Here is a 57,671-nt window from a genome sequence, read left to right on the forward strand (position 1 = left end):
TACCAATTTACAGACTGTTCGGGGAAACGCAGCTTTACCTGTACCAACCACAATGCCTTTTTGGATATGATGGAAGGGGCGCTGAGCGGAAAGACGGGTTTTACCGCTGAGGCGGGATACTGCTATGTGGGGGCCCTTGCGCAGGGAGACCGGACATTCATTGTGGCTCTTCTGGCCTGTGGATGGCCTAATAACAAGAGTTATAAGTGGTCGGATACCCGCAGGCTGATGGAGTACGGACTGGCAAATTATGAGTATCAAGAGATTCAGGTAGATCCGGAGATCCGGGAGATCCCGGTAGATGGCGGAGCAGACCAGGAAGCGCCCTTTGCGAAAGAGGCGTGGGTGAAGGCGGGCCTGCCACAGCCGGAAAGCTTCCAGATCCTTCTTGGGAAGCAGGAACAGGTAGAGATCCGGGAAGAATACCGCCGATCTTTGCAGGCTCCCGTAGAAACGGGCGAGACGGCAGGAAAAGTGCTGTGCATGCTGGATGGAGAAAAGATCCGGGAGTATGAAGTGGTGACGCTTGAAGCATCCGGGGAGCGAAGCTTCGGGTGGTGCCTGGAAGAGATCGTTAAGAGATGGGCGCTGTGAGAGGCTTTTCTTTACTTGCTTTTCCATCTTCCTGGTCCTATAATAGAGCACAGAACGTGAAAAGGAGATACAAGAGATGGCAATCGATAAGGTAAAAGCATATTTTCGTCAGTACGGCATGGAAGAAAGAGTGCGGGAGGAGGCAACCTCCAGCGCGACAGTTGAGGAAGCGGCGGCTACATTAGGCTGCGGGCCGGAGCGGATCGCGAAAACCCTTTCCTTTCACCAGGGAGATAGGGCGGTGTTGGTGGTGACCGCTGGAGACCAGAAGATCGACAATAAGAAATACCGGCAGCAGTTTGGATGCAAAGCCCAGATGTTAAAATTCGAGGAAGTGGAGCCTTTGGTGGGCCACGGCGTAGGAGGAGTCTGTCCTTTTGCGGTCAACGAAGGAGTGGACGTGTACCTGGATGTTTCCATGAAACGGTTTGAAACGGTGTTTCCGGCGGCGGGAAGCTCTAACAGCATGATCGAGCTTACCATAGAGGAATTGGAAACATACAGCCGGTCGAAAGGCTGGGTCGATGTGTGCAAAGAGCGGTAATCCAATGGAAAAGAACACGTTAAAAGAAAACGCGGTCCACGGAACGCAGAATTATCCTTACGCGGAATATTCCTTCGATGGGAAGGAGGACTTCCAGGTGCCGCTGCATTGGCATAAAGAGGCGGAGATTATTTTCATGAAAGAGGGCCGTTATAAAGTGACGGTCAACGCGGAACAATACAGCGGAGAGGCGCCGGCCATGTTCTTTGTGGGGAGCGGGGAGATCCATTCTCTGCGTATGGAGCGCGGAACGGTGGAAACGGCGGTAGTATTTTCCCCTCAAATACTGGAATCCGCTTCCTACGACAGTATTCAGCATACCATTCTCACGCCTTGGATGGAAGGAAAATTAAAGGTCTCATCTTTCCTGGCTCCAGGAGATGCGATGTGGGCAGAAACGCTCTGTTTGTACCGGGAGATCTGGCAGGCGGCAAAAGAGAAAGAGATCGGCTCATACTTAAGGCTGAAGGCGGGATTGTTCCGGCTTTTGGCCAGCCTTTATGAACAAGAGCGAATGATCCGCATAGACCATGGGAAGGAAGAGGACCCAGAGCGGATAGAGCCTTTGAAGAAGGTGCTGGGATTTGTCCGCCAAAATTACAGCCGCAGGATCACGGCAGATGAGATCGCGGATGTGGCGGGGATGAACACTCAGTATTTCTGCCGGTATTTTAAGAAGCATACGGGCAGGACGTTGACGGAGTATGTAAATGATGTGCGGGTGAGCCAGGCGGCGCGGCTGCTTGCCCAGACCCAGGATAAGATCTTGAATATTGCGGTCCAGTGCGGTTATGAAAACGCGGGGTACTTTATCAACCGGTTCCGCCGCTGCAAGGGAATGACGCCTTCTGAGTACCGGGAATGGATGAAAAAGTCAAAATAGTGTAGTGATAGCATTAAATAACAGAAGAAATTTCAAAAAAGAGTATGTATACTGTAATAAGTTTTGAAAAAGAAACGGATTACAGGAGGGTTTGCCATGGAGAGAAAATGGTGGCAGGATAAGGTTGTTTATCAGATTTATCCAAAAAGTTTTAACGATGGAAACGGCGATGGAATTGGAGACTTAAAAGGGATCATTGAGAAACTGGACTATCTGAAAGATCTGGGGATCGATCTGATCTGGCTTTCTCCTATCTATCAGTCCCCCTTTGTAGATCAGGGATATGATATTTCTGACTATTATAAGATCGCGGAAGAATTTGGCACCATGGAAGAGTTTGATCTTCTTCTTGAGGAAGCGAAGAAGCGGGGCATCGGGATCGTGATGGACCTGGTGGTAAATCACTGTTCCGACCAGCATGAGTGGTTCCAGAAGGCGCTGGCGGATCCGGAAGGGGAATATGCGGATTATTTCTACTTCAGAAAGGGAAAGGATGGAAAAGCGCCTACCAATTACCGTTCTTATTTCGGCGGAAGCACCTGGGAGAAAATACCGGGATCGGATAAATATTATCTGCATGTGTTTGCGAAGGAGCAGCCGGATCTGAACTGGGAAAATCCTGTCGTCCGGGAGAAGATCTACGAGATGGTCAACTGGTGGCTGGACAAGGGGATCGCGGGATTCCGCATCGATGCGATCATCAATATCAAGAAGGATCTAAGTTTCCCGGAATTTGAGCCGGATGGACCGGACGGACTGAGCACGGTGACGAAAATGATCGAGCAGGCGGAAGGGATCGGAGAATTCCTGGGAGAGCTGCGGGACCGTACGTTCGCGCCCCATCAGGCGTTTACGGTGGGAGAAGTCTTTAACGTGGAAGAGGATGAACTGGAAGAGTTTGTAGGAGAAAACGGGTATTTCTGCAGTATGTTTGATTTTGGACCCCATATTCTGTCTCAGGGAGAACATGGGTGGTACGATGCTCCGGAAGTCGCGTTTGGAACATGGAGGGATACCATCTTTCATTCCCAGATGGATGGCCAGGGGAAGGTGTTCCTTTCCAATATCATTGAGAATCATGATGAGCCAAGGGGAGCCACCAGGTATCTGCCGCCTCATGCCAGAAACGCGGATGGGGCAAAAATGCTGGGAACCGTCAGCGTGCTTCTTAGAGGGATCCCTTTTATCTACCAGGGGCAGGAGATCGGCATGACCAACTGCAGGATGAAGGATATCAAAGAGTATGACGATCTGGAGACAAAGAATCAGTACCGTCTTGCCAAGGCACAGGGATACACGGAAGAAGAAGCGATGGAGATCTGTTACCGCAACAGCCGGGATAACGCCAGAACGCCTATGCAGTGGAACGCTGGCGCGAACGCGGGATTTACCACAGGAACCCCGTGGCTTCGGGTCAACGACAATTATGAGACGGTGAATGTGGCCAGACAAGAGCAGGATGAAAAATCGGTATTGTCTTATTACCGCAGGCTGATCGCCCTGCGTAAACGTGAGGACTGGAAGGAAACGTTTGTATACGGCAGTTTCCAGCCGGCCTATCAGGAAGAAGAGAATCTCTTTGGCTTCCGTCGGACCGGTCAGGACCGGCAGGCGCTGATCCTGGCGAATTTTGGCGAAGAAGCGGTGGAATTAAAGCTGGAGGAACAGGTAGAAGAGGTGCTTCTTTTCAACCAGGATCTTCCGCAGCTTGACGGAGACCATTTAAAGCTCCGGCCCTGTGAAGCGGTGGTCTTGCGGGTGAAGGAGAAATAAAATAGGAAAACAGGAGACTGGTATGACAGATAAAGAACTGATGCTGAAAGGGAAATTGTATAATCCTTTAGGAGATCCGCGGCTGAAAGAAGATTTCATGAGAGCCAGAAGGCTGACAAGGATCTTCAATTCTCTGACAGAAGACGAGATGGACAAGCGGGCAGAGGTCATCAAGGAACTCTTTGGAAGTACGGGAGAACGGGTCCATGTAGAACAGACCTTCCATTGCGATTATGGCAGCAATATCTATGTGGGAGAGGATTTCTACGCCAACTACGATTGTGTGATCATCGATGTGTGCGATGTGCGCATAGGAGACAATGTAATGCTGGCTCCCAAGGTAGGGATCTACACAGCGGGGCATCCCATCGACGCCGGAGTGCGGAACGAAGGCCTGGAATTTGGGGCGCCTGTCACCATCGGAAATAACGTGTGGATCGGCGGAAGCGCGGTGATCAATCCAGGAGTGACGATCGGGGACAATGTGGTCATTGGTTCTGGTTCCGTGGTGACAAAGGATATCCCAGACAATGTGATCGCCGTAGGGAATCCCTGCCGCATCCTGCGGGAGATCACCCAGGAAGACCGGGAGTATTGGGAGAAGAAAAAGGAAGAATATGAGCAGCTTATGGGACTGTGCTGAGCACAGTCCTTTTTTGTAAGCGGCAGGGTTTGTTTGCGATTGACCGCCGGGAAAAACTGTGCTATAGTGAACCTATCTTTGAGGAAGATCTACAGTTTTATCTTGGCGGTTTCCGCTGGAAAATTCCGTTTTTTTAGTTGACATTTTGTTTCGAGTATACTACTATATTAACCAGAAGCGAACATAAGTTCGAAACGAGAAGGAGAATTTATCATGGCAGGTAATGAAGATAAGAAGAAGGCGTTGGACGCCGCGATCGCGAAGTTGGAGAAGGATTTTGGAAAGGGTACGGTCATGAAGCTGGGAGATCCGGCCGCAAGGGTGGCCGTAGAGACGGTGCCTACAGGGTCGTTAAGCTTGGATATCGCCCTGGGTCTTGGAGGGGTCCCCAAAGGCCGTATCGTGGAGATCTATGGACCGGAATCCAGCGGTAAGACTACGGTGGCTCTCCATATGATCGCGGAAGTGCAAAAGAGAGGCGGCATCGCGGGATTTATCGATGCGGAACATGCGCTGGACCCGGTCTATGCAGGAAATATCGGCGTGGATATTGACGAGCTGTACATCTCTCAGCCGGACAGCGGTGACCAGGCGCTGGAGATCGCGGAGACGATGGTCCGTTCCGGCGCGATGGATATTATCGTCATTGACTCGGTGGCGGCGCTGGTGCCCCGCCAGGAGATCGAGGGCGATATGGGAGATTCCCATGTGGGACTTCAGGCCAGACTGATGTCCCAGGCTCTTCGGAAACTGACGCCGGTGATCAGCAAGTCCAACTGTGTAGTGATCTTTATCAACCAGTTGAGAGAGAAAGTGGGCGTTATGTTTGGAAATCCGGAGACGACTACAGGCGGCCGGGCGCTGAAATTCTATTCCTCTATCCGGATGGATGTGCGCAGGACAGAGACCTTGAAGCAGGGCGGAGAGATGGTCGGAAACCGGACTCGTGTGAAGATCGTGAAGAATAAGATCGCTCCGCCGTTTAAAGAGGCTGAGTTTGACATCATGTTTGGCAAAGGGATCTCCAAGGAGGGAGACATCCTGGATCTGGCGGTGACGGTAGGGCTGGTAAATAAAAGCGGCGCCTGGTTTTCATATAATGGAGAGAAGATCGGACAGGGCAGAGAAAACGCTAAATTGTACCTGGCAGAGCACAAAGAAATCATGGAAGAACTGGAGAAGAAGATCCGGGAACACTATCGCTTCGAAGGCGGAACTGACGAGGGGGAAGGCGGCGGAGAGTCCGGCGCCAAAACAGCGGGAAGCGCAAAAGAGCCGGCAAAGGAGAAGTAAATGGTCATTACAGAGATTGAGGCGGTATCCAGAGCAAGATACAAGATTTTTATCGATGGGAAATTCGCCTTTCTCTTATATAAGGGCGAGCTTTCCAGATATCATCTGGCAAAGGGCAGCGATATAGAAGTAGAGACCTTCCGCCAGATCCGCAGGGAAGTTGTCTTAAAACGCGCCAAGCTGCGGGCGCTCCATCTGCTGAATGATATGGGAAGAACCGAGGAACAGCTCCGTCAGAAACTGAAGCAGAACCATTATCCGGAAGACATTGTTCGGGAGACCCTTGATTATGTCCGGTCTTTTGGTTATATCAACGATGGCGCTTATGCCAGGAATTTTATCGAGACCCGCAAGGGGAAGAAAAGCAGGAGAGAAATCTACGCGAAACTGTGCGAGAAAGGGATTGAAAAAGAAGAGATCGACCAGGCTTTGGAAGAGTGTTATTCAGAGGAAGACTCCAGAGAAGCGATTCGGGAAATCTTAGAGAAAAAGGGCTGGATACCGGGGGAAATGGATGATAAGGACCGGCAGAAAATGCTCGGATTCTTGACCAGGAAAGGCTTTTCTTATGATGATATCCGTCAAGTGATACAGGTTTCTGACTGGAATGCTTGACATCTTTGTGAAAACAGTATAAAATTTAAGTGTTGTAATCGTACAATGAAAACTAAATAAGGAGGTGCTCCTGTGCCGATTGGAATCATAATTGCTGCGGCAGTGGTGCTGATCCTGGCAACGGCAGTCATCAGCCGCTTCGCCACGATCTCCAGTCTGAAGAAAAACGCGGAATCCAAGATTGGAAACGCGGAAAGTAAGGCAAGAGAGATCATCGATGATGCGGTGAAAACGGCTGAGGCAAAGAAGAAGGAGTCTCTCTTGGAAATTAAGGAAGAGTCTATCAAGAATAAAAATGAACTTGAAAAAGAGACAAAAGAACGCCGGGCGGAGTTACAGCGCTACGAGAAACGCGTTCTTTCCAAGGAAGAGGCTTTAGAAAAGAAGTCCGATGCGATCGAGAGGCGGGAAGCGAGCTTTGCAGCAAAAGAAGAGCAGCTGAAACAGCGGGAAGCGAAAGTGGAAGAGCTGAGTAAGCAACGAGTACAGGAACTAGAAAGAATCTCAGGACTTACCTCCGAACAAGCAAAAGAGTATTTATTAAAAACTGTTGAAGACGATGTGAAACATGACACTGCTAAAATGATCAAGGAGATGGAAGCGCAGGCGAAAGAAGAAGCGGATAAGAAGGCAAAGGAATATGTTGTCAACGCGATCCAAAGATGCGCCGCCGACCATGTGGCGGAGACGACGATCTCTGTAGTCCAGCTTCCAAATGATGAAATGAAAGGAAGGATCATCGGAAGAGAGGGACGGAATATCCGTACTCTTGAGACGATGACCGGTGTTGAATTGATCATTGATGATACACCAGAGGCTGTAGTGCTCTCTGGTTTTGATCCTATCAGAAGAGAAGTCGCAAGAATCGCGCTTGAGAAACTGATCGTGGATGGAAGGATCCATCCGGCAAGGATTGAAGAGATGGTGGAAAAAGCGCAGAAAGAAGTCGATGCAATGATCCGTGAAGAAGGAGAGGCGGCAGCCCTTGAAGTTGGCGTTCATGGAATTCATCCAGAGCTTATTAAGCTTCTTGGAAGAATGAAATTCAGAACCAGCTATGGTCAGAATGCCCTGAAACATTCTATTGAGGTTGCGCAGCTTGCCGGACTTCTCGCGGGAGAGATCGGTCTGGATGTCAGAGTAGCAAAACGGGCCGGACTTCTTCATGACATCGGGAAATCCATTGACCATGACGTGGAAGGATCACATATTCAGATCGGCGTCGATCTTTGTCGGAAGTACAAAGAATCGGCAACCGTTATTAACGCAGTGGAAGCACATCACGGCGACGTAGAGCCGCAGACTCTGATCGCCTGCGTGGTACAGGCCGCGGATACGATATCCGCAGCAAGACCGGGCGCGAGAAGAGAGACTTTGGAAACATATACCAACAGGTTAAAACAGTTAGAGGATATCACCAATCAGTTTAAAGGTGTGGACAAATCTTTTGCAATTCAGGCAGGTAGAGAGATTCGTGTTATGGTAGTTCCAGAGCATGTATCTGATGCAGACATGGTATTGATGGCCAGAGATATCGCGAAGCAGATCGAGTACGAGCTAGAATATCCTGGACAGATCAAAGTCAACGTCATTCGGGAATCCCGTGTGGTTGACTATGCCAAGTAGAAGATAAATGTAGAGCAGGACCGGTGTCATCGCCGGTCCTGTTTTGTTTCATTTTGTGTTTTAGAAAAGCAGAGTAAAGGAGGAAAAAGAATGAGTGAAGAAGTTCGGCGTATCGGGCGAGATCTGATCTATCGGGGCGCGATCATTGAAGTTTATCAGGATCACATGGAGTTTGCCAATGGAAACCGGGCGGACTGGGATTATATCCATCATGATGGAGCCGCGGCAGTGGTTCCGGTGTTGGAAGACGGCCGGATCTTGATGGTGCGGCAGTACCGAAGCGCTCTTGGACGGGAAGCGCTGGAGATCCCGGCTGGGAAACTAGACGGGCCAAAAGAAGCGGGAGAAGTCTGCGCGGGAAGAGAATTAGAAGAAGAGACAGGTTACCGCTGTGAGCATTTGGAGTGGCTTTTGACTTTAAGGCCTACCATCGCCTATTGTGATGAAAAGATCGAGATTTTTGTAGCAAGAAATCTGATCCCTTCCAGACAGAATCTGGATGAGGATGAATACGTAGCAGTGGAGGCGTGTTCTCTGGAAGAATTAAAGGAACAGATATTCTCCGGCCGGATTGAGGACGCAAAAACCATCGGGGCGATCTTAGCCTATGAGGCGAAGTATTTGAAGAAGCGATAAGCATATCTAAGGATTTTGGGCATATATATGAAGTATCTTGACGATAGGGAGGCCGGTCTGTGAAGATACGGGAAAGTAAAAGATACTTCATTTTGTTTTTTATGCTGGGATTTCTGGCTGGGATCTTGTATACCAATCTTTTGTCGAAAGACTATATCGCCAGCGCGGGAAGCTTCAGCAACTATTTCTTAAGCCAGTATCAGCAGATGGACATTGATACGGGAGAATTCCTGTGGTATATTCTGCGGGCGAGAAGTATCCCCTTGATCTTGGCATGCGCCTTGGGAAGCACAAAGCTGCGGAAATGGGTAGTGGTGGTTTTCCTGCTTTGGACAGGCTTTTCCAGCGGCTTCCTAATGACCTCCGCGGTGCTGCAGATTGGGATCAAGGGGATCGCTTTGTGCCTGATGGCTTTATTCCCCCACTTTCTCTTTTATGGGGCGGCCTATGTGATCCTTCTTTGGTATTATTTTCAGTATCCGAAAGTGGAATGGAATCGGATGAAAACAGTGTGCTTTCTCTTGCTTACGGCTGTAGGGCTCATACTGGAATGTTATGTGAATCCGGTTTTGCTGAAGTGGCTGATCGGGACGTTTTGATCCATTGGGGCCGGGGGATTTTTAAAAATCCCCCGGCCCCAATGGATCAATTGACTTTCTGGAATTTTTCTTTTGGCTGCCGGCAGATCGGGCAGGTATAAGTGTCGGGAAGCTCTTCAAAGGGAGTTTCTCCATCATATACGTAGCCGCATACGCTGCATTTCCAAACGGCCCTTCCTGACGGCTCATCTTCTTCTGGAAGATAAGTGGGAGCGTTCTTGGGGCTCTTGCCCTTGACGACTTTGTGATAGTAAGCGTAGGTCATAGCTGGATCGGCGCTGTTTACGTCCCCGTCCACGACCTCGCCCAAGAAGACGGTATGGGTGGAAGTCTCCATCTGATCGATGACCCGGCAGACAATATAGCCGCAGGAATCATTGACAATGGGAAGGCCGCTTTCCATCCGGTGATCGACTCCATCGAATTTATTCACGTCTCTTCCGGACTGGAAGCCGAAAGTTCCGATGAGAGAAGGATCTGAATTCTCGGACAGGATGGAGATAGCGAATCTGCCAGACTTTGCGATACAAGAATTGGTAAAGTTGTCGTGATTCATACTGAGGGCTATGGTGGCGGGAGAAGACGTGATCTGCATGATGCTGTTGGCGATGCAGCCGGTATTGCGTTTCCCGTCCAGGGAAGAGATCACGTAAACACCATAAGAAAGATTGCGAAAAACATTGGTATTCATAAGAAGCCTCCTTTGGAAAAATAGTAATAGTTATCATTATATTATCATAAGAGGACGGATTTTACAAGAGAGTTTAAAGATATAGTTGTTGGCAGGATTTTCTTATGATAGAATGACTTAGTATGAAAAGAACAATTCAGAATGGTTTGATGGATAAATGAAGGAGGAAGCAGCATGGAAAAAATGGTGGATCTGATCGGACAGGAGCTGGCAAAGGCTTTTGATCAATCTGGATATGATGCGTCTTACGCGAAGGTGACCCGCTCAGACCGGCCCGATCTTTGTGAGTATCAGTGCAATGGGGCCATGGCTGGCGCGAAAGCCTATCATAAGGCGCCGTTTATGATCGCGGAAGACGTGATCGCTAATCTTGAAAAGAGAGAATGGATGGAGCAGGTGGAAGTGGTAAAGCCGGGCTTCATCAATATCCACGTAAATACGGCTAAGGCGGCAGAATATCTAAACGCTATGAAGAATGACCCGCTGCTGGGCCTGGAGAAGACGGACAAGCCGGAGACGATCCTGATCGATTACGGCGGCCCTAATGTGGCAAAACCGCTTCATGTAGGACATCTTCGCTCAGCCATTATCGGGGAGAGCGTGAAGCGGATCGCCAGGAAGATGGGACATAAAGTGCTGGGAGATATCCATCTTGGAGACTGGGGCTACCAGATGGGGCTGATCATTACGGAACTGGAGGAACGCCAGCCGGATCTTCCTTATTTCCAGAAGGATTATGAGGGGGAATATCCCGCAGAAGCTCCGTTCACCATCGGAGAGCTGGAGGAGATCTATCCAGCCGCTAGCGCGAGAGCCAAGGAAGACGAGACTTACCGGGAGAAAGCGCTCCATGCCACCTATCTTCTGCAGAATGGAGACAGAGGTTGCAGGGCGGTGTGGAAGCATATCATGAATGTATCTGTGGCGGATCTGAAAAAGAATTACGCCAATCTGAATGTAGAGTTTGATCTGTGGAAAGGGGAGTCGGACGCCCAGGCGGACATCCCGGAGATGATCGAGGAGATGAAAAGGGATGGTTATGCCCATCTGGATGAAGGCGCCCTGGTGATCGATGTCCAGGAGGAATCGGACACAAAGGAAATCCCTCCCTGTATGATCCAGAAGTCGGACGGGGCTTCTCTTTACGGGACCACCGATCTTGCCACGTTAGTACAGCGGGAGAGAGACTATCACCCGGACCAGATTATTTATGTGGTGGATAAGCGGCAGGAACTGCATTTCGTCCAGGTGTTCCGGGCGGCCAGGAAAACAGGGATCGTGCCGGAAGAGACCCGTCTGCGTTTCCTGGGATTCGGAACCATGAACGGGAAGGATGGAAAGCCTTTCAAGACCAGAGAAGGCGGGGTTATGCGGCTGGAAATGCTGATCTCGGAGATCCAGGAGGAAATGTATAAGAAGATCGCCGAAAACCGGACGGTAGACGAAGAGGAGGCCAGCGAGACGGCGAAGATCGTAGGGCTTTCCGCCATCAAATACGGCGACCTTTCCAACCAGGCATCCAAGGATTATGTGTTTGACGTAGACAGGTTTACCTCTTTTGAGGGCAATACGGGGCCTTATATCCTTTACACGATCGTGCGGATCAAGTCTATCTTGAGCAAATATGAGGCGGAAGGAAAGAACCCGGAAGAGACGGTGATCACAGAGACGAAAGAGGGGCTGACCAAGACGCTCATGCTGTCCTGCGCCCGGTATAATGAAGTGATCGAGGGAGCGTTCGCTGAGCTGGCGCCCCATAAGATCTGCGCCTATATCTATGACCTGGCAAATGATTTCAACCGGTTCTATCATGAGACCCGGATTCTGGCGGAGGAAGATCCGAAGAAGAAAGAAAGCTATATCGCCCTTCTGGTGCTGACCAAACGGGTACTGGAAGCTTGTATCGATATGCTGGGCTTTGAGGCCCCGGAGAGGATGTAAGAAATGACGGAACGTTTGTATTATAAGGACAGCCATACCAGAGAATTTGAGGCAGAAGTGCTGCTGTGCGAGCCGGAAGGAGATTTTTTCAAAGTAATATTGGACAAGACGGCGTTTTTCCCGGAAGGGGGTGGACAGTACGCGGATACGGGAAAGATTGGGGGTGTCCGAGTGCTGGATGTAAAAGAACGGGACGGCCAGATCTGGCATAAGACGGAGAAGCCGCTGACTCCGGGAACTAAGGTGCGGGGCTGTATTGACTGGGAGCAGCGGTTCGACCGGATGCAGCAGCATACCGGAGAACACATTGTGTCTGGTCTGGTACACCAGAAATTTGGTTATGATAATGTGGGATTCCACTTGGGAGAAGATTACTGTACGATGGATTTTAACGGTCCGATCACCAAGGAACAGTTAAAAGAGATCGAGCGGGAAGCCAACCAGGCGGTATTCGCTGATCTTCCGGTGACCGTTCTCTATCCTTCCAAGGAAGAGCTGGAGGATCTGGATTACCGCAGTAAGATCGAGATCCAAGGCCAGGTGCGCCTGATCTCGATCCCCGGCTGTGATCTGTGCGCCTGCTGCGCCCCCCATATGGATACCACCGGGGAGATCGGCCTGATCAAGCTGGTCAGCATGGTCAACTACAAAGGGGGAGAACGTATTACGCTCCTGGCCGGAATGAGGGCTTTGAAGGATTATGAGGAAAAGGAGGCGAACGCAAAGGCGATTTCAGCTCTATTGTGCGCGAAGGAGCCGGAGATCGCCCAGGCGGTGGAGCATTTAAAGGAAGAACAGGCGAATCTGAAGCGGAAAAACAGTTCCCTTCAGAAGAAGTTCCTCAGATATCTGGCGGAGGAGATCAATGTGGAGGATCCGGTCGTGACAGTGTTTGAGGAAGAGCTTGCCGGGGATGCGCCCCGTGAACTGATGAACCTGCTCCTGGAAAAAGGAGCCGGGGTATGCGCGGTGTTTGCGGATAATCAAGAGGGATTCCGGTATGTGATCGGGAGCCATACAAAGGATGTGCGTCCGCTGTGCCGGAAGCTGAATGAGGCGCTGGATGGAAGAGGCGGCGGAAAGCCGGAGATGGTCCAGGGCTCTGTTAAGGCAGGAACCAAGGAAGAGATCCGGGCGCTGTGCGGGGAGGTGCTGCCCAATGAGTAAAGCCCAGAAGTTCCTTGGGACGCTGGCCATGTTTCTTTTGATCCTGGCTCTTTTGATCACCAGTTTTCAGATTGGCATCTATGGAGATCCGCAGTATGGATTCTACGAGACGGAATATGAGAAATATCAGGTGACGGATGCGCTTGGAATGGGGATGAGGGACGTGATGGAGGTGACAGACCACATGATGGCCTATCTCATTGGAGCGGAGGAAGAATTGTCCATCGTCACTCATGTAGATGGAGAGGAACAGGATTTCTTCAACGAACAGGACCGCATCCATATGGCGGATGTGAAGGATCTGTTCTTGGGCGGCCTAAAAGTTCGGACCATCTGTCTGATACTGGCGGCTCTCCTGATCCTGGTCCTGGCAGTCAGAAAGGCGGATTTAAAACGTTTCCTGCCAGGCTGCTATTTCCGGGCGTTTGGGATTTTCCTGGCGGCAGCGGCGTTTCTTGCCGCCGCGTTTGCCATTGATTTTACCCGATGTTTCACCATTTTCCATGAGATTTTTTTTACCAATGACCTATGGATCTTTGATCCGGCCACAGATTATATGATCCGGATGCTGTCGGAGGGTTTTTTTGCGGATATGGTGGCCCGGATCGGAGGAATCTTCCTTGGGATCCTGGCGGCGCTGTTTGTGGTATTTTTTATCTGGCGTCGGATCGCGTGGAAAAAGGAGAATCCGGAAAAATCATGAGATTCGCTGTGCGGATCAAAAGGAACCATGTTATAATAAAAGAAGTCGGAGAAATCCGTGGCTTCATGGGGAAGAAATTGCCCCTGACATCATAAATCAGATGGAGGAAAAACTATGAGTAAGGTAAGACGAGTGTACGTGGAGAAAAAGCCGGGATTCGCTGTGCAGGCGGAAGAACTGCGGCATGAGATCCAAAGTTATCTTGGAATTAAGCAGGTGACTGGCGTGCGGGTACTGATCCGCTATGATGTAGAAGATCTTAGGTCAGAAACCTTTGAGAAGGCCTGCCAGGGGATTTTCGCGGAACCTCCGGTGGACAATCTTTATCTGGAGGAATTTCCAAAAGAGGCACAGGACCGTGTTTTCTCTGTAGAATACCTGCCGGGACAGTTTGATCAAAGAGCAGATTCCGCGGTCCAGTGCGTACAGTTTATCCGCGAGGATGAAATGCCGGTGATCCGTACCGCCACTACCTATGTGATCCAGGGAGAGATCACAGACGAGGAATTTGCGGCCATTCGAAACCACTGCATCAATCCGGTGGATTCCAGGGAAGCTGGAGAAGAGAAGCCGGAAACTCTTGTAGTGAATTTTGATGAGCCAAAAGACGTGATCGTCTTCCAGGGCTTCCAAGATATGGGAGAGCAGGAACTGAAGGGATTGTATGATTCCCTGGGACTTGCTATGACGTTTAAAGATTTCCTCCATATTCAGAATTATTTTAAAGGAGAAGAAAAAAGAGATCCTTCCATGACAGAGATCCGGGTGCTGGACACCTATTGGTCGGATCACTGCCGGCATACCACCTTCTCCACCGAGCTTACAGACGTTTCCTTCGGAGACGGAGACTACCGGGAGCCTATGGAGGAGACCTACCGCCAGTATCTGAAAGATCACAGCGAGATCTTCCGCGGCAGAGAGGATAAGTTCGTCTGCCTGATGGATCTTGCGCTGATGGCGATGCGTAAGCTGAAAAAGGAAGGAAAGTTAGAGGACCAGGAAGAGTCGGAAGAGATCAACGCCTGCAGCATTGTGGTCCCTGTAGAAGTAGACGGGGTGGAGGAAGAATGGCTGGTGAATTTCAAGAATGAGACCCACAACCATCCGACCGAGATCGAACCTTTCGGAGGAGCGGCCACCTGCCTGGGAGGCGCGATCCGGGATCCCCTGTCAGGAAGGACCTATGTGTACCAGGCTATGCGTGTGACGGGCGCCGCGGACCCGACAGTTTCTATGGGAGATACCATGAAGGGGAAACTGCCTCAGAAAAAGCTGGTGAGGGAAGCGGCTCACGGATACAGTTCCTACGGCAACCAGATCGGACTTGTTACAGGGGCGGTCAAAGAAATCTATCACCCTGATTATGTGGCGAAACGGATGGAGATTGGGGCAGTACTGGGCGCGGCTCCCAGACGGGCCGTGATCCGAGAGACTTCAGATCCGGGAGATATTATCATTCTTCTGGGCGGAAGGACCGGACGGGACGGCTGCGGCGGAGCCACGGGATCTTCCAAAGTTCATACAGAAGAATCGATCGAGACCTGCGGAGCGGAAGTGCAGAAGGGAAATCCGCCTACCGAGCGTAAGATCCAGCGTCTGTTCCGCAGAGAGGAAGTCAGCCGCCTGATCAAGAAATGCAACGACTTCGGGGCCGGCGGCGTATCCGTCGCGATCGGCGAACTGGCTGATGGGCTCCGGGTGGATCTGGATAAAGTGCCGAAGAAATACGCGGGCTTAGACGGAACAGAGATCGCTATTTCAGAGTCTCAGGAACGGATGGCCGTGGTCGTGGATCCCAAAGATGTGGATGCGTTTCTTGCATATGCCAAGGAAGAAAACCTGGAAGCCACAAAGGTTGCGGTGGTAACAGAAGAGCCGAGGCTGGTGCTGGTTTGGAGAGGCCGGGAGATCGTAAATATCGCAAGAGCATTCCTGGATACCAACGGGGCGCATCAAGAGACCCGTGTGGCGGTAGATATTCCAAACCGGGCGGACAGTATCCTGGGAAGACCGGAAGTAGAGGATGTACGGACAAAATGGCTGGAAACTTTAAAGGATTTGAATGTCTGCTCCCAGAAAGGCCTGGTAGAAATGTTCGACGGTTCTATCGGAGCTGGTTCTGTCCTGATGCCCCATGGCGGGAAGTACCAGATGACGGAGACCCAGACCATGGTAGCCAAACTGCCGGTGCTGAATGGAGACTGCGATACTGTAACGATGATGAGTTATGGATTTGACCCTTATCTGTCATCCTGGAGCCCATATCATGGCGCCATTTACGCAGTGACAGAATCAGTGGCGAAGATCGTGGCTTCTGGCGGCGACTTCCGGAAGATCCGATTCACCTTCCAGGAATACTTCCGGAGGATGACAGAAGATCCTCATAGATGGAGCCAGCCTTTCGCGGCTCTTTTAGGAGCTTACAGCGCCCAGCTTGGCTTTGGCCTTCCTTCTATCGGCGGAAAAGACAGTATGTCAGGGACTTTTGAAGAGATCGACGTACCGCCGACATTGGTTTCTTTCGCGGTAGACGTGGCAAAAGAAAAGGACGTGATCACACCGGAATTGAAGAAAGCGGGAAGCAAGCTGATCCGGATCGGCATTGAGAAAGACGAGTACGATATTCCTGTCTATGAGAAGGTGATGGAACAATACGGGAAACTGACGGAAGATATGCGGGCCGGAAGGATTTTGTCCGCCTATGTAACAGACCGTCATGGAGTGATCGCGGCAGTCAGCAAGATGGCTTTTGGAAATGGAATGGGTGTGAAGATCGAACATTCTATGGATCCAAGAGATCTGTTTGCGCCGGCTTTTGGTGAAATCGTGGCGGAAGTGCCGGAGGGCAAAGTCGGAGAACTTGCGGTGAGCTATACGGTGATCGGTGAAGTGACCGATGACGGACGTTTCTCCTATGGAAATGTGGAGATTCCGCTCTGCGAGGCCGAGGAGGCTTGGACAGGAACCTTAGAGAAGGTATTTCCTACCCGCTCCGGAGCAGAGGAAGAGCCGGAAGCAGTCTTCCTGACAAAGATCGCCGGGAAGGAAACAGAAGGCAGACTGCGGGAAGACGGCTGCTTCGAGGCTTCAAAAGTCTATGTGTGCGGCCATAAGATCGGGCAGCCTACCGTGTTTATTCCAGTATTTCCTGGAACCAACTGTGAATTTGACAGCGCCAAAGCCTTTGAACGGGCAGGGGCAAAGACGGTGGTGAAAGTGTTCCGCAATCTGGATGCGGCAGACATTGTAGATTCTGTGCAGGTGTTTGAGAAAGCTATTAACGAGGCCCAGATCATCATGTTCCCAGGCGGATTCAGCGCGGGAGACGAACCGGACGGTTCCGCAAAATTCTTTGCCACCGCTTTCCAGAACGCAAAGCTAAAAGAAGCGGTGGAGCGGCTGCTGAATGAAAGAGACGGACTTGCTCTTGGAATCTGCAACGGATTCCAGGCTTTGATCAAACTGGGACTGGTGCCGTCCGGCAAGATCACAGGCCAGATGGAAAATTCCCCCACTTTGACCTACAATACCATTGGACGTCACATTTCAAAGATGGTCTATACAAAAGTAGTGACAAATAAATCCCCATGGCTTTCCCAGGCTGAGCTTGGCGGTGTTTATGTAAATCCGGCTTCCCACGGAGAAGGCCGCTTTGTAGCGCCGAAGGAGGCGATCGCTCAATTATTTGCCAATGGACAGGTGGCTACCAGATACTGTGACCCGGAAGGAAATATCTGTGTCGGTGACGAAGAATGGAATGTGAACGGTTCCTATCTGGCTATTGAGGGTATTACCAGCCCGGACGGCCGTGTGTTTGGGAAAATGGCCCACGCGGAACGGCGGGGAAGGTCTGTGGCTGTGAATATTTATGGGGAGCAGGACATGAAGATCTTTGAGTCTGGTGTGGCTTACTTTAAATAGACGGGTTTGTATCTGTAAAGGAGAAATGTAAAAAATGAAACATTTGCGGAGAATTGTTGCAGGCGGAGTTCCGACGGGCCAAGAATTCTCCGCAATTTTTTTCTCAAATGCAGGAATGGAAGAAGGAAATTGCAGAGAAGTTGCAGAAAATTGCAAAAAAAAACTTGTGTTCCAGAGGGAAATCCTTTACAATAGTAAAGGGCCAAAGTGCCGGAAGGAATCAAGTTTTAGGAGGTAGAAAGCGTATGTCATATGTTGATGAAGTCCTGGAAAAGGTAGTGGCGAAAAATCCAGCGGAACCGGAGTTCCACCAGGCAGTCAAAGAAGTATTGGAATCTCTCCGGGTAGTGATCGAGGCAAACGAGGATAAGTACAGGAAAGAAGCGCTCCTGGAGCGTCTTGTGGAGCCGGAGCGGCAGATCAAGTTCCGGGTGCCGTGGGTGGACGATGCGGGACAGGTACAGGTAAATACCGGTTACCGTGTACAGTTTAACAGCGCGATCGGTCCATACAAGGGAGGCCTTCGTCTTCATCCGTCTGTAAATCTTGGAATCATCAAATTCCTTGGATTTGAGCAGGTATTTAAAAACTCTTTGACAGGCCTGCCGATCGGCGGCGGAAAAGGCGGTTCCGACTTTGATCCAAAGGGCAAATCAGACAGAGAAGTAATGGCATTCTGCCAGAGCTTTATGACAGAACTTTGTAAATATATCGGCGCGGATACCGATGTGCCGGCAGGTGATATTGGTACAGGGGCAAGAGAGATTGGATATCTCTTTGGCCAGTATAAGAGAATCAAGGGGCTGTATGAGGGCGTACTGACCGGAAAAGGCCTGACTTACGGCGGATCTCTGGCAAGAACGGAAGCTACCGGATATGGCCTTTTGTATCTGACAGAAGAAATGCTGAAGATCAATGGCAAGGATATCAAAGGCAAGACGGTTGCGATTTCCGGTTCCGGAAATGTTGCTATCTACGCGACAGAAAAAGCGCAGGAGCTGGGAGCTAAGGTAGTGACAGCCAGCGATTCTACCGGATGGGTTTATGATCCGGAAGGAATCGATGTTGCGGCGCTGAAAGAGATCAAAGAGGTCAATCGCGCAAGACTGACCGAGTACAAGAAATACCGTCCAAACTCTGAGTACCATGAGGGAAGAGGCGTATGGTCTGTGAAAGTAGATATCGCCCTTCCATGCGCAACCCAGAATGAACTGCACCTGGAAGACGCGAAGATGCTGGTTGAGAACGGCTGCTTTGCGGTAGCAGAAGGAGCTAATATGCCGACCACATTGGAAGCTACCGAATATCTGCAGGAAAAAGGAGTCCTGTTTGCGCCTGGAAAAGCGGCTAACGCCGGCGGCGTGGCAACTTCCGCGCTGGAGATGTCTCAGAACAGCGAGCGTTTAAGCTGGACCTTTGAAGAAGTAGATGCGCGTTTAAAGAGGATCATGGTGAATATCTGTCACAATATGGCAGATGCGGCGGAGCGTTACGGAATGGCAGGAAACTACGTTGCGGGCGCGAATATCGCCGGATTTGAGAAAGTAGTAAACGCTATGGAAGCGCAGGGAATCGTATAAGATTATGTTGATTTTTAATTAGGGCCGGGGGATTTTTAAAAATCCCCCGGCCCTAATTAAAAAATGTAAAAAAAGGTATTGACAATTCTTGTCGGTAAATAGTATAATAGCAAAGCGGGTTCGAGATAAGGGCCCGTAAGTATATGGGGTCTTAGCTCAGCTGGGAGAGCATCTGCCTTACAAGCAGAGGGTCATAGGTTCGAGCCCTATAGGCCCCATATCTATGCGGCGGAATAGCTCAGTTGGCTAGAGCACACGGTTCATACCCGTGGTGTCGCTGGTTCAAATCCAGTTTCCGCTACTTTGGAGAATAAGCGGCAGAGAATGTTCTGCCGCTTATTTTTTTGATTCTGGGGCCGCGGCGAATGGTCCGGGGCATTGGACCAAAGAGTTAGCAGCATATGTTTGGAGGAAAAGGAAAATGTCGATGAGAATCAACCATGAACTTCCGTTGCCGGAAGTGTTGAAAGAAAAATATCCTCTCTCAGAGAAGATCAGAAAGATCAAAGAGAAAAGAGATGAGGAAATCCGGGATATTTTTACCGGGAAGTCGGATAAATTTATTCTGCTGATCGGGCCTTGCTCCGCGGATAACGCCGAGTCTGTCTGTGAATATGCCGGCCGGCTCAAAGAGGTGGCGGACCAGGTCTCGGACAGATTGATGATCATTCCCAGGGTCTACACCAATAAACCTAGGACTACCGGGGAAGGATACAAGGGAATGCTGCATCAGCCCGACCCGGAACGGGAACCGGATCTTCTGGCTGGAATCATCGCGATCCGCAAGCTGCATATCCGGGTCATGGAAGAGACAGGGCTCTCTACGGCGGATGAAATGTTGTATCCGGAGAACCGGAGTTATCTGGATGATGTATTGTCTTATGAAGCAGTGGGCGCCCGGTCGGTGGAGGACCAGCAGCATAGACTGACGGCAAGCGGCATGGATATCCCGGTGGGAATGAAGAATCCTACCAGCGGAGATCTTTCCGTGATGCTTAATTCTGTGACGGCGGCTCAGCGGCCCCATCGTTTTATTTACCGGGGATACGATGTGGAGACAGATGGAAACGCGCTGGCTCATACTATTTTACGGGGCGGCGTGGATAAGTACGGCAAAAATATTCCAAACTACCACTATGAGGATCTGGCCCGGCTGGCTCAGATGTATGAGGAAAGACAGCTGCAAAATCCGGCGGTGATCGTGGACGTAAACCACTCTAATTCCGGCAAACAGTTCCGGGAACAGATCCGCATTGTCAGTGAAGTGCTCCACAGCAGAAACTATGACCCAAGACTGAAGAAACTGGTAAAAGGTGTTATGATCGAAAGCTATTTGGTGGAAGGAAGACAGGAGATTTCTGAAAATCTGGTATATGGCCAGTCGATCACAGACCCCTGTATTGGATGGGAAGATACCAGGAAGCTGATCTGCGAGATCGCTGAGAAATGCTGATCTGCGAGATCGTTGAAGAAGTGCTAAATATGGCTTGTTCGCTTTTTTTCCCTATGATATAATAGCTTGAGAATATAGGGCGGACCCAGGGAGGGCCGCCAAAGCTGACAGCAGAAGGACAAAGGAGGATGTCGCATGAGCAGAAGTCGTGTGGTTTTTAGAGTGATCGTAGGCGGATATCTGGCCTATACAGGTTTTTCCCTGGTAGGAAACGCCATGTCTGATCGGCCGGAGAACTATGTTTTATATACAGTGATCGGAATCTTATTCCTGATCGTAGGGGTTGCCTGGTGCGCAAGCGCGCTTATTCGGTTCGCGCGGCATGACTATGACGATGGATTGGGAGAAGGCCCGGCGATAGAGGAAGAAACGGCGGAAGAAGAGCCTGTATTAAAAGACGAGGCTGCGGCGGAAGAAAAATCCACGGCAGATGAAATGGCAGAAGATACAGCAGAAACTCAGGCAGGAAAAGAGGAATAGAGTATGCGGGTTGGAATGGGCTATGATGTACACAGACTGACGGAAGACAGAGATTTGATCCTGGGGGGAGTGAAGATTCCTTATGAGAAAGGACTCTTGGGACATTCGGACGCAGACGTGCTCATTCATGCGGTGATGGATGCCCTGCTGGGAGCAGCCGCTTTGGGAGACATTGGAAAACATTTTCCAGATACGGATCCCCAATATAAAGGCGCGTCCAGTATGAGGCTGCTGGAGCAAGTGGGGAAACTGATCGAAGAAAAATTGTATGTGATCGAGAATATTGATGCGACGATCATTGCGCAAAGACCCAAGATGGCGCCTTATATCCAGGAAATGAGGCAGAATATCGCATCCGCCCTCCATTTGGACCCAGACCAGGTCAACGTAAAGGCGACCACAGAAGAGGGCCTTGGATTTACCGGGACTGGGGAAGGAATATCTTCTCAGGCGGTAGCCTGTCTGGAAGCAGTTAAAAATTACAGCTATCCGGTGGGACCAGACTGCGGAAGGTGCGGCGGCTGTCAGGGGTCCCGCGGGCAGGAAGCGTAAAAATGTTGCAAGAGAAAGCTCCAGGAGGGGCTTTCTTTCTTTTGAAAATGTAAGGAGATGGCAGAAAATGAAGATCAGAAAGCTGGAAAGGCAGGAACATGGAAATACACGTCCTCTGTATGAAACTGTTTTTACAGAAGACAGTAAGAGCTTTGTAGATTACTACTATACAGAAAAGACAAGAGACAATCAGATTTATGTCGCGGAAGAAGATGGAGGGATCCGCGCCATGCTCCATTTGAATCCCTACACGCTGATGGTCAACGGAGTCAGAAAAGAGGCAAACTATATCGTTGCGGTGGCAACGCAGAAAGAATATCGAGGAAGGCGCTACATGGCGAGGCTTCTTGAACGGTCTCTGCGGGACATGTACAGGGCGGGGGAAATCTTTACATTTCTCATGCCGGCGGCAGAAGCGATCTACCTGCCTCACGACTTCCGGACGGTGTATGAGCAGGAACGGAAATTTTATGAAGAAACCTCAGAGACTCCGGAGATTTCCATATCTCAGGCCAAAGAAGAGGATCTGGAGTCTCTTTCTTTGGCGGCGAATACCTGGCTGGAGCGAAATTATCAGGTGTATGCTCTCCGGGATGCGGGTTATTACCGGAGACTGATGAAAGAATACGAAAGTGACGGCGGCCGTCTGATGGTATATCGGAAAGAAGGGCAGATCGTAGACTGCCGGCCTTATATGCCTGGTGAAAACGGGAAAGAAAAGCCTAAGATCATGATCCGGATCGTGGACGCTCGCCGGATGCTGATGTCCCTGCGGCTGAAAAGCCTGATGGCCGTATGCTTCTGTATAGAGGATCCTATCATCCCGGAAAACAATCGGTGCCTGACCCTTACAGGGACCGAATTCTCCGGTATCATGCTGATGGAATCCCCCAAAGAAAACAGCGAAGGAACCATCCCGATCGCGGCGCTGGGAAGCTTCCTCTTTGGCGCCGTGAGCGCGGAAGAGCTCTGCCGGGAAGAAGGAGTAGAAATGACAGAGCGGATGAAAAACGAACTAAAAAAAATCCAGCCATTGACCAGACTCTATCTGAACGAGACCGTGTGACACAAAAAGGTACAGGGTAATTGTCAATTTGGGACGTAGTAAAATGCAAAAAGACTACGTCCCCAGTTAACAATTTAACAATTGACAAATCTCCTGATTTCACATATGATATATCCTATATAAGGCAAAGACGCTGAACGGAAAGAGTAGCGGAGGATGGATCTAAAAGAGAGAAACTGTCACCGGCTGAAAGCAGTTTTAAGGGATACCGCCGTGAAGTGCATCCGGGAGTCTGCCTGGCGAACGAGTTTTTCCAGTAGCCGGGCACGGGTTACACACGTTACGTGTTTCGAGTGGAGAATTCTTGTTTGGCAGGGATTTTCTATAAGAGTGGAACCGCGGAGCTTGACTTCGTCTCTTGGATACGGCTATGTATCAGAGACGGAGTTTTTTGTTTGGCTGCAATCTGCCGCAGAGATATTTTTTACATCAATGAAGGAGATTGGACATCATGGGTATGATATCTTATATCAGGGAAGAGATTCAGGTGATCCGGGAACGGGATCCTGCCATCAAGTCGAATATGGAGGTGTTCCTCTACCCCAGCTTTAAGGCGATCCTGCGCTACCGGATGGCCCATAAGCTGTATTTGAAGAAACACTATTTTCTGGCCCGGTGGATTTCCCAGAGGGCAGCCCGCAAGACGGGAATTGAGATCCATCCGGGAGCCACTATTGGAAAGGGACTGTTTATCGACCACGGCAGCGGCGTGATCATAGGAGAGACGGCGGAGCTGGGGGATAACATCACCTTATATCAAGGAGTGACTTTAGGAGGGACCGGAAAGGAACAGGGCAAGCGCCACCCTACCCTGAAGGATAATGTAATGGTGAGCGCGGGAGCCAAGGTCTTAGGTTCCTTTACCATCGGGGAAAATTCCAAGATCGGCGCCGGTTCTGTGGTCCTAAAGGAAGTGCCGCCCAATTGTACCGTGGTAGGCGTACCCGGCCGGGTGGTCAAAATGGGAGACCAGAGGATCCCCCGGATGGATATGGACCAGATCCATCTGCCGGACCCTATCAGCAACGATATCCGGGAGCTGCAGGCAGATAACCTGAGGCTGCACAGCAGGATCCTGGAAATGGAGAAGCATATGAGATGTATGCAGGAGCAAAACATCAAGATCTTAGATGAGGAGGAAGAACGAAACCATGAAGCTGTATAACACACTGACAAAGCAGAAAGAAGAATTTGTCCCACTGGAAGAGGGAAAGGTGAAAATGTATGTGTGCGGGCCTACCGTATACAATTTCATCCACATTGGAAACGCCAGGCCGATGATCGTCTTTGATACGGTAAGAAGATATTTTGAGTACAAGGGATACGATGTGAACTATGTTTCCAATTTTACTGATGTGGACGACAAGATCATCAACAAAGCGATCGAGGAAGGAGTTTCCGCCCAGGAGATTTCCGAGCGGTACATTGCCGAGTGCAAGAAAGATATGGAAGGCATGAACGTGAAACCGGCCACAACCCATCCTCTGGCCACTCAGGAGATCTGCGGAATGGTGGAGATGATCCAGACCCTGATCGATAAAGGGTACGCTTATGAGAAAAACGGTACGGTTTACTTCCGCACCCGCCAGTTTAAGGACTATGGCAAATTGTCCCACAAGAATCTGGACGATCTTCGCTCCGGCGAACGTTCTCTTTTGGTGACCGGCGAGGATGAAAAGGAAGATCCTCTGGATTTCGTACTGTGGAAACCGAAGAAAGAAGGGGAGCCCGCCTGGGAGTCACCATGGAGCGACGGCCGTCCGGGGTGGCATATTGAGTGCTCTGTTATGTCCAAGAAATATCTGGGCGACCAGATCGACATCCACGCCGGCGGCGAGGACCTGGTATTTCCTCATCATGAAAATGAGATCGCTCAGAGCGAGGCCGCTAATGGGAAAGAATTTGCCCGCTACTGGATGCACAATGCGTTTTTAAATATCGATAACCGGAAAATGAGTAAATCTCTGGGGAATTTCCGTACGGTACGGGAGATCAGCGAACAGTACGATCTGCAGGTGCTGCGGTTCTTTATGCTGAGCGCCCATTACAGAAGTCCGTTAAATTTCAGCGCAGAGCTGATGGAAGCGTCCAAAAATGGATTGGAGCGGATCGTAAACGCGGCGGAAAATCTGAAGTTCTATCTGAAGAACGCCCAGACAGAGAAGCTGACGGAAGAGGAAGAAAAAGCCTTCGCCCAGACCGATGGATTCGTGGCCGCTTTTGAAAAGGCCATGGATGATGACTTTAATACGGCGGATGCTCTGGCGGCTGTTTTCGACCTGGTGAAATTCATCAACACCAGCGCCGGTGAGAACAGTTCTAAAGCATATTTGGAGAATCTTCTTAAGCTTTTGAAAAAGCTGACGGATGTACTGGGACTGATCGTGGATAAGAAGGAAGAACTGCTGGATGAGGAGATCGAGAATCTGATCCAGGAGCGTCAGGCGGCAAGGAAAGCCAAAGATTTTGCCAAAGCCGATGCCATCCGGGATGAACTGGCGCAAAAGGGCATCATTCTGGAGGATACCAGAGAGGGTGTAAAATGGAAAAAAGCGTAGAATGGCAGTTTGACGCCTGCCTGCGGGAGGCTTTCCAGCTTCCTGACAGGCAGGCGAAGGGATATTCGCCTCTGGTGCTGGCCTATATCGGGGATTGTATCTATGATCTGATCATCCGTACCATTGTGGTCAGCCAGGGGAACCGCCAGGTAAACAAACTTCACAAAGAGACCAGCCGCATGGTGCAGGCATCCGCCCAGTCCCGGATGATGGAGGCCATTGAGCCCCTGCTGTCAGAAGAAGAAGCCGGAGTCTACCGCAGAGGCCGTAATTCGAAGAGCTTTTCGCCGGCCAAGAACCAGTCTTTGAAAGATTATCACCGGGCTACCGGATTCGAGGCGCTGATGGGATATCTCTATCTGAACCGGGAATGGGAGCGTATGCTGGACTTGGTAAAGACAGGGCTTGATCATTTGGAAGAGCCGGCCAGATAGGCGGAAAGAACTGTGAAAATCGGTAGGGGAAGAAAAGGAGCAGATATGCAGAAGTATCAAGGGGAAGGAAGAAAGGAAAGGGCCGGACAGGAGGCTCTTAAGGAGGAAAACCAGAAGGAAAACCGGATCGAGGGAAGAAACGCTGTGCTGGAAGCCCTGAGGGCGGACCGTACCATTGACCGGCTGTATGTGCAGGAAGGCTGCCAGGACGGGCCCATCCGCACCATTTTAAGAGAGGCAAAAAAGCGGGGAATCCAAGTGCAGTTTGCGGATAAAGCAAGACTTGCCCGGCTTTCCGTGACCGGAAAGCATCAAGGCGTGATCGCGGATGCGGCGGCCTACGCCTACGCCCAGGTGGAGGATATGCTGGAATTAGCCCAAAAACGGGGAGAAGATCCCTTCCTTTTCCTGCTGGACAATATTGAGGATCCTCATAATCTGGGGGCCATCATTCGGACGGCCAATCTGGCGGGAGCCCATGGAGTCATTATACCGAAGCGCAGAGCGGTCGGTCTGACCGCAACGGTGGCAAAGACCTCTGCCGGAGCCTTGAATTATACGCCGGTGGCCAGAGTGACTAATCTTGTCAAGACCATGGAAGAGCTGAAAGAGAAAGGACTGTGGTTTGTCTGCGCGGACATGGACGGAGAATCGATGTATCGGCTAAACCTAAAAGGCCCCATCGGTCTGGTGATCGGTAATGAGGGCGAGGGCGTAGGAAGGCTGGTGAAGGAAACCTGTGATTTTACAGCGGCGATTCCTATGAAGGGAGAGATTGATTCGCTGAACGCATCGGTGGCGGCAGGAGTCCTGGCTTATGAGATCCTGCGCCAGCGGCAGCAGTAGCAGTCATATGAGGTACATGCAGGAATCTTTTAGCCAAACATAAGGGAAAAGGAGGCGGCCTTATGAGTGCCTATGACCGGATGACCGACGAGCAGCTGATCGGAAAACTGCGGGACGGAGATAAAAAGATCATGGATTACATCATGGAAAAATATAAGAACCTGGTGCGCAAGGAGGCCAATGCCATGTATCTTCTGGGAGGGGAAAATGATGACCTGATCCAAGAAGGCATGATCGGCCTTTTTAAAGCGGTCCAAGACTATGATCCAAAGCAGGAAGCTTCGTTTTACAGCTTTGCCCGGCTTTGCATCGCCCGGCAGCTTTATTCCGCCATCGAGGCGTCTAAGAGAAAGAAGCACGGGCCGCTGAATTCTTATGTATCACTGTATGATAAAAATGATGAAAAGGAAGCGCTGATCGAGACGGTGGAAGCGGAGCGGGAAAATAATCCAGAAGAGATTCTGGTGAGCCGGGAATACGCCCGTCTTCTGGAGAGCGAGCTGGAGGAGCAGTTAAGCGATTTGGAAAGCAGGGTCTTGTACCTTCACCTTTTAGGCACAGATTATAAGACCATCGCCCGTCTTTTAGACAAGAGCCCTAAGACGGTGGATAACGCCCTTCAGAGAATAAAAGGAAAAACAGAGAAGATTTTGGAAAAATATCATTGACAAATCTATGGATTATAGTGTATAGTATCACTGTTGCAATCAATGATATGCGCTGCCGTGGCTCAGTCGGTAGAGCGTCGCCTTGGTAAGGCGGAGGTCGGCGGTTCGATTCCGCTCGGCAGCTTCATTACTCCCAGTTCAGGGAGTAATTTTTTTCGCCCATCTTTACAGATTTTACGCAGATCTTAGATCATACGACTCTTGTTGAAAAGGAAGGATGTACCCATGGAAAAGAAAAATAATACACTCATGACAGAGGGATCCATTTGGCGGAAAATGGTGTATTTTGCCATTCCCCTGATTCTTGGGAATCTGTTTCAGCAGCTGTATAATACGGTAGACTCCATTATCGTGGGAAATTTTATCGGAAGTGAGGCCCTGGCGGCTGTAGGAGCCAGTTCTTCCATCATCAATCTTCTGATCGGATTCTGCATTGGCGCCTCCGCGGGAGCTGGCGTAGTCATTTCTCAGTTTTTCGGAGCACAGGATAAAGAGGGAGTCCGCAAAGCGGTCCATACCACAGAGGCCATTGCTATGGGGGCGGGAGTGATCCTGACGATAGCGGGGATCATCTTGACGCCCTGGATATTGCGGATGATGGGAACGCCTGCGGATGTGTTTGATCAGGCGGCCCAATATCTGCAGGTGTATTTTGGCGGAATCGTTTTTTCTGTGATTTATAATATGTCCGCCGGAATCTTGAACGCGGTGGGAAATTCCAAACGTTCCCTGGTCTATCTGATGATCGCTGCGGTATCCAATATTTTCCTGGATCTTTTGTTTGTGGTGGTGTTTCGGATGGGAATTGTGGGAGCGGCTCTGGCGACTGATATCAGCCAGCTTTTATCCTGCATTTTTATCCTGAGATTCCTGATGAAGACCGACAGGATTTATCAGGTCCGTCTTAGAGACATCCGTCTTTATGATCATTTGTTTTCCAGGATCGTAAAGATCGGCCTTCCTACGGGAATCCAGAATATCGTGATCTCCTTTTCCAACGTGATCGTCCAGTCCAGCGTCAACAGCTTTGGGGCCGTGGCCATGGCCGGATTCGCGGCTTATATCAAGATCGATGGTTTTAATATCCTTCCGGTCTTAAGTATTGGGATGGCTGCTACTACCTTTGCCGGACAGAACGTAGGCGCAGGGAAATATGACAGGGTCAAGAGAGGAATGTATGTGTCTGTAGGGATGGGAGTGGCTTATACCATTGTGACGGGGATTTTGCTGCTCTTATTCGCGCCGCAGGTGATCAGGGTCTTCTCCAGCGAACAGGATGTGGTGGCCTGCGGTGTGTATATTATGAAATTTTTCTGCCCCTTTTACTGGATGCTTGGGATCTTGCAGGTGCTTGCCGGAACGATCCGGGGAACTGGAAAGACCTTGCAGACCATGCTGGTATTCCTGTTTTCTCTTTGTATCTTCCGGGTGGCATGGATTGGGATATGCTTATCCATTTCCCATGAAATGTTCTGGCTGATGGCGGCGTATCCGGCATCCTGGCTGGCGGGAGCGATAATGATCCTTTTGTATGCCTGGAAAGGGAAGTGGATGCCTGCTGATTATTACAGGGAACGCATACAGGAAAGGAATCAGGAATAAGACGGAGTATAACGGAAAGAAGCGGGCTTGTTTCCCCTGTGGTTTTATGATAAGATAAGGGGCAGAAAATATCGGCCCAGCAAGGAGGAAGAACATGGGAGAAGAGACAGTTTCCAAGAATTTTATCGAACAGGAAATAGATAAAGACCTGGCAGAAGGAATATACACGGAGGTCTGTACCCGGTTTCCGCCGGAACCAAACGGGTATCTTCATATAGGACACGCGAAATCCATTCTTTTGAATTCAGGATTGGCAAAAAAATATAACGGAACCTTTCACCTGCGCTTTGATGATACCAATCCTACTAAAGAGGATACAGAATTTGTGGAATCCATCAAAGAAGATGTGAAATGGCTGGGAGCGGACTGGAAGGACCATCTTTATTTCGCTTCGGACTATTTTGACGTAATGTACGAGTGCGCCTTGAAGCTGATCCGGAAAGGAAAGGCTTATGTCTGCGATCTTTCAGCGGAGGAGATCCGGGAATACCGGGGAACGCTGACACAGGCCGGAAAGAACAGCCCCTATCGGGACAGGTCTGTGGAAGAAAACCTGCGGCTTTTTGAAGAAATGCGGGAAGGAAAGTATAAGGACGGGGAGAAGGTGCTCCGGGCTAAGATCGACATGGCGTCCCCTAATATCAATATGCGGGATCCGGTGATCTATCGGGTGGCCCATATCTCCCACCATAATACCGGGGACAAATGGTGCATTTATCCCATGTATGATTTTGCCCATCCGATCGAGGATGCGGTGGAGAAGATCACCCATTCCATCTGTACGCTGGAATTTGAAGATCACCGCCCCCTGTATGACTGGGTGGTGCGGGAGTGTGAATTTGATCCGGCTCCACGGCAGATTGAGTTCGCAAAACTATATCTGACCAATGTGGTCACAGGAAAACGATATATCAAAAAGCTGGTACAAGAAGGAATCGTGGATGGCTGGGATGATCCGCGGCTGGTTTCCATCGCGGCGCTCAGAAGGAGAGGCTTTACGCCGGAGTCGATACAGATGTTTGTTGATCTGTGCGGAGTGTCCAAAAGCCAGAGTTCTGTGGATTATGCTATGCTGGAATACTGTATACGGGAAGACCTGAAGCTGAAGCGTCCGAGGATGATGGCGGTGTTGGATCCGATCAAGCTGATCATCGACAACTATCCGGAAGGAGAGACGGAATATCTGGAAGCGGATAATAACCTGGAAAACCCAGAGCTTGGAAAGCGGAAAGTTCCTTTCTGCCGGGAGCTGTATATTGAGCGGGAAGACTTTATGATCGAGCCTCCCAAGAAATATTTCCGGCTGTTTCCGGGCAATGAAGTGCGGCTGATGAACGCCTATTTTGTCAAATGCGAAAGCTATGAGACAGACCAGGACGGCAATGTAACCGCCATTCATGTGACCTATGATCCGGAGACAAAAGCAGGGACAGGATTTACCGGGAGAAAGGTAAAAGGAACGATCCACTGGGTAGCGGCTCCCTATGCTAAGCAGGCGGAGGTCAGACTGTATGAAAATCTGGTGGATGAAGAGAAAGGCGTCTATAATAAGGAAGACGGTTCCTTGAATTTAAATCCCAATTCCTTGACTGTCTTGCAGGAATGTATGGTAGAAGACAGTTTTGGAGAGTCTAAACCAGGAGACAGCTTCCAGTTTGTGCGCAATGGCTATTTTTGTCTGGATCTTAGAGATTCTGATCCGGAACATCTGGTCTTTAACCGGATCGTGTCACTGAAAAGTTCATTTAAGTTACCAAAATAAATGAATTGGGGCCGGGGGATTTTTAAAAATCCCCCGGCCCCAATGGAGTATGTGCCATGAATGAATTGACGATCAATCTAAACCCTCATTCGAAAACTCCTCTTTACGAGCAGATTTACAATTATATCAAAGAGAATATCCAGGAAGGCAGGATCGCCTGCGGCGAGAAACTGCCGTCTACCAGGGCCTTGTCCCGTTATTTGGACGTAAGCCGCAGCACTGTGGAACTGGCCTATGAGCAGCTCCTCTCGGAAGGCTATATTGAATCCCAGCCTTGCAGGGGATTCTTCGCGTCCAGGCTGGAAGGGCTGTACCGGCTGACTCAGGCAAAGGAGCAGCCAGAAGAGGCCAAAGAGGAAAGCAAAGCTTATCGGTATGATTTTACACCCCATGGAGTAGATTTAAAGAGCTTTCCCTACCATGTGTGGCGGAAACTGTCCAGAGAGATTTTAATAGACGACAGGACTGAACTTTTCCGGTCGGGAGACTCTCAGGGAGAATATGGATTCCGCCGGGCAGTAGCCCAGTATCTCTATCAGGCCAGGGGGGTCAACTGTACTCCGGAACAGGTGGTGATCGGAGCGGGAAGCGACTATATCTTAATGCTTCTGTCTATCATTCTGGGAACAGATCATACGGCGGCCTTTGAGGATCCCACGTATATGCAGGCATTCCGTCTGGCGAAAGACTTGGGATTCTCTACGGTTCCTGTTCCGGTGGACAAAGATGGAATGAGGGTAGCGGCTCTGGCGGAAACCGCGGCGGATATTGCCTATGTAACGCCTTCCCATCAGTATCCGACCGGTATCGTCATGCCTGTGCGGCGCAGGATGGAACTGCTGAAATGGGCGGGTGAAAGACCGGGGCGCTATATTATAGAAGACGACTATGACAGTGAGTTCCGCTACAAAGGGAAACCGATTCCGGCTCTTCAAGGATATGACAGCAGGGATAAAGTCATTTATCTGGGAACTTTCTCCAAATCCATCGCTCCGGCGATCCGGCTAAGCTATATGGTACTGCCGGATCCCCTTTTGGAAAAGTACCAGAAAAAACATCGGTTTATCAACTCTACAGTATCTAAAGTAGATCAGCTGATCGTACAGAAATTTATTGAAGAAGGTTATTATGAGAGGCACTTGAACAAGACGAGAGCCTTGTATAAAGGGCGCCATGACGCGCTGATCGAGGAGCTGCGCCCCCTTCTTGATATCTGCCGGATCTCAGGCGAACACGCGGGAGTCCATCTTCTTTTGACTTTTCAGAAGAAGATCACTGAGCAGGAGCTGATCCGGGCGGCTGCCGATGAGGATATCCGGGTATATGGACTTTCTGATTATCGGATCCAAAGATCAGAAAAGGATTGGCCCACCATTCTGCTTGGTTACGCGAATCTTACGGAAGAACAGATTCGGGAGGCGGCAGGGACACTGGTTACACTATGGAAGAACATATAAAAAGCGGCAGTCATAGAATGACCGCCGCCTTTTTGGCCTATTTATTTGGTTTCGTCTTCTTTTGTTTCTTTTCCGTCAGCCTCTTTCTGGTCTGGGGCTTTGGTCTCTGTCTGCTCGTTTGTCTCAGTGGAGTCAGCGAAGCCGGCTCCATCTTCAGTCTGCGCGCTCCCTGTGTTCAGCGGTACGTACTCTCGGTCGGCGGCAGACTTTAAGTCATTGTCCAGATCAAAATCCTCATCCTCAAAGGCGTCCTCCAAGTCTTCTGTGTCCGCGGCATCCCGCTTTTTCAAATAATAGAGAATCCCTGCGGCAGTTCCTGCTACAGCAGCCAGCCCAAGCAGTTTTTTCAGCCATTTTGCCATACCCTTATATCTCCTTTCGTAAGGGACGTTCCCCCTAATAGGTGTATTGTAATACTTTTTGAGGAAAAAGAAAAGGGGAAGGCAAAAGATTGAGAAAAAACCTTTGACAGCTCCTGGTTGAGCGGCCGGCAAAAGTATGGTACACTGTATCCGTGGCTTTTTATTTACTGGAAGGAGAGAGTTATGAGCAGCAATGAAGCACCTGGAACAGCGAAAAGAGGACTGTTCCGAATTGTTTTCAGCAGGACGGGGATCATTCTTTTGATGCTCCTTTTACAGGTCTGGTTCTTAGTAGAGACAAGTTTCTATCTGGAAGAGTACATTGCTTACGTATACGGAGCATTGACGATTCTTGGCGTTGTTGTTTTGATCTATATCATCAACTCGGAAGGCAATCCGGCATTTAAGATGACCTGGATGCTGTTTGTCATGGCGATCCCTGGGTTTGGAACGCTTTTTTATATTTTTACAAAAGTACAGCCGGGGACTCATTTCATGCGGGAGAGACAGGCCGTTCTCAAAGTGGAGACAGACCCTTACATGCAGCAGGAGCGGGAAGTGGTAGAGGCTGTCTGGGCCAGCAGATCCGCCAACGCCCAGCTGTCTTATTATCTGTCCGGCCTTGGATTCCCGACTTACCGGAATACGGAAGTGACTTATTTCCCATTAGGCGAATACAAATTCCGGTCAATGGTGGAGGAGCTGGAGAAAGCCCGTAAGTTTATTTTTATGGAATACTTTATCGTAGAAGAAGGATATATGTGGGACACGATCCTGAAGATCCTGCGTAAAAAAGTGAAAGAAGGAGTAGAGGTGCGCTTCATGTATGATGGAATGTGCGCGATTTCTATGCTTCCTTATAATTATCCGGAACAGCTGCGGAAATTCGGGATCCAGTGCAAGATGTCCAATGCGGTCAAACCCTTTTTGTCTACCATTCAGAATAACCGAGATCATAGGAAGATCTGCGTGATCGATGGAAAAGTTGGCTACACCGGAGGAATCAATCTGGGAGATGAGTATATCAACCGGAAAGTTCGATTCGGTCATTGGAAAGATACGGCGGTCATGCTGAAGGGAGACGCCGTGCAGAGCCTGACGATGATCTTCCTGCAGATGTGGAATGTAGAAGAACGGAAACCGGAAAATTATGAGCGTTATCTGACGAAGAAGCGGAGCGGGCTGAGAAGAGAACTTGGATATGTGATCCCGTACGCGGACAGTCCCTTTGATAATGAGAATGTAGGCGAGGAAGTTTATTTCCATATTTTGAACCACGCAAAAAAATATGTGCACATCATGACTCCCTATCTGATCCTGGACAACGAGATGCTCACCACACTGACCAGAGCGGCCAAAAGCGGAATCGAAGTAATCATTATCATGCCTCATATCCCGGATAAATGGTATGCTTTTGTAGTGGCAAAAACCTATTACAAAGAGCTGATCGAGGGGGGAGTGCAGATTTATGAATATACCCCAGGGTTTGTCCATGCCAAAGTTTTCGTGTCGGATAACGATACGGCCGCGGTGGGGACCATCAATCTGGATTACCGCAGTTTGTATCTGCATTTTGAATGCGGCACATTTATCTACAATAACTCAGAGATCGACAGGATTGAGCGGGATTTTCAGAAGACACTCACCAGATGTCATAAGATCAGCCTGCTGGAAGTGAAAAACAGGACCATCCTGACGAAGATCTCCGGTCAAGTGCTGCGGCTTTTGGCTCCGCTGATGTAAAAGAGGCCGGTCTGCGGAACAAAACAAGATGCAATAAATTTTGTTTTACAGGCAGGAAAAAATATAGTATAATGCTTAAGGTGATTGTTTCAAGGCGAAAGCCAATGACTTTAGGAGGAATGAATATGGTAAAAGCAGTAGTGGGAGCCAACTGGGGAGATGAAGGCAAGGGAAAGATTACCGACATGCTTGCCAGGGAAGCCGATATTGTAGTGCGTTTCCAAGGAGGCGCCAATGCCGGGCATACGATCGTCAATAATTATGGAAAGTTTGCGCTCCATACATTGCCGTCAGGGGTCTTTTATGGTCACACCACCAGCGTGATCGGAAATGGTGTGGCTTTGGACATTCCAGTATTGTTTAAAGAAGTCCAGTCTATCGTGGATCAGGGAGTGCCCAAACCAAAACTTCTGGTTTCCGACCGGGCCCAGATCGTGATGTCTTATCACAAAAACTTTGACGCTTACGAGGAAGAACGGCTGGCCGGAAAATCCTTTGGTTCCACCAAGTCAGGGATTGCGCCGTTTTATTCGGATAAATTTGCTAAGATAGGCTTCCAGGTCAGCGAGCTGTTTGACGATGCTCTCTTGAGAGAGAAGGTAGAGCGGGTCGCGCAGCAGAAGAATGTACTGCTGGAGCATCTTTATCACAAACCGCTGATCGATCCGGAAGATCTGTATCAGGAACTGAAAAGCTATAAGGAAATGGTTGAACCTTATGTGTGCGATACCGCCCTTTTCATCCACAACGCGCTCCAGGAAGGAAAGAGTGTGCTGTTGGAAGGACAGTTGGGTTCTTTGAAAGATCCGGACCACGGGATTTATCCCATGGTAACCTCATCTTCGACACTTGCCGGTTACGGCGCGGTAGGAGCCGGTGTCCCGCCTCAGGAGATCCAGCAGATCATTACTGTCTGCAAAGCATATTCCAGCGCGGTAGGAGCCGGGGCCTTTGTCAGCGAGATCTTTGGCGATGAGGCGGATGAGCTGAGACGCCGGGGCGGTGACGGCGGCGAATTTGGCGCTACCACTGGCCGTCCAAGGAGAATGGGGTGGTTTGACTGTGTAGCCTCCCGGTATGGCTGCCGGATGCAGGGGACCACAGACGTGGCCTTTACCGTTCTGGATGTATTGGGATACCTGGAAGAGATTCCGGTGTGCGTTGCTTATGAGATTGACGGGAAAGAAACGGATCAGTTCCCGCCTACCCATCTTCTTGAGAAGGCGAAACCTGTGCTGAAAAAGCTGCCGGGGTGGAATTGTGATATCCGTGGAATCAAGCGTTACGAAGATCTGCCGGAGAACTGCCGCAGGTATGTAGAGTTTGTAGAAGAACAGATCGGTTATCCGATCACCATGATCTCCAATGGACCGGGAAGAGATGATATCATATATCGGAAATAAGAGTTTAAAATTCCCACAGGAAAGAGTCGGGGCATAGCGCCTTTTCGATCTCCTTTCTGTGGGGATTTTTTTGTTTCTTAACCTGTCTTAAGAATTCTCTTATTCTATTTTTATATTTCAGCCACAGGCTGTACACATTTTTTCGGTAGAATGTAGATGTACAAAGGGAATGGTACAAAAAGAAGGCATATCTTACAATGTGTATCAATATAATAGTAAAGCGGGGAATAAGGGGTTTGCAAAAGCAAAAGAATATCCGCTTGAAAAACAGAAATGGAGGTATTACTATGCAGCAGAGAAATGAGGATGGCTATCTGGAAGTGCTTTCGATGGAAGAATACCTTACAAAAAGAAAAAAAATCAGAGAACAAGAGAAAAGAAAAGGGCAGGAGCGGCTAAAGAGAGACATGAAAGTGCTGTATCTTGCCGGAATGTATGGATAAAAATCAAGCGGGGAAAAGCCGCCAAAATTATGCGGGGATCGGACTTATGTCTGATCCTCGTTGTCGTCTTTTGGGCCTTTGAGAAGCCGGTATACCAGGATATAGGCATATAAAAGCACAGGGAACAGGATCGTGCAGGCGATGGAAGCCATCAGGAGATCTGCCGAGGCCGGATGATCTATCAGCGCAAAGACGAGAGTGGCCCCATACATAGCAAAAAGCAGGACAGCCCCCAGTCCCGCCAGGATACGTTTTGTCTTTTTCATGAGAATCCTCCTTTACATCTCAGGGAGTCTTTAGTATATTATATAGATAGCAGAAAAAAATTGCAAATGAAACAAATACAAAGGAGTTAGGAATATGAGTCGTACATTATTAGAACAGTGGCAGAGCATCGCATATAATGAAAAGGCAGACAGAGGACAGCTCCAGAGATTCTGGGGATCTTACTTCCAGATCGAGAAGGAGATTTATGAAAAGCTTTTGGACAATCCGGAGGAAGAGGTCAAAGGGACCGTGAAAGAGCTGGCGGAGAAATACGGACAGGAAGTGCTGACCATGGTAGGATTCCTGGACGGCATCAATGAAAGCTTAAAGGAACCGAATCCGATCGAGACCATGGATGAGGATACGGAAGTAAGCCTTGCTTTTGATAAGGAGAAACTTTATAAAAACATGGTCGCGGCAAAAGCGGACTGGCTCTATGAACTTCCTCAGTGGAAAGAAATTTATTCGGAAGAAGAATTAAAGAAGATGTATAAGGAGCAGAAGGAATCCGGAACGATCCGCAAGGAAAAGAAGATCGGGCGCAACGATCCATGTCCATGCGGTTCCGGCAAGAAATATAAAAAATGCTGTGGCAGATAGTTTTTTGTACCGCGGGGGTTCTCTGCGCGGCTTATTACGCGGTGATCGGCCTGACGCTTAGAAGATGGAATTCCACTTTCGCTAAATTTTGGCCCCTGCTGGGAATCCTACTGCTGTTTCTTGGCGCAGGACAGAATCTGGAAGAACCCGTCCCGCTGGTGATCCGCGGAGCGGCCGGTATTTTGCTGACAATATTCCTCATTGGGGAAGCGGCGATCCTGACAGGTATGTTTTCCTGCCGGGAAAGAGAACTGGATTATCTGGTGGTGCTGGGAGCTCATGTGGCGGGGGTAAAGGTGACAGATTCCTTGAAACGGCGGCTGGACCGGGCAGCAGAGTATCTTAAGAAATATCCCGGGACACGGGTCGTTGTGTCAGGCGGGAAAGGACACGGTGAGGATATTACAGAGGCGGAGGCGATGAGGAAATATCTGGTCAGCCAGGGAATCAGACCGGAGAGGATCTTCTGTGAGGATCGTTCTGCGACGACAAAAGAAAATCTGCAGTTTTCCGCGGGTTATCTGGAAGACATCCGCCGACCTATTGGGATCGTGACCAATAATTTCCATATGTACCGGGCCTGCAGGTACGCAAAGAAAGCTGGGTATCAGAGCCCATACCGCCTGTGCGCAGGCTGTCATCCCGTGTTGTTTATAAACTATATGGTACGGGAAGGATTCGCGGTGTGGAAGCTTTGGATCTTGGGGTAAAAGCGTAGGAGGCGGAGGCAACACAATCCCTCTATGATAAAAGGGAGAATGGTTTTGAAGAGTTTGGGTATCATCAGATCAGTTGTTTGGATGATTTGATGATACCCTCTTTTTGTAGGAAAGCATCCTGCCATCATACAAAATAGGATCGTAAGCAGCATTTGTTTTTGCACCGAAATTCAGAAGAAAATAATACATGGAAAATTAGAGAGAAGGCATTGCAGAAACGCCAAAGATCAGGAGGATTTCCACAAACAAAAGGCTCATCTAGTAAACGTAAGAACATCGACAGAAAGAAGATGTGATTTATAGAAAAAGCAGATAAATATATGTAAAACATCAATTTGCCTTAAAGCGGGAAAGTTTTTATACTAAATCTAAATAAAGAAAAAATACTGAATGGAGGAAAAAAATGAAAAAAAGGTTAGTGGGAGTTCTTTTATGTATATTATTAACAGTGGGGATGCTGGCCGGCTGTGGTGACAGTGCTTCTGAGAAAAATGGAGAAGCATCAAGTGATACGGCAGAAACGGAAAACGTAGAGGAAAATGAGAAAGTCTTTCATGTAGGCGGAGATGCCGCAACTCCAGGCTGGATCCAAACGGATGATGAAGGAGAACTTGCAGGTTTTGATTATGATATGTGGCAGGAAATTGGGAAGCGGACAGGCTACGAGATAGATTATCAGATCATGGAATGGGACGCGCTATGGTCAATGCTTGAGAGCGGACGTTTGGATACGGTTGGAAATCAAATTTCAGTGACGGAAGAAAGAGAAGCAAAATATGTCTTTACAGAGCCTTACGCATACAATATCTACTGCTTAATGGCGGCAAAAGATAATGAAGAGATCCAATCTATGGATGATCTGAAGTCCGGTATGACGATTGCGTGCGAGACAAATACCAGCGATGAAATTATTTTAAATGCGATTAATAAAGATTATGGAATTGAGTTAGAGCCGACATTTTATGACGGAATGTCCGTTCAGGATGTGGCATTGGGGAGATGTGATCTGTGGCCAAGGGCCGAAACGGGATGCAACGCGACATTAGAAGAAATGGATAATCTTAAAATTGTTGGAAAAACAAGTGTTGTAGAAACAAACGCATATCCATTTTCTAAAACGGAAAGAGGCGAACAACTGGCGGAGATTGCTTCAGAGGCAATTAAGGAAATGCAGGAAGATGGGACAATAAAAGAACTATCGGAAAAGTGGTTTGGCATGGACATCAGTGAGCAGCCGGAAAGTGCAAAATAGCATATGCTACATATTTTTGATTTTTAAGAGAAAGGGAAAGAAGTGATTTCTTGATGTTTCATCAGGGAATCACTTCTTAACAGGTGTTGGCAAGTTGAATTTGGAATTTTGTCTTGGTACATTGCAGGCAATGATAGAAGTGCTCCCGGTAACAATATCATTGACGGTTTTATCTTTTGTCGCTTCATTGATACTGGCGATTTTAATTGCGGTAATTGATTATTTTCGTGTGCCGGTTATCAGGCAGATTTGTGAAGTATATGTTTCCTTTTTCAGGGGGACTCCGCTGATTCCCCAATTATTTCTTTTGTATTTTGGTATTCCTACGTTTATTCCATCGCTTAGGAGTGTCCCGGCATTTACAGTGTGCGTAATTGGATTGACATTGAACTCGGCTGCGTATATGAAAGAAGTAGTGCGGGGAGCGCTTCTTTCTGTATCTGAAGGACAAAAAGAAGCGGCGCTTGCGCATGGGATGACTTCTATGCAGACAATGTTTAGAATAGTGCTTCCGCAGGCAACACGGGTAGCGGTTCCATCGCTGTTTAATAACTTGGTAGATATTGTAAAAGGGACATCAATGGCGTTTACAATTGGAGTTATCGAGATAACGGCAACGGCAAATCTGAGAGCGTCAGTTACTTTTAACTATTTTGAAGCTTATATGGTTTTAATGCTGTTGTACTGGGGAATTATTTTGATACTTGAACGGATGGAAGCCATTGTAGAGAAACACCTTGAAGCAGGATATATAAGATGACGAAAAGGAGCAGATGACAAATGATAAAAATACAAAATTTGCATAAGCGTTTTGGAAAGCTTGAGGTGTTAAAAGGAATTGATTTGGAAATCCAGAAGGGAGAAGTTGTTGCGATTATCGGTTCTTCTGGGACAGGTAAGTCTACACTGCTGCGTTGTATGAACTACCTTGAGGTTCCGGATTCCGGCTCTATTACGATCGGGAATGTTACTGTTACAGCTGGAGAAACATCAAAAAAGGAAATCCATGAATTAAGAAAACATTCTGCTATGATCTTTCAGAATTATAATTTGTTTTCAAATAAAGATGTGCTTCACAATGTAATGGAACCATTGGTAACCGTACAGAAAATGAAAAAGGAAGAGGCCAGAGCCCAGGCGATGGTCTATTTAGAAAAAGTCGGAATGAAGGATAAGATCAGGCAATATCCGATTACTTTATCGGGAGGGCAGCAACAAAGAGTTGCTATTGCGCGTTCTATGGCAATAAAACCCAATGTTTTGCTTTTTGATGAACCAACGTCAGCGCTTGATCCAGAATGGGTTCAGGAGGTTTTGGAAGTCATACGAAATCTTGCCAAAGAAGATTATACAATGATAATAGTCACACATGAGATGCAGTTTGCGAAAGAAGTGGCGGACAGGGTGATTTTTATGGACGAAGGCAAGATTATAGAAGAGGGTTCTCCCAAGCAGGTTCTTGAGAATCCATTGCAGGAAAGGACGCGGGCGTTTCTTAAGCTGTCAAATGTGGAAAATAAGAGTGTCAATGGGACGTATCGAATTATCAAGTCTATGAATTTTGAGGAGATGCTTCCAATGTTTATTGAAGCCGGACTTGAGTTTAAACCGGATTCAAAACCACCTCAAGGGTTGATCGCATGTTTTGAAATGATTGATAATAGTACAGGACATCGAATAGGAGGCGCTTCTCTTGCCAGGACATATGGCGAATTTGTAATTCGAACGGTGGCCATAGAAAAGAAATACCAGGGCCAAGGACTTGGACGAAAATTAGTGGAATATGTGATTGAAGAAGCAAAGAGTTGGGATGCCGGAAGGATTTTGTTAAATGCGAAGATTCCGGAATTTTACAAGAAGCTTGGCTTTGTAGTTCTCCCAAGGGAGTCTGCTCCGCCAATTTCAGACTGTCTGAGCTGTCCAAGATTCCATAATGGCTGTGAATCTGAAATTATGAAGTTGGAATGGTGATAAAATGTTTTGTTTTGAAACTGGAGTGGAACGAAAAAAAACAAATTGCGAAAAGTGGGATGCGCCGTTTGTAGGTGAAAATGTAATACCGATGTGGGTTGCGGATATGGATTTTGAAATTGCGCCGAATATTACCAGAAGACTTGTGAAAACAGCAGAACAGGGAGCATTTGGATACCAGTTCTTATCGGATGATTATTATAATGCAATTATCGATTTCTTGCGAGAAAGACATGACTATCAGGTAAAAAAAGAATGGATATGCTATGTTCCCAACGTTGTGCTGGGATTATTTCTGGCGCTTCAGGCAGTGTCGCAAAAAGAAGACGAGGTAATCATACAGACGCCTGTATATGGACCTTTTTATAGGGTGGTAGAGGAAAGCGAACGAAAACTTGTTGAAAATCCACTAAAATGCCAAAATGGATATTATACAATCGATTTTGAGGACCTTGAGAGAAAGATAACAAAGAGAACCAAAGTTCTTCTTTTTTGTAATCCGCATAATCCATCCGGAAGAGTATGGAAGCGAAAAGAACTAGAGAAACTGGTTCAAATTTGTGTGCAAAATAATATTTGTATTATTTCAGATGATATACATAGTGATATTGTTTCAAGAAATATGAAACATACTATGATCGCGGAAATATGCAAAGCCAAGAAGGGAAACTGTATAACTGCCACATCCCCTTCAAAACCATTTAATCTTGCGGGCATACATGTGGCTAACTTTATTATTGAAAATGCCGTGATTAGAAAGAAATTCCAAAGACTTCTGAGAATCCATCATGTTGATGAATGTAACGCGTTTGCAGAGCAGGCTTTAATTGGCGCGTACAAAGAATCTGCCGCATGGTTGAATGAAATGAATGCATATGTAGAAGAGAACATTTGCTATTTTGTTGAATATATACAAAAAAATATCCCATTGCTACAAACTCGAAAGCCTGAAGGAACTTATCTGGTCTGGGTTGACTTCAGAAAGACAACAGTCTCGCCGGAAAATCTCAAGGATTATCTTAAGGAGAGATGCCATGTACTGATAAACGAGGGAGAATTTTTCGGGAGAGAGGGAAGAGGATTTGCAAGATTTAATCTTGCCTGCCCAAGAAAAAACATAGAAATTGTTCTTGAAAATCTGAGAAAAGAATTTGCAAAAGATTTTTAACATTTATCTAAAGGATGGAGGATTCCTTCTATTCGCCACATATAATAACGCAAAATGCAAAACCAGTCTTGACAAAAAAAGCCGGGATGCTATAATAAATCCATATATGATAATGCGTTGAAGAGAAGAGTAAGACAGGAAAGGGATAAAAGAGAGAGAAGCGGACGGCTGAGAGCTTCTTATCCGGGAACTGTCCGAAGACCACCTCTGAGCGGCTGCAAACCAGCCCGGTGACTCCGTTATCGTCTAGATCAAGAGGTTCCGGAATAGGTCCGGTTCAATTGGGGTGGAACCACGGGAAAGACTCGTCCCCTGTAGCAGATTTGCTGCAGGGGTTTTTATATTGGCGGAATTGTTGGACGCGGAATCCAGAAGGCGGATAGAAAGGTGGAAACAGAGGAATGACATCCATATATGACTGCTATGAATTAAATAATGGGGTAAGAGTACCTTGTCTTGGATTTGGCACTTATAAGGCCGCGGAAGACGGCGGCGGTCAGGTGCTCCGCATGGCTTTGGATGCCGGATATCGGTACTTTGATACGGCTTCCTTCTATCAGAATGAAGAAGTTATGGGAAAGGTATTCGGGGAGGCTGAAATCAAACGGGAAGAATTGTTTTTGGCTTCTAAGGCATGGAAGACTCAGATGGGATGCCGGGAAGTAAAAAAGGCTTTTGAGGAATCTCTGGAAAAGCTGAAGACGGATTATCTGGATCTGTATTTGATCCATTGGCCCCTTCCGAATCCGGATTATGAAGATTGGAAGGCGCTGGATCTGGATACCTGGAAGGCCATGGAGGAGCTATACCAGGACGGCCGGGTTCGGGCGATCGGAGTCAGTAATTTCCTGCCGCATCATTTGGAGAATCTATTAGAACACGCAAAGGTGTCTCCGGCGGTAGACCAGATAGAATTCCATCCAGGATATACCCAGGAAATGACAGTGGAATACTGCCAGAAAAGGGGGATCTTGGTGCAGGCGTGGAGTCCGCTGGGGAGAAGGAAGGCGTTGGAAAATCCGCTTCTTAGAAGAATGGCGCAGAAGTATCAGGTAAGTACCGCGCAGATCTGCCTGCGGTACGCCCTGCAGCGAGGAGTGGTTCCGCTTCCAAAGGCATCTTCGCTTGAGCGGATGAAGGAAAACCAGGAGATTTTTGATTTCGCGCTTACGAAGGAAGACATGTACCGGATCGGAAGTATGGCTCCAGATGGATGGTCCGGGGAGCATCCGGACAGTGAGAGAGTCAGGGAATAGATCATATACAAGAGAAAATCAGGCAGAAGAGATACGACAGACGAGGAAGGTGAAAGAATGAGCGGCAAAAGAGCTTACAGCCATAAAGTACAGTATTACGAAACAGACCAGATGGGGATCGTCCATCATTCCAATTATATCCGCTGGTTTGAGGAGGCGCGGACAGATCTTATGGAACAGATGGGGCTGGGATATGATGAAATGGAAGCAAGAGGGATTTTAAGCCCAGTGCTGTCTGTGGAAGCAGACTATCTGAGGATGGTCCATTTTGGGGATACGGTGACGATTGAGGCATATATTAAGGAATACAATGGGATCAAGCTTACGGTAGGTTATGAGGTTATTGACGATAAGACAGGGATGGTCCACTGCCGAGGCACTTCAAAGCATTGTTTTATCAACCGGGAAGGAAAGCCTTTATCTCTCAAACACGCATGTCTGGAGATCCATCAGATGTTCGCGGGAGAACTGGAAGACCATAAAAAGAAATCCTAAAACAAATCATATAAATAAAAGAAAGGAAACAAAAATTATGAAAATCACACTGAAAGACGGATCGGTAAAAGAGTATGGACAAAGTATGGCAGTCATTGATATTGCCAGAGACTTAAGCGAGGGATTGGCCAGAGCGGCAACCTGCGCAAAGGTAGATGGAGAGATAGAAGATCTTCGTACAGTGATTGACAGAGACTGTGATCTGGAGATTCTGACCTTTGATTCTGAAGAAGGAAAGGGAGCGTTTAACCACACGGCTTCTCACATTATGGCTCAGGCTGTAAAACGGCTGTATCCAGAAACAAAGCTGGCGATCGGTCCATCCATCGCAAATGGGTTCTACTATGATCTGGATCGGGAGACTCCATTTACAACGGAGGACCTGGAGAAGATTGAGGCGGAGATGAAGAAGATCGTAAAAGAAGACCTGAAGCTGGAAAGATCTTCCAAATCCAGAGAAGAAGCGGTGGCATATTTTAAAGAAAAGGGCGAACCCTATAAAGTAGAATTGGTGGAAGATCTCCCAGAAGGAGAGGAAATCAGCTTTTACAGCCAGGGAGAGTTTACCGATCTGTGCGCCGGCCCGCATCTGATGTCCACAAAACCTGTAAAAGCCTTTAAGCTGACCAGCTTGGCGGGCGCATACTGGCGAGGAGATGAGAAGAATAAAATGCTGACCCGGATCTATGGCGTGGCTTATCCCAAAAAGAGTGAGCTGGATGAGTATCTGCATATGATGGAAGAGGCAAAGAAGCGGGATCACAGAAAATTGGGAAGAGAATTGGGCCTGTTTATGATGAGCGATGAGGGGCCGGGCTTCCCATTCTTCCTCCCCAAAGGAATGCAGTTAAAGAATACACTTCTGGATTACTGGAGAAAGCTGCACCGGGAGAAAGGTTATGTGGAGGTGTCAACGCCCATCATTTTGAGCCGTCATCTCTGGGAAAATTCCGGACATTGGGACCACTACAAGAACAATATGTATACGACCGTGATCGATGAGGAAGATTACGCGGTAAAACCAATGAACTGTCCAGGAGGAATGCTGGTCTATAAGTCAGAACCCCGCTCCTACAAAGATCTGCCGATCCGTATGGGAGAGCTGGGAATCGTCCACCGGCATGAAAAATCCGGTCAGCTCCATGGACTTATGCGTGTGAGATGCTTTACGCAGGATGATGCCCATATCTTTATGACTCCAGAACAGATCCGGGATGAGATCAAGGGAGTGGCTCAGCTGATCGATGAGGTTTACAGCCTGTTTGGATTCAAATATCATGTAGAGCTTTCCACCCGTCCGGAGGACAGTATGGGCAGCGATGAGGACTGGGAACTGGCGACAGAGGGCTTAAAAGGCGCTTTGGACGATATGGGCGCGGATTATATCGTGAACGAAGGAGACGGCGCTTTCTATGGTCCCAAGATCGACTTCCATCTGGAAGATTCCATTGGAAGGACCTGGCAGTGCGGGACGATCCAGCTTGATATGCAGATGCCTCAGCGGTTTGACTTAGAATATACAGGAGCAGATGGAGAGAAGCATCGCCCGATCATGATCCATAGAGTTGCCTTTGGTTCCATTGAGCGGTTTATCGGAATCCTGATCGAACATTTTGCCGGCGCGTTCCCGACCTGGCTGGCTCCGGTTCAGGTAAAAGTACTTCCGATTTCGGATAAGTATATGGATTACGCGCAGAAAGTATACGAGGATCTGGAAAAAGCCGGAATCCGTTCTGAGATCGATACCAGGGCAGAAAAAATCGGCTATAAGATCCGAGAAGCCCAGATGCATAAGATTCCTTATATGCTTGTGGTAGGAGCGAAAGAGGAAGAAACAGGAAAGGTTTCTGTAAGGAGCCGCTTCGCTGGAGATGAAGGACAGAAAGACCTGGCTTCATTCATCCAGGACATTGAGAAAGAAATCCAGGAGAAGACAATCCGGGAAGTGGAAGTAGAAAAAGAGGCATAAAGCAGGGTAAAAATAAGAAAATCGGGCATAATATCCTTGATACAGCCATTGGCGAGTAAAGGAGGGATATTATGCCAGAATTAAGATGTACGGTGCAGACTTGTGCCCATAACCAGGATTTCTACTGTAATCTGGATAAGATCGTAGTGGGAGGAGACAGCGCCAGGCAGGCGGCGGATACTTGCTGCGACAGCTTTACAGAGAAGAAAGAAGGTTCTTATTCTAATCAGATGGGAAATGCTTCTGCGACCTGCGGCATTGAATGTAAGGCAACAGAGTGTATGTACAACGAAAATTGCGCCTGTCACGCGGGAAAGATCAGTGTAGAGGGCGGAAGCGCCTGCTGTTGCGAGCAGACGGAGTGTGCTACTTTCCGCTGCTGAAAAGATCAATAAGATCCCGGAAGGATCCAAGAAAAGGGAGACATTGCGAAACAGATGAAAATCTGTGGAGCAATGTCTCCCTTTTTTGATAAATCCATGAAATACGATATTAAAATGGAGTTCCTATCATATCGTACGGTGTCACTTGATAAACGTAGTAGTTGAGCCAGTTGGTATACAGATTATTGGCCGCGGCCCGCCAGGTGAGGAGGGGCTTGTTCTCAGGGTCGTTTTCCGGGTAATAGTTTTTCGGCATTTTGATAGGAAGTCCTTTTGAAAGATCTCTCTTGTATTCCGTATCCAGAGTGATCCGGTCATATTCTGGATGCCCCATGACAAAAATCTGTCTGCCGTTTTCCGCCATGGCCAGAAAAAGGCCGGCATCTTTAGATTCCGCCAGGATCGTCAGCCGGGGATCTTTTCTTACCGCCTCCAAAGGAATCTCCGTATGCCGGGAATGAGGCGCCAGAAAGACGTCGTCGAATCCCCGTACCAACGGGATCTTCCGGTTCAGGACTTTGTGCCAGAATACGCCAAATACTTTTTGATCCAGCTGTACTTTGTCAATGCCGTAATGATAGTACATACCGGCCTGAGCTCCCCAGCACAAGTGAAGGGTAGAAGTAACGTGGGTCTTGCTCCATTCCATGATCTCCCGCAGCTCCTCCCAGTAGTCTACCTCCTCGAAAGGCATCTGTTCTACAGGCGCCCCGGTAATGATAAACCCGTCAAACTTCTGCTCCTTGATCTCACAGAATTTCTGATAAAATTTATTTAAATGACTGGTGGGCGTATTTTTAGACTGATGGCTGGAAACCGTGACAAATACTACATCTACCTGGAGGGGAGTGTTGGAGAGAGAACGAAGGATCTGCAGCTCCGTATCCTCCTTTAGCGGCATCAGGTTCAAAAGACCAATCTTGATAGGGCGGATGTCCTGATGGGTCGCCCGGTGTTCATCCATGACAAAGATATTTTCTTTTTCCAGGATTTCCTTGACCGGAAGATCGTTTTGTACTCGAATAGGCATACGTTACCTTCCTCCTTTGTTATTTCGCAATTAAAATTATTATACCCCGCGGGAAAATGCGCGTCAACCAAGAAATCCCCCCAAAACAGAGAGGAACTCTGCTGGAGGGATTCTTATTCGTATGAACGGTTCGTCTATTTTTCGAATACCGTCTGTTCCGCAACCGGTGTAGTCAAGGCTTTCAGAGCCCGTTCTACCAGTTCCCGCCGGATCTTCTTGCTGGCTTCGTCCGAGAGGTTGGGATCGCCCAGCGGATAGGGGATACCGACAGCCGGTACGATCCGGTTGGCACCGATCGTGAGAGAGATGGGAACGACCGTGGCAATGTGTACCACCGGGATTCCCACACGCTCGATCTCTTTTACCATCGTTGCGCCGCAACGAGTGCAGGTGCCTCAGGTGGATGTGAGGATGACAGCGTCCACATGATCCTCCAAAAGCTTCTTGACAAAGTCTTTCCCAAAGCCTTTGGCGTTGCCGGTGGAAGTCCCGGTCCCTGTGGTGGTGATAAAGTAATCCGCAAGTTCGCCGATCTTTCCTTCCTGTTCCAGCTCCCGCAGGACATCCAGAGGCACAACCAGATCCGGATCTTCTGTGACAAACGCCCGGTCATATCCGCCGTGGATGGTCATGAAATCTGCCTTGTCCATATGGTCCATGCCTTTGATGCTGTAGATGCCATATTTAGTAGCGCTGGAGGACTCGATATGGTCCGGGTTCCCCTGTGGGACGATGCCGCCGGAAGTGACGATAGCCAGTTTGGCCTTGCTCAGATCCGCCACCGGCGCGGCAGGCTCTACCCGGTCAAAGGTAGGCATTGGATATTCGGTCACACATGCTTCCCCTTTCATCTTGCGGACCAGGAGTTCCACAGCCCGCTCGGAACCACGTTTCTCATGGAAGTAGTTTACCCGGATCCCGCGTTCCAGATAGCCTTCTTCCTCCGGTCCCAGGATCTCTTCGCCGTTTACCAGCTTTTCTCCCAGGGCTTTGATGACTGGGACCGCGCTCCTCATGCCGGCGGCAGAATTCTTGGTCTTTACGATGATCAGATCCTTGCGGAACATATCCACACCAGGATTTTCCTCATACATCCCAGTCAATACCGGGATCTGGAACGCGACTTCCACAGCTTTTGCCACCGTACCGCAGGCCACGCCGTAGCGGCCGGCGTTAAAGGCGGGACCAGCGATGAACAGGTCTGGTTTCAGGGGCTCGATCATTTTGAGGATCTCCCCGGTCGCCTCCTCTGTATGTTCTCCAAAATAGTTGTCGCCGCAGACAACGGTGCCGGTGATCTCATAATCTTCGCCAAACGCCTGGGCGAGAGCGAGGCCAGGCCCCATAGGACCCTCATGGAATTCCGGCCCCATGCCTGCCGCCTCTTCTCCGCCGGCGCCGGAAAAGAAGTTATTGATATAATGAACGATCTTTTTCTTAGACATTGGAAAAAACCCCCTTCCTAATAGGTCCGCGCGGCCAGATGGTTGTAACCATTGGCGATGGTGGACGCGATGATGATCTGCAGTTCCGCATCGATGCTCCCGTCTGGGTGGAGGCTGCCCTCATACCCGCCGATCATGGTCTCTACATAATCCAGTGTGCCGATGACATGGTCCATAGGCGGGAAATGTACGATCACATTCCCGTTGCCGCAGGAGACTAAGGTATCCGCTTCTGGGACCGCGTCAGCCAGGGACTGGGATTTCCCGTCCCTTCCAGGAAATTCATCGGTGATAAGGACGACTTTCGCGCCGGCCTTTGTAGCTTTCTTACAGTTCATCATCAGGTCGGTATCCGGGTTTCCGTAGCCCTCCTCAGTGATGATGACGCCGTCCAGGCCAAGGAATTCCACCAGTTTGCCCACCATATCGGAAGCCCGTTCCTTGTCTGCCAGGAAGACATTTTCATTGGTCAGGATCACACCCATGAAATTTAGATCCTTGCCATGGTGGCGGTAAAGGTCTTCGATCACCGGATTGTTCAGGTGATGGAAGGTGGTGACTTTGTCACAGGGAGCCACACAGTTTCCGCTTACGATAGCCCCATCCAGGATCTCGGTAGGATACATGAATGTGGGGATAAACTTCTTGGCGTCCACGCCGTAGTAGTAGGTGTCATGGAGCAGTCCCTGGGACTGGAGCATATGGATATAGCCGACCTTTGGAAGGTCCGGATACTGGGCAGCCTGTTCCAGGTAGGGTTTGGTCTCATAGGTGATGATCTCATCGGGAGTCAGATCTCTTGCCGCTTCCCCGATATAAGCGGCCACCTTAAGCCCTGCCAGCCTGCCGGCCGCTTCATGTTCATGGGCGGAGATACCGTCCTTGGCGTAGAAGAGGACACAGACGTTGTTGGTCTTTGAAAAGGGAGTGTATTTGGCGGTTTCGCCGGACATGTCGATAATGCCTTCCTGGAAGCCGACGATGCGTCCGGAAGTGACAACGACAGTGCCTTTGAGGGCGTGGGTGCGCCCCTGCCCCACCTGTCCTACTTTATTGATGACGCCGGGGAAGATACCGCCGCCGCCGCTGACTTTGACCCTGGGTTCGATCACGTCTTTGACGGGAGCGATGCGGACAGACTCGCCGGGGCGGGCCAGTTCCACATCGGCGCGGACGAGACGGTCATCCTCCAGCACAAGATCGATGATCTCCTGTTTGCAGACATATAAGGTTTTGTTTTCCACATAGGTATGGTCCGCGAACTGGACATCCTCGATGAAAATGTTCCCAAGTTCCAGTTTCATGGGTGATCCCTCCTTCTTATAGAAAATTCTGATTATGATATCATAATAATCAATAAATAAAGGGGTTACAAGAGAATTGTGAAAATAAAGACAACCATTTCTTTAAAAGGATGAATTGTTTTGCTTTACGGATTATAAGGAAAATGTTATAGTATGAATATACAAATAACATTCAAGGGAACCCGCGCTTTGCGCGGAACAGACAAGCGGGGAGAGGCAAATTTGGATAATATTTACGCATCAAAATTAACAAAAGAAAAAATATGGCCCGATTTTTCGGAGCATTTCAGGAGTCCTACGACAGCCGGCTCCTATGCTTCAGATATCCAGGAGATCATGGACTATTTTCAGAAAGATTTCTGGCTGATCCGGGAAGCTGAGGTAGAAGTATATTATCGCTGGCTGGAGAATAAAGTGAAACAGGGGGATTTGAGTCCTGGAACGATGGCAAAAAAAATCCGGGAATTACATTCATTCGCGCAATTTGCCTGCGGACGAAAGAAACAATACAGGATCGGGAAGGAATACCAGGATTATTACCGGCCTTATCTGAGATTATTGGAAAAGCAGGCGCCTTACGCTAAATCAGTACCGCCGGAGCATCTTGACCGACTGCTTGAAGCAGCCCAGGAGGATCTGACAGCGTATGGGATCATCCTGCTTTTATATCGGGCAGGGCTGACTTCGACAGAGATTACCTGGCTGCGCCCCCAGGATCTGATCCTCTATCAGGACGGAGCATACGCATCGGTCAAAGGACGCCGGGAACTTTGCTATCTGCCGGAGGATGTGTTTGGGGTACTGGAACAATATCTTTTAGAGCGGCCAGGCCAACCGTTCCTATTTCTCAGCAGCCGGGGCAACCAGTTAAATCTCATGATGATCAGCCGGCTGTTGAAAAGATACGAGAGGAAGGCTGGGATTCCATCTTACAGCGCTCAAAGTATCCGCAATTCCTGTGCTTTTACATTGTTTGCTTATGGAGCGGACGAAGAGCAGACTGCCAGCCGTCTTGGAGTGACTGGGGTCCAGATCCGGCGGTACCGGCAGGAGGGATACAGGGAAAACCTGCAGAGAGAAGCTGAGAAACTGGTGAAACTGAAGGCGGAGCCTCCGGTTTTGCGCCGCTAAGAGATTGCTAAAAATTTGCGAAAAAGCGTTAGAAAATTCGTACAAAAAAGATAGATGTATATTTAACAATCTTTTTTGATGGTAAAAATACACAAAAATTATGAAATTATACGAAAAATCTTGCTGTTAAGAAAATTTTAAGGTACAATGAACGAAAGTAAAAAGTACATGTGAGAAGGAAGGGAAACAAAAAGAAAAGAAAAAGGGGGAATTGCATTTATGTTTGACGCTATTAATTCAGTTGTGACTGCTGTGAATGGTGTTGTATGGGGCTGGCCGATGATCATCCTGCTTCTTGGAACTCATATTTTTATGACATTCCGTACAGGATTTATCCAAAGGCATTCCATCGGAAAAGGAATCCGGCTTTCGGTGACAAGAGATCCGGAGGCGGAAGGTGAAGTATCACAGTTTGGCGCGCTGACAACAGCTTTGGCGGCAACGATTGGTACAGGAAATATTATCGGTGTTGGTACAGCAATCGCTATGGGAGGTCCGGGAGCGGTCCTGTGGATCTGGCTGAGCGGCGTATTTGGAATAGCGACAAAATATTCAGAGTCTTTGATCGCTGTTAAATACCGGGTAAAAACGGAAGATGGACGTATGCAGGGCGGCGCTTTCTATGCGCTGGAAAGAGGATTGAATATGAAATGGCTGGGAATGCTGTTTGCGATTCTTGCCGGATTTGCCTCTTTTGGTATTGGATGCGCGACCCAGGTAAACGCGATCGCGACAGTTGCGGAAGAGAACTTTAATATTCCTCCGCTTCCAGTAGGAATTGTGATCGCGGCGCTGACAGCGTTTGTAATCTTTGGCGGAATCAAATCAATCGCAAATGTATGTGAGAAACTGGTTCCGTTTATGGCAATCTTTTATGTGCTTGGATGTTTGATCATTCTGGGAATGAACTATGATTATATTATTCCAGCAATCGCTACAATATGCAGGCTGGCCTTTACACCTGGCGCGGCAGCCGGAGGCCTTGTTGGTACTGGTATCCTGATGGCGATGCGGTTTGGTATTGCCAGAGGACTTTTCTCTAATGAATCTGGTATGGGTTCCGCCCCGATCGCGGCGGCGGCTGCTCAGACCAGGAACCCCGTTCGTCAGGCGCTTGTATCCTCTACCGGTACTTTCTGGGATACCGTTGTTGTTTGTCTGATGACTGGCCTTGTACTGGTAACAACGATTATGAAGAACCCTAATATCAATGCGGATGAAGTGGAAGATGGAGGCGTGCTGACATCCTTGGCATTTGGCCAGATTCCTGTTCTTGGGCCGTTGATCCTGACACTTGGTATCATCACCTTCGCTTATTCCACGATCCTCGGATGGGCTTACTATGGAGAGCGGTGTGTAGAATATTTTGCGGGAAAAGCCGGCAAAGGAGTTTTGATCGGATATCGTGTCCTTTATATAGCGGTTGCGGCGATCGCTCCTGTTGTAGCCCTTGATCTTGTGTGGCTGATCGCGGATACGCTGAACGCGTTTATGGCGATTCCAAACTTGATCGCGGTACTGCTCTTGTCGAATGTGATCGTGAAGGAGACCAAGGAGTATATCAACGATCTGGATAAGAAAGATGAAACTCCGATCCCTGTGATCAAGAGCGGTCAGTAAAGAAAAGATACAGATAAAATATTTGAACATGTACTTAGCTTGGACAGAATAAGAAAGAGCTAGCAAAGGCCCATCCCGGCAGAAATGCCGGGATGGGCTTTATTTTTGCCTGACAGGCATTGACGATATTGATTTCGGATGATAATATAGATACGAAATACAGAATGTAGTGAAAGATGAGAAGAAAAATACTAAATATGGGAAAGAGGTACAGGTTGAATGGCTAAAAGGATCGCGCAGTTTCATAAAGTAAGCTTTGAACAATTTAAAGAAGGATTTGCAGATTGCTTTGGAAAGACAGATGAAGAAGAGATCCGAGAGATTTATGAGGATATACGGCTGCCCAAAAGAGCGACAAAAGGATCGGCGGGGTATGACTTTTTTGCCCCGGTGCCGCTGGTGATCGCGCCGGGAAAGACGGTGAAGGTGCCAACCGGAGTCCGCGTGGAAATGCAGGAGAATTGGGTGCTGAAATGTTATCCAAGAAGCGGACTTGGATTCAAATACCGGCTGCAGCTGAACAATACGGTAGGTATTATCGACAGCGACTACTTCTATTCAGATAATGAAGGGCATATTTTCGCGAAGATCACCAATGACACGAATGAAGAGAAGACGGTAGAGATTGAAGCGGGAACCGGATTTATGCAGGGAATCTTTGTAGAGTATGGAATTACAATGGACGACGAGGTATCAACAGTCCGAAATGGCGGACTTGGGAGTACTACAGATAGATAAGGCCAAAGGCCGGAAAAGAACGGTGGGGTATGCGCCGTTCTTTTTTCAAACGCAGTTTGGGCCGGGGGATTTTTAAAAATCCCCCGGCCCAAACTGCATAATCAGAAATCTTTTCGGACATGATAATCCCAGAAAAGCGCAAATGGCGGAGGAATGATCATGTCTGATATAAAGAAAGTAACAGCTTCAAGAGAAGCGAATGCGGATTACTTAAATCAAGTCCTTCCGATCAAGGAGAGTTTTGATCTGATCCAAAGAGATATGCTGATCGGCGGCCGGATGGCCTCCTTCTACTTTATCGATGGCTTCACAAAGGATGAAGTGATGCTTAAGATCATGGATTCTTTTTTTAAGGTGAAAGAAGAAGAGATGCCGCCGGACGCCACGCAATTTTCCAGAATGTTTGTTCCTTATGTAGAGGTAGATGTACTGGGGGATTTCGATCAGGTGCTGAAAAATATTTTGTCAGGGGTAACCTGTCTTTTTATTGATGGATATGAAGCCTGTATCGCCATAGACTGCCGGACATATCCGATGCGAAGTGTGGAGGAGCCGGATAAGGACAAGTCCCTCAGAGGATCGAGAGACGGGTTTGTGGAGACGGTAGTCTTTAATACAGCCATGTTAAGGCGCAGGATCCGTGATCCGCATCTGATCATGGAAATGAAAGAAGTAGGAGACAGCTCTCGGACAGATGTAACGATCTGTTATATGAAAGACCGGGTGGACAAGGAGCTTCTGAAACGGATCGAAGAGAGGATTGACAGCATCAAGACAGGAGATCTTCGTATGAACCAGCAGAGCCTGGCAGAGTGTCTGTTTCACCGTAAATGGTACAATCCCTTTCCTAAGTTTAAGTTTACAGAAAGACCAGATACCGCGGCCGCCTGTATCTTGGAAGGGAAAGTGGCGATTTTGGTGGATAACTCGCCGTCAGCGCTTATCCTGCCTACTTCGGTCTACGATATGATCGAGGAAGCCAACGACTATTATTTTCCTACTCTGACCAGGGCCTATTTGAAGATTGCCAGAGCGCTGATCAACTTTATGACCATCTTTCTGACGCCGGTATTTCTGCTTTTCATGCAGAATCTAAACTGGCTTCCGGAGATTTTCGCTTTTGTGGCAGTAAAAGATACTGTAAATATACCTCTGATCTTCCAGCTTTTGATGTTGGAGATCGCGATCGATGGACTCCGCCTTGCAGCTTTGAATACCCCCAGTATGCTCAGTACGCCTTTGAGTGTGATCGCCGGTCTGGTGATGGGAGAGTTCTCGGTCAAGTCGGGGTGGTTTAATGCGGAAGTCATGCTGTACATGGCGTTTGTTGCCGTGGCTAATTATACTCAGCCTAATTTTGAGCTGGGATATGCTTTGAAGTTCATGCGGCTGCAGCTGTTGATCCTGACAGCCGTCTTTAACTGGGCGGGATTCGCGATCGGCTGCGGAATCGTGGTGATCAGTTTATGCTTTAACAAGACTCTATCCGGCAAGAATTATCTGAATGTAAAACTGAATTAAGAATACGGATATACAAGAGAAAACGAAAATGTTATGATATTAAGAGAAAAATACAGATGAGAAAAGGAATTGAGAAAAATGAAAACAACGAGTGATGAAAAGCTGGGAAGTCAGCCGCTGGGCAGGCTGATCCTGTCTATGGCGGTGCCGTCAGTGACGGCCCAGCTGATCAATGTGCTTTACAATATTGTGGACCGGATTTATATCGGGCATATTCAAGGATACGGGGATGTGGCGCTGACAGGGGTCGGCGTTACCTTCCCGATTCTTATGCTGGTTTCCGCCTTCAGCGCTTTTGCCGGCATGGGCGGGGCGCCTCTTGCCTCCATTCAGCTTGGCCGCCGCGACAGAGAAAAGGCAGAAGAGATTCTGGGGAATTCCGCCGCCCTTTTGATCCTGTTTTCTATTGTGCTGACGGTAGGGTTTTCTATTTTCAAAACACCGGTGCTCTATGCTTTTGGGGCCAGTGACGCAACCATCAGATATGCGGAAGACTATATTGGCATTTATCTGATCGGAACCATCTTCGTCCAGTTTTCCGTTGGCTTAAATACCTTTATCAGCGGCCAGGGGAACGCGCTGACAGCAATGCTGTCCGTGCTGATCGGAGCAGTCATTAATATTATCCTGGATCCGATCTTTATCTTTTTATTCGGGATGGGGGTCAAAGGCGCGGCTTTGGCGACCATTTTATCTCAGGCGGTCAGCGCCCTGTGGGTAGTCCGCTTCCTGACTTCTGATAAAAGTGTCATCCGACTGAGAAGACGGCATATGAAGCTTCGCCCGGCGGTGGTAAAACGGATCGGAAGCCTGGGGATCTCCCCATTTATCATGCAGAGTACGGAGAGCCTGGTAAGCGTGACTTTGAATTACGGACTCCAGAAATACGGCGGAGACCTGTATGTGGGAACTATGTCGATCATGACCAGCGTGATGCAGGTGATCACCATACCGATCCAGGGGCTGACCCAGGGAGTGCAGCCGATTACCAGCTACAATTACGGAGCAGGCAATAAAGAACGGGTGAAGGGAACCTTCCTGCGCCTGATCGCCATCTGTCTGACCGGGACGATGATCCTTGGAGGGATCGCCGTTTTCTTTCCCCAGGTATACGTCCGTATTTTTACGCCGGACCAGGAACTGATCGAGATGACCTGCAGGTATATGCCCGTCTATTTCCTGGGAATGACGATCTTCGGCCTTCAATCGGCATGCCAGTCTACCTTCGTGGCCCTTGGACAGGCAAAAGTCTCTGTATTTATCGCCCTCCTGCGAAAAGTGATCCTCCTGATCCCTCTGGCGGTCATTCTGCCAAGGTTTATGGGAGTGACCGGGATCTACCGGGCAGAGCCAATCGCGGATATTTTATCTGTCCTTACTACCAGCATTGTATTCATGATTACGGTGAAAAATATTTTGCGTAATATGGGCAAAAGTGATATGATAAATAGAGAAACTTGCGGTAAAGGAGGGGAAACGTAATGAGCGACTATGTAATTACGGTAAACAGTACGGTAGATGTTCCAAAGGAATGGCTGGAGGAAAGGAACGTACCAGTAGTTCCATTAAAGTATACGATAGATGGCGAGACATATGAAGATATGAACGGTTTGTCCGCCAAAGAGTTTTTTAAGAAAATCCGAGAAGGCAAAATGGCGGTCACTTCTCAGGTGAATCCAGAGGAAGCCAGAGCGGCGCTGGAACCATTTCTGAAAGAGGGAAAGGATGTGCTCCACCTTGGGTTTTCCTCAGGCCTTTCTGGAACCTGCAACAGCATGATGATCGCGGGGGAAGAATTAAGAGAAGCCTATCCGGATCGGAAGGTGATCGTGATCGACACCTTGTGCGCGTGCCTGGGAGAAGCGCTGCTTTTGTATTATGCCCTCAAATTAAAAAATGAAGGGAAGACCATTGAGGAAGTGGCGCAATGGGCAGAAGAAAACAAGCTGCATGTATGCCACGATGTGACTGTGGATGATCTGAACCATCTGCAGAGAGGCGGAAGAGTTTCCAAGACAACGGCTATCTTTGGAACCATGATCCAGATCAAGCCGATCATCCACATGGATGACAACGGAACTCTGCAGGTGATCGGAAAGGAACGGGGAAGGAAAAAATCCCTCAATAAAATCGTGGATATGGCGGCAGAACAGTCGAAAGGCTGGCAGAATGATATTATTATGATCACCCATGGAGACTGTCAGGAAGATGCGGAATATGTGGCGGAACTGGTACGGGAAAAAATGGGAATCGACAATATCCTGATCAATAACATCGGAACGGTGATCGGAAGCCATACTGGACCGGGAGTTGTAGCTGTCTTCTGTATGGGAAACAAACGATAGGATGGAGAACGGATGAAAAAGAATCTTGTGATCGACGGCCAGATGAAAAGGATCTGGCCGTCTGTAAGAGTAGGCTGTCTTCAATATCAGGTCAAAGTAGAGGAAAAGAATCCGGAACTTTGGTCTTATCTGAAGAAAGAAGTATTTAAGAAGACCAAAGATGCGATCTTCGATTATGGAACAGGGGAGATCCCTAATATCAAAGAGTCCAGAGCCGCGTACAAGGCCTTTGGCAAAGACCCCAGCCGCTACCGGGTGTCTTCCGAAGCTCTGGTCCGCCGGATCGGCCAGGGAAAAGGGCTGTATGAGGTCAATACAGTGGTAGATGTGAACAACTTGATCTCGATCGAGTCGGGGTTCTCTGTGGGGTCCTATGACGCGTCCAAGATCGGACAGGATCTTATTTTCCGTATCGGAAG

At 48.7% G+C, this 57,671-nt stretch carries 50 protein-coding genes, 3 tRNA genes and 3 pseudogenes (2 of these 56 running past the window's edge); 50 read left to right on the forward strand and 6 right to left on the reverse strand.

Annotated features, from left to right (window positions below; all coding sequences use genetic code 11):
* The 10 genes and pseudogenes from FND36_07350 to FND36_07395 form a co-directional block, all read left to right on the forward strand.
* Positions 1–594, forward strand: the 3' end of a protein-coding gene (locus FND36_07350; protein ID QDW73867.1) for a D-alanyl-D-alanine carboxypeptidase. Its footprint begins 642 nt before the window's first position; the window shows 594 of its 1,236 coding nt (coding positions 643–1,236); its start codon lies off the left edge, out of view; it ends in the stop codon at positions 592–594.
* 76 nt (positions 595–670) lie between these two features.
* Entirely contained in the window at positions 671–1,138 is a 468-nt protein-coding gene (locus FND36_07355) for a YbaK/EbsC family protein (GenBank protein ID QDW73868.1), read from the forward strand.
* Positions 1,119–2,021, forward strand: coding sequence for a helix-turn-helix domain-containing protein (locus FND36_07360; protein QDW73869.1), 903 nt, complete (start codon positions 1,119–1,121; stop codon positions 2,019–2,021). Before FND36_07355 ends, FND36_07360 begins: the two co-directional genes overlap by 20 nt.
* A gap of 96 nt (positions 2,022–2,117) precedes the next feature.
* Positions 2,118–3,794 (forward strand): alpha-glucosidase, encoded by a 1,677-nt coding sequence (locus tag FND36_07365; protein ID QDW73870.1) that lies wholly within the window; start codon positions 2,118–2,120, stop codon positions 3,792–3,794.
* A 22-nt stretch (positions 3,795–3,816) separates the two neighbouring features.
* Positions 3,817–4,437, forward strand: coding sequence for a sugar O-acetyltransferase (locus tag FND36_07370; protein QDW73871.1), 621 nt, complete (start codon positions 3,817–3,819; stop codon positions 4,435–4,437).
* A gap of 213 nt (positions 4,438–4,650) precedes the next feature.
* Positions 4,651–5,649 (forward strand): annotated as a pseudogene (recA, locus tag FND36_07375) (recombinase RecA).
* A gap of 81 nt (positions 5,650–5,730) precedes the next feature.
* On the forward strand, positions 5,731–6,345 hold the full coding sequence (locus FND36_07380) for a regulatory protein RecX (protein QDW73872.1): 615 nt from the start codon (positions 5,731–5,733) through the stop codon (positions 6,343–6,345).
* A 72-nt stretch (positions 6,346–6,417) separates the two neighbouring features.
* Positions 6,418–7,971: a ribonuclease Y gene (gene rny, locus FND36_07385; GenBank protein ID QDW73873.1), complete on the forward strand. Its 1,554-nt coding sequence runs from the start codon at positions 6,418–6,420 to the stop codon at positions 7,969–7,971.
* Positions 7,972–8,061: 90 nt separating this feature from the next.
* Positions 8,062–8,607, forward strand: coding sequence for an NUDIX hydrolase (locus FND36_07390; protein QDW73874.1), 546 nt, complete (start codon positions 8,062–8,064; stop codon positions 8,605–8,607).
* Between the two features lie 27 nt (positions 8,608–8,634).
* Positions 8,635–9,206, forward strand: a pseudogene (locus FND36_07395) (stage II sporulation protein M).
* A gap of 46 nt (positions 9,207–9,252) precedes the next feature.
* Here FND36_07395 and FND36_07400 read toward each other — a convergent pair.
* Complete coding sequence (locus tag FND36_07400; GenBank protein ID QDW73875.1) at positions 9,253–9,897, reverse strand: flavin reductase; 645 nt, start codon at positions 9,895–9,897, stop codon at positions 9,253–9,255.
* Positions 9,898–10,071: 174 nt separating this feature from the next.
* Here FND36_07400 and argS point away from each other — a divergent pair, with 174 nt between their 5' ends.
* The 21 genes from argS to FND36_07505 all read left to right on the forward strand — a co-directional run bounded on the left by argS (position 10,072) and on the right by FND36_07505 (position 32,087).
* Complete coding sequence (gene argS, locus FND36_07405) at positions 10,072–11,838, forward strand: arginine--tRNA ligase (GenBank protein ID QDW73876.1); 1,767 nt, start codon at positions 10,072–10,074, stop codon at positions 11,836–11,838.
* Between the two features lie 3 nt (positions 11,839–11,841).
* Positions 11,842–13,005: a hypothetical protein gene (locus tag FND36_07410; protein ID QDW73877.1), complete on the forward strand. Its 1,164-nt coding sequence runs from the start codon at positions 11,842–11,844 to the stop codon at positions 13,003–13,005.
* Positions 12,998–13,708 (forward strand): TIGR01906 family membrane protein, encoded by a 711-nt coding sequence (locus FND36_07415; GenBank protein QDW73878.1) that lies wholly within the window; start codon positions 12,998–13,000, stop codon positions 13,706–13,708. The genes FND36_07410 and FND36_07415 overlap by 8 nt, the downstream gene beginning before the upstream one ends.
* Positions 13,709–13,822: 114 nt before the next feature.
* The gene (locus FND36_07420; GenBank protein ID QDW73879.1) at positions 13,823–17,629 is read left to right on the forward strand and encodes a phosphoribosylformylglycinamidine synthase; all 3,807 of its coding nucleotides are present in this window, start codon (positions 13,823–13,825) and stop codon (positions 17,627–17,629) included.
* Between the two features lie 34 nt (positions 17,630–17,663).
* Positions 17,664–17,867 carry a hypothetical protein gene (locus tag FND36_07425; GenBank protein QDW73880.1) on the forward strand — a complete coding sequence of 68 codons (204 nt, stop codon included), beginning with the start codon at positions 17,664–17,666 and terminating at the stop codon, positions 17,865–17,867.
* Positions 17,868–17,874: 7 nt separating this feature from the next.
* The gene (locus tag FND36_07430) at positions 17,875–19,209 is read left to right on the forward strand and encodes an NADP-specific glutamate dehydrogenase (GenBank protein ID QDW73881.1); all 1,335 of its coding nucleotides are present in this window, start codon (positions 17,875–17,877) and stop codon (positions 19,207–19,209) included.
* 145 nt (positions 19,210–19,354) lie between these two features.
* Positions 19,355–19,427, forward strand: a tRNA-Val gene (locus FND36_07435).
* Between the two features lie 9 nt (positions 19,428–19,436).
* A tRNA-Met gene (locus tag FND36_07440) sits at positions 19,437–19,510 on the forward strand.
* A gap of 120 nt (positions 19,511–19,630) precedes the next feature.
* On the forward strand, positions 19,631–20,662 hold the full coding sequence (locus tag FND36_07445; GenBank protein ID QDW73882.1) for a 3-deoxy-7-phosphoheptulonate synthase: 1,032 nt from the start codon (positions 19,631–19,633) through the stop codon (positions 20,660–20,662).
* A 135-nt stretch (positions 20,663–20,797) separates the two neighbouring features.
* Positions 20,798–21,142, forward strand: coding sequence for a hypothetical protein (locus tag FND36_07450; GenBank protein QDW73883.1), 345 nt, complete (start codon positions 20,798–20,800; stop codon positions 21,140–21,142).
* Positions 21,143–21,145: 3 nt separating this feature from the next.
* Positions 21,146–21,694, forward strand: a complete 549-nt coding sequence (locus FND36_07455; GenBank protein ID QDW73884.1) for a 2-C-methyl-D-erythritol 2,4-cyclodiphosphate synthase — start codon at positions 21,146–21,148, stop codon at positions 21,692–21,694.
* A gap of 67 nt (positions 21,695–21,761) precedes the next feature.
* Positions 21,762–22,760: a GNAT family N-acetyltransferase gene (locus tag FND36_07460; GenBank protein QDW73885.1), complete on the forward strand. Its 999-nt coding sequence runs from the start codon at positions 21,762–21,764 to the stop codon at positions 22,758–22,760.
* A gap of 451 nt (positions 22,761–23,211) precedes the next feature.
* Positions 23,212–23,925 carry a serine O-acetyltransferase gene (cysE, locus tag FND36_07465; GenBank protein ID QDW73886.1) on the forward strand — a complete coding sequence of 238 codons (714 nt, stop codon included), beginning with the start codon at positions 23,212–23,214 and terminating at the stop codon, positions 23,923–23,925.
* Positions 23,912–25,318, forward strand: a complete 1,407-nt coding sequence (locus FND36_07470) for a cysteine--tRNA ligase (protein ID QDW73887.1) — start codon at positions 23,912–23,914, stop codon at positions 25,316–25,318. Before cysE ends, FND36_07470 begins: the two co-directional genes overlap by 14 nt.
* Entirely contained in the window at positions 25,303–25,752 is a 450-nt protein-coding gene (locus tag FND36_07475) for a ribonuclease III (protein ID QDW73888.1), read from the forward strand. Before FND36_07470 ends, FND36_07475 begins: the two co-directional genes overlap by 16 nt.
* 45 nt (positions 25,753–25,797) lie before the next feature.
* Positions 25,798–26,598: a 23S rRNA (guanosine(2251)-2'-O)-methyltransferase RlmB gene (gene rlmB / locus FND36_07480; protein QDW75573.1), complete on the forward strand. Its 801-nt coding sequence runs from the start codon at positions 25,798–25,800 to the stop codon at positions 26,596–26,598.
* Between the two features lie 62 nt (positions 26,599–26,660).
* Entirely contained in the window at positions 26,661–27,266 is a 606-nt protein-coding gene (locus FND36_07485; GenBank protein ID QDW73889.1) for a sigma-70 family RNA polymerase sigma factor, read from the forward strand.
* A gap of 51 nt (positions 27,267–27,317) precedes the next feature.
* A tRNA-Thr gene (locus FND36_07490) sits at positions 27,318–27,393 on the forward strand.
* 98 nt (positions 27,394–27,491) lie between these two features.
* On the forward strand, positions 27,492–28,868 hold the full coding sequence (locus tag FND36_07495; protein ID QDW73890.1) for an MATE family efflux transporter: 1,377 nt from the start codon (positions 27,492–27,494) through the stop codon (positions 28,866–28,868).
* Between the two features lie 94 nt (positions 28,869–28,962).
* Positions 28,963–30,630 carry a glutamine--tRNA ligase/YqeY domain fusion protein gene (locus FND36_07500; GenBank protein ID QDW73891.1) on the forward strand — a complete coding sequence of 556 codons (1,668 nt, stop codon included), beginning with the start codon at positions 28,963–28,965 and terminating at the stop codon, positions 30,628–30,630.
* 56 nt (positions 30,631–30,686) lie between these two features.
* Entirely contained in the window at positions 30,687–32,087 is a 1,401-nt protein-coding gene (locus tag FND36_07505) for a PLP-dependent aminotransferase family protein (GenBank protein QDW73892.1), read from the forward strand.
* A gap of 149 nt (positions 32,088–32,236) precedes the next feature.
* Here the strand turns inward: FND36_07505 and FND36_07510 are convergent.
* Positions 32,237–32,449: pseudogene (locus FND36_07510) on the reverse strand (hypothetical protein).
* A 183-nt stretch (positions 32,450–32,632) separates the two neighbouring features.
* Here FND36_07510 and cls point away from each other — a divergent pair.
* Both cls and FND36_07520 read left to right on the forward strand, forming a co-directional pair.
* Complete coding sequence (gene cls, locus FND36_07515; GenBank protein QDW73893.1) at positions 32,633–34,192, forward strand: cardiolipin synthase; 1,560 nt, start codon at positions 32,633–32,635, stop codon at positions 34,190–34,192.
* 125 nt (positions 34,193–34,317) lie between these two features.
* A complete protein-coding gene (locus FND36_07520; protein QDW73894.1) occupies positions 34,318–35,595 on the forward strand; it encodes an adenylosuccinate synthase in 1,278 nt (425 codons plus the stop codon).
* 487 nt (positions 35,596–36,082) lie between these two features.
* Here FND36_07520 and FND36_07525 read toward each other — a convergent pair whose 3' ends face one another.
* Positions 36,083–36,304, reverse strand: a complete 222-nt coding sequence (locus FND36_07525; protein ID QDW73895.1) for a hypothetical protein — start codon at positions 36,302–36,304, stop codon at positions 36,083–36,085.
* Between the two features lie 94 nt (positions 36,305–36,398).
* Here FND36_07525 and FND36_07530 point away from each other — a divergent pair, with 94 nt between their 5' ends.
* The 10 genes from FND36_07530 (at position 36,399) to FND36_07575 (ending at position 46,118) form a co-directional block, all read left to right on the forward strand.
* Positions 36,399–36,905, forward strand: a complete 507-nt coding sequence (locus tag FND36_07530; GenBank protein QDW73896.1) for an SEC-C domain-containing protein — start codon at positions 36,399–36,401, stop codon at positions 36,903–36,905.
* A complete protein-coding gene (locus FND36_07535; GenBank protein QDW73897.1) occupies positions 36,890–37,615 on the forward strand; it encodes a YdcF family protein in 726 nt (241 codons plus the stop codon). Before FND36_07530 ends, FND36_07535 begins: the two co-directional genes overlap by 16 nt.
* 412 nt (positions 37,616–38,027) lie before the next feature.
* On the forward strand, positions 38,028–38,876 hold the full coding sequence (locus FND36_07540; GenBank protein QDW73898.1) for a transporter substrate-binding domain-containing protein: 849 nt from the start codon (positions 38,028–38,030) through the stop codon (positions 38,874–38,876).
* Positions 38,877–38,970: 94 nt separating this feature from the next.
* Complete coding sequence (locus tag FND36_07545) at positions 38,971–39,636, forward strand: amino acid ABC transporter permease (GenBank protein ID QDW73899.1); 666 nt, start codon at positions 38,971–38,973, stop codon at positions 39,634–39,636.
* A 20-nt stretch (positions 39,637–39,656) separates the two neighbouring features.
* Positions 39,657–40,847, forward strand: a complete 1,191-nt coding sequence (locus FND36_07550; protein QDW73900.1) for a GNAT family N-acetyltransferase — start codon at positions 39,657–39,659, stop codon at positions 40,845–40,847.
* A 4-nt stretch (positions 40,848–40,851) separates the two neighbouring features.
* On the forward strand, positions 40,852–42,015 hold the full coding sequence (locus FND36_07555; GenBank protein QDW73901.1) for a pyridoxal phosphate-dependent aminotransferase: 1,164 nt from the start codon (positions 40,852–40,854) through the stop codon (positions 42,013–42,015).
* A 401-nt stretch (positions 42,016–42,416) separates the two neighbouring features.
* On the forward strand, positions 42,417–43,271 hold the full coding sequence (locus FND36_07560) for an aldo/keto reductase (protein QDW73902.1): 855 nt from the start codon (positions 42,417–42,419) through the stop codon (positions 43,269–43,271).
* A gap of 57 nt (positions 43,272–43,328) precedes the next feature.
* Positions 43,329–43,766, forward strand: a complete 438-nt coding sequence (locus FND36_07565) for an acyl-CoA thioesterase (GenBank protein QDW73903.1) — start codon at positions 43,329–43,331, stop codon at positions 43,764–43,766.
* A 37-nt stretch (positions 43,767–43,803) separates the two neighbouring features.
* The gene (gene thrS, locus FND36_07570; protein ID QDW73904.1) at positions 43,804–45,735 is read left to right on the forward strand and encodes a threonine--tRNA ligase; all 1,932 of its coding nucleotides are present in this window, start codon (positions 43,804–43,806) and stop codon (positions 45,733–45,735) included.
* 71 nt (positions 45,736–45,806) lie between these two features.
* Complete coding sequence (locus FND36_07575) at positions 45,807–46,118, forward strand: DUF1540 domain-containing protein (GenBank protein ID QDW73905.1); 312 nt, start codon at positions 45,807–45,809, stop codon at positions 46,116–46,118.
* Between the two features lie 109 nt (positions 46,119–46,227).
* Here FND36_07575 and metA read toward each other — a convergent pair whose 3' ends face one another.
* The 3 genes from metA to FND36_07590 all read right to left on the reverse strand — a co-directional run bounded on the left by metA (position 46,228) and on the right by FND36_07590 (position 49,897).
* A complete protein-coding gene (gene metA, locus FND36_07580; GenBank protein QDW73906.1) occupies positions 46,228–47,148 on the reverse strand; it encodes a homoserine O-succinyltransferase in 921 nt (306 codons plus the stop codon).
* A gap of 134 nt (positions 47,149–47,282) precedes the next feature.
* Positions 47,283–48,593, reverse strand: a complete 1,311-nt coding sequence (grdB, locus tag FND36_07585) for a glycine reductase complex selenoprotein B (GenBank protein QDW73907.1) — start codon at positions 48,591–48,593, stop codon at positions 47,283–47,285.
* A 17-nt stretch (positions 48,594–48,610) separates the two neighbouring features.
* A complete protein-coding gene (locus FND36_07590; protein ID QDW73908.1) occupies positions 48,611–49,897 on the reverse strand; it encodes a beta-aspartyl-peptidase in 1,287 nt (428 codons plus the stop codon).
* 153 nt (positions 49,898–50,050) lie between these two features.
* Between FND36_07590 and FND36_07595 the strand changes: the two genes are divergently transcribed.
* The 7 genes from FND36_07595 to FND36_07625 all read left to right on the forward strand — a co-directional run.
* A complete protein-coding gene (locus tag FND36_07595; GenBank protein ID QDW73909.1) occupies positions 50,051–51,028 on the forward strand; it encodes a tyrosine-type recombinase/integrase in 978 nt (325 codons plus the stop codon).
* Positions 51,029–51,247: 219 nt separating this feature from the next.
* Positions 51,248–52,648 (forward strand): sodium:alanine symporter family protein, encoded by a 1,401-nt coding sequence (locus tag FND36_07600; protein ID QDW73910.1) that lies wholly within the window; start codon positions 51,248–51,250, stop codon positions 52,646–52,648.
* 219 nt (positions 52,649–52,867) lie between these two features.
* Positions 52,868–53,386, forward strand: coding sequence for a deoxyuridine 5'-triphosphate nucleotidohydrolase (locus tag FND36_07605; protein QDW73911.1), 519 nt, complete (start codon positions 52,868–52,870; stop codon positions 53,384–53,386).
* A gap of 159 nt (positions 53,387–53,545) precedes the next feature.
* Entirely contained in the window at positions 53,546–54,907 is a 1,362-nt protein-coding gene (locus FND36_07610; protein ID QDW73912.1) for a spore germination protein, read from the forward strand.
* Between the two features lie 78 nt (positions 54,908–54,985).
* The gene (locus tag FND36_07615; GenBank protein QDW73913.1) at positions 54,986–56,389 is read left to right on the forward strand and encodes an MATE family efflux transporter; all 1,404 of its coding nucleotides are present in this window, start codon (positions 54,986–54,988) and stop codon (positions 56,387–56,389) included.
* The gene (locus tag FND36_07620) at positions 56,389–57,252 is read left to right on the forward strand and encodes a DegV family protein (protein QDW73914.1); all 864 of its coding nucleotides are present in this window, start codon (positions 56,389–56,391) and stop codon (positions 57,250–57,252) included. Before FND36_07615 ends, FND36_07620 begins: the two co-directional genes overlap by 1 nt.
* 12 nt (positions 57,253–57,264) lie before the next feature.
* On the forward strand, positions 57,265–57,671 hold the 5' portion of the coding sequence (locus tag FND36_07625) for a hypothetical protein (GenBank protein ID QDW73915.1). Its footprint extends 262 nt past the window's final position; only the first 407 of its 669 coding nucleotides appear in the window; its start codon is at positions 57,265–57,267; its stop codon lies off the right edge, out of view.

It is taken from the genome of Lachnospiraceae bacterium KGMB03038 (assembly GCA_007361935.1).
Lineage (GTDB): Bacteria > Bacillota > Clostridia > Lachnospirales > Lachnospiraceae > Massilistercora.

Coding starts and splice junctions, on each gene's coding strand:
- FND36_07355 (QDW73868.1), top strand. CDS start 671: ATGGCAATCGATAAGGTAAAAGCATATTTTCGTCAGTACGGCATGGAA.
- FND36_07360 (QDW73869.1), top strand. CDS start 1,119: ATGTGTGCAAAGAGCGGTAATCCAATGGAAAAGAACACGTTAAAAGAA.
- FND36_07365 (QDW73870.1), top strand. CDS start 2,118: ATGGAGAGAAAATGGTGGCAGGATAAGGTTGTTTATCAGATTTATCCA.
- FND36_07370 (QDW73871.1), top strand. CDS start 3,817: ATGACAGATAAAGAACTGATGCTGAAAGGGAAATTGTATAATCCTTTA.
- FND36_07380 (QDW73872.1), top strand. CDS start 5,731: ATGGTCATTACAGAGATTGAGGCGGTATCCAGAGCAAGATACAAGATT.
- FND36_07390 (QDW73874.1), top strand. CDS start 8,062: ATGAGTGAAGAAGTTCGGCGTATCGGGCGAGATCTGATCTATCGGGGC.
- FND36_07400 (QDW73875.1), bottom strand. CDS start 9,897: ATGAATACCAATGTTTTTCGCAATCTTTCTTATGGTGTTTACGTGATC.
- argS (QDW73876.1), top strand. CDS start 10,072: ATGGAAAAAATGGTGGATCTGATCGGACAGGAGCTGGCAAAGGCTTTT.
- FND36_07410 (QDW73877.1), top strand. CDS start 11,842: ATGACGGAACGTTTGTATTATAAGGACAGCCATACCAGAGAATTTGAG.
- FND36_07415 (QDW73878.1), top strand. CDS start 12,998: ATGAGTAAAGCCCAGAAGTTCCTTGGGACGCTGGCCATGTTTCTTTTG.
- FND36_07420 (QDW73879.1), top strand. CDS start 13,823: ATGAGTAAGGTAAGACGAGTGTACGTGGAGAAAAAGCCGGGATTCGCT.
- FND36_07425 (QDW73880.1), top strand. CDS start 17,664: ATGAAACATTTGCGGAGAATTGTTGCAGGCGGAGTTCCGACGGGCCAA.
- FND36_07430 (QDW73881.1), top strand. CDS start 17,875: ATGTCATATGTTGATGAAGTCCTGGAAAAGGTAGTGGCGAAAAATCCA.
- FND36_07445 (QDW73882.1), top strand. CDS start 19,631: ATGTCGATGAGAATCAACCATGAACTTCCGTTGCCGGAAGTGTTGAAA.
- FND36_07450 (QDW73883.1), top strand. CDS start 20,798: ATGAGCAGAAGTCGTGTGGTTTTTAGAGTGATCGTAGGCGGATATCTG.
- FND36_07455 (QDW73884.1), top strand. CDS start 21,146: ATGCGGGTTGGAATGGGCTATGATGTACACAGACTGACGGAAGACAGA.
- FND36_07460 (QDW73885.1), top strand. CDS start 21,762: ATGAAGATCAGAAAGCTGGAAAGGCAGGAACATGGAAATACACGTCCT.
- cysE (QDW73886.1), top strand. CDS start 23,212: ATGGGTATGATATCTTATATCAGGGAAGAGATTCAGGTGATCCGGGAA.
- FND36_07470 (QDW73887.1), top strand. CDS start 23,912: ATGAAGCTGTATAACACACTGACAAAGCAGAAAGAAGAATTTGTCCCA.
- FND36_07475 (QDW73888.1), top strand. CDS start 25,303: ATGGAAAAAAGCGTAGAATGGCAGTTTGACGCCTGCCTGCGGGAGGCT.
- rlmB (QDW75573.1), top strand. CDS start 25,798: ATGCAGAAGTATCAAGGGGAAGGAAGAAAGGAAAGGGCCGGACAGGAG.
- FND36_07485 (QDW73889.1), top strand. CDS start 26,661: ATGAGTGCCTATGACCGGATGACCGACGAGCAGCTGATCGGAAAACTG.
- FND36_07495 (QDW73890.1), top strand. CDS start 27,492: ATGGAAAAGAAAAATAATACACTCATGACAGAGGGATCCATTTGGCGG.
- FND36_07500 (QDW73891.1), top strand. CDS start 28,963: ATGGGAGAAGAGACAGTTTCCAAGAATTTTATCGAACAGGAAATAGAT.
- FND36_07505 (QDW73892.1), top strand. CDS start 30,687: ATGAATGAATTGACGATCAATCTAAACCCTCATTCGAAAACTCCTCTT.
- cls (QDW73893.1), top strand. CDS start 32,633: ATGAGCAGCAATGAAGCACCTGGAACAGCGAAAAGAGGACTGTTCCGA.
- FND36_07520 (QDW73894.1), top strand. CDS start 34,318: ATGGTAAAAGCAGTAGTGGGAGCCAACTGGGGAGATGAAGGCAAGGGA.
- FND36_07525 (QDW73895.1), bottom strand. CDS start 36,304: ATGAAAAAGACAAAACGTATCCTGGCGGGACTGGGGGCTGTCCTGCTT.
- FND36_07530 (QDW73896.1), top strand. CDS start 36,399: ATGAGTCGTACATTATTAGAACAGTGGCAGAGCATCGCATATAATGAA.
- FND36_07535 (QDW73897.1), top strand. CDS start 36,890: ATGCTGTGGCAGATAGTTTTTTGTACCGCGGGGGTTCTCTGCGCGGCT.
- FND36_07540 (QDW73898.1), top strand. CDS start 38,028: ATGAAAAAAAGGTTAGTGGGAGTTCTTTTATGTATATTATTAACAGTG.
- FND36_07550 (QDW73900.1), top strand. CDS start 39,657: ATGATAAAAATACAAAATTTGCATAAGCGTTTTGGAAAGCTTGAGGTG.
- FND36_07555 (QDW73901.1), top strand. CDS start 40,852: ATGTTTTGTTTTGAAACTGGAGTGGAACGAAAAAAAACAAATTGCGAA.
- FND36_07560 (QDW73902.1), top strand. CDS start 42,417: ATGACATCCATATATGACTGCTATGAATTAAATAATGGGGTAAGAGTA.
- FND36_07565 (QDW73903.1), top strand. CDS start 43,329: ATGAGCGGCAAAAGAGCTTACAGCCATAAAGTACAGTATTACGAAACA.
- thrS (QDW73904.1), top strand. CDS start 43,804: ATGAAAATCACACTGAAAGACGGATCGGTAAAAGAGTATGGACAAAGT.
- FND36_07575 (QDW73905.1), top strand. CDS start 45,807: ATGCCAGAATTAAGATGTACGGTGCAGACTTGTGCCCATAACCAGGAT.
- metA (QDW73906.1), bottom strand. CDS start 47,148: ATGCCTATTCGAGTACAAAACGATCTTCCGGTCAAGGAAATCCTGGAA.
- FND36_07590 (QDW73908.1), bottom strand. CDS start 49,897: ATGAAACTGGAACTTGGGAACATTTTCATCGAGGATGTCCAGTTCGCG.
- FND36_07595 (QDW73909.1), top strand. CDS start 50,051: ATGAATATACAAATAACATTCAAGGGAACCCGCGCTTTGCGCGGAACA.
- FND36_07600 (QDW73910.1), top strand. CDS start 51,248: ATGTTTGACGCTATTAATTCAGTTGTGACTGCTGTGAATGGTGTTGTA.
- FND36_07605 (QDW73911.1), top strand. CDS start 52,868: ATGGCTAAAAGGATCGCGCAGTTTCATAAAGTAAGCTTTGAACAATTT.
- FND36_07610 (QDW73912.1), top strand. CDS start 53,546: ATGTCTGATATAAAGAAAGTAACAGCTTCAAGAGAAGCGAATGCGGAT.
- FND36_07615 (QDW73913.1), top strand. CDS start 54,986: ATGAAAACAACGAGTGATGAAAAGCTGGGAAGTCAGCCGCTGGGCAGG.
- FND36_07620 (QDW73914.1), top strand. CDS start 56,389: ATGAGCGACTATGTAATTACGGTAAACAGTACGGTAGATGTTCCAAAG.